This window comes from Galbitalea soli, assembly GCF_010686725.1.
Classification (GTDB): domain Bacteria; phylum Actinomycetota; class Actinomycetes; order Actinomycetales; family Microbacteriaceae; genus Galbitalea; species Galbitalea soli.
Map to the genome: position 1 here is coordinate 977,119 of NZ_JAAGWZ010000001.1, position 56,538 is coordinate 1,033,656.

Below are 56,538 nucleotides of genomic sequence, written 5' to 3' on the forward strand. Positions count from 1 at the left end.
GAGACGGCAGCCCCGGCGCCGTCGGCCCCGAGCGGCCGCGGGCGAATCCGCGCGGAGATCGCGATCGTGCTCGGCCTCTCGCTCGGCACTTCCGCGGTCGCGGCGATCGTCCAGCTCATCGACCTGAGCACCCGGAGCGCCCCCCTCGGCCACCAGTCCGCCGCGCTCAACACCTCCGACAGCACCCGCCCCGTCTTCGACCTGCTCTACCAGCTCATCGACCTGGGCGCCCAGCTCGTGCCCGTGGCCCTCGTCTGCTTCCTGCTCTGGCGCGCGACCGCGCCGCACCTCGGCGCGCTGGGGATCGACGCACGGCGGCCGGTGCGCGACGCTGCGCTGGGCATCCTGCTCGCCCTCGTGATCGGGATCGGTGGAATCGGGGTGTACCTCGGCGGGAGGGCGCTCGGCGTCACCGTCGCGGTCTCGGCCAACGGTCTGGGCTCGTACTGGTGGACCGTGCCCGTCCTGCTGCTCTCGGCGCTGCGCGCGGGGCTGCAGGAGGAGGTGATCGTCGTGGGGTACCTCTTCGCGCGCCTGCGCCGGCTGGGCGTCGGCCCGTGGCCGATCATCGTCGCCACGAGCCTGTTCCGTGGCACGTACCACCTGTATCAGGGCTGGGGCGCGTTCGTCGGCAACGCGATCATGGGGCTCATCTTCGGCACGCTCTACCAGCGCTACGGACGGCTGCTGCCGCTCATCATCGCCCACACGCTCATCGACGCGGCGATCTTCGTCGGCTACTCCTGGGCGGCGGCCACCTTCCCCGCACTGCTCCGCTGACCGTCGCCCGCCGCGCCGGCACCCCGCGAGAGCGAGGGCACCGGCACGGCGCGGCGGATTACTCGGCGAAGGCTTCGATCGGCGGGCAGGCACAGACCAGATTGCGGTCGCCGTAGGCCTGGTCGATCCGGCGCACCGGAGGCCAGTACTTGCTGCGGATGAGCGACGAGACGGGGTAGACCGCCTCCTCCCGCGTGTAGGCGTGGGTCCACTCCCCCGCGATGACCGACTGCGCCGTGTGCGGGGCGCCGACCAGGGGGTTGTCGTCGGCCGGCCAGCGACCCTCGGCCACCGCATCCGCCTCGGCCCGGATCGCGATCATCGCGTCGATGAATCGGTCGATCTCGGGCAGATCCTCGCTCTCGGTCGGCTCCACCATGAGGGTGCCCGCGACCGGGAACGACATCGTCGGGGCATGGAAGCCATAGTCGATGAGGCGCTTGGCCACGTCGTCGACGGTCACTCCCGTGGCTGCGGTGAGCGGGCGCAGGTCGAGGATGCACTCGTGCGCCACCAGGCCGTTGTCGCCCGCGTACAGCACCGGGAAGTGGTCGCGCAGGCGCACCGCGACGTAGTTGGCCGCGAGCACGGCCGCGCCCGTCGCCGCCTTCAACCCGTCCGCGCCCATCATGCGCACATAGGCCCAGCTGATCGGCAGGATGCTCGGGCTCCCGTACGGCGCCGCACTCACGATGTTGCGGTGCCACGGCACGGTCGCGCCCTCCCGGCCCGCCACCACGTCGCGCTGGGCGAGCGGATGACCGGGCAGGTACGGCGCGAGGTGAGCCTTCGCCGCGACGGGACCGACCCCGGGACCGCCGCCGCCGTGCGGGATGCAGAAGGTCTTGTGGAGGTTGAGGTGCGAGACGTCGCCGCCGAAGTCGCCGAAGCGCGCGTAGCCCAGGAGCGCGTTGAGGTTCGCGCCGTCGACGTAGACCTGGCCGCCCGCCTCGTGCACGGCGTCGGTGATGTCGCGGATCTCGTGCTCGTAGACGCCGTGCGTCGAGGGGTAGGTGATCATGAGCGCCGCCAGCTGCTCGGCGTTCGCGGCGATCTTCGCGCGGAGGTCGCCGAGGTCGACATTGCCGAGCTCGTCGGTCGCCACGACGACGACCCTCATGCCGGCGAGCACCGCGCTCGCCGCGTTCGTGCCGTGCGCACTCGAGGGGATCAGGCAGACGGTGCGGTGCGCGTCACCGCGGGCGTGGTGATACCCGCGGATCGCGAGCAGCCCGGCGAGCTCGCCCTGGCTCCCCGCGTTGGGCTGCAGGGAGACCGAGTCGTAGCCGGTCACCTCCGCGAGCCAGCGCTGCAGCTGCTCGATGAGGTCGAGGTAGCCCGCGACGTCGGACGCCGGCGCGAAGGGGTGGATGGCGGCGAACTCGGGCCAGGTCACCGCCTCCATCTCGGTGGCCGCGTTGAGCTTCATCGTGCACGACCCCAGCGGGATCATGCCGCGGTCGAGCGCGTAGTCCTTGTCGGCGAGGTACTTGAGGTACCGCATCATCGCCGTCTCACTCCGGTGGGTGTTGAACACCGGGTGCGTGAGGTACTCGCTGGCACGGTCGAGGTCCGCGGGCCAGCGGCGGCGCGGCTCGCGCGCCGGCGTTCCCGCTACGGCCCCCGGTGCGGTGCCGAACACCGCGGCGAGCGCGGCGTCGGTCTCCTCGCCGTCGAAGGCGGAGGCCTCGTCGAAACTCAGGCTCACGGTGTCGGCGTCGACCAGGTGGATGGTCACCCCGCGGTCGAGCGCCGCGGCGACCAGCTCATCCGCACGCCCGGGCACGCGCACGGTGAGGGTGTCGAAGAAGGTGTCGTTCACGACATCGTGGCCCGCGTCGGCGAGCGCGGTGGCGAAGGAACCGGCCTGCTCGTGGACGCGGCGGGCGATCATCCGCAGCCCCTGGGGCCCGTGGTACACGGCGTACATGGACGCCATGACGGCGAGCAGCACCTGCGCGGTGCAGATGTTGGAGGTGGCCTTCTCGCGCCGGATGTGCTGCTCCCGCGTCTGCAGGGTGAGGCGGTAGGCGGGATGCCCGGTCGCATCCTGCGAGACCCCCACGAGTCGCCCGGGCAGCTGTCGCTCGAGCCCCGCGCGCACGGCCATGTAACCGGCGTGCGGTCCACCGAATCCCATGGGCACACCGAAGCGCTGGGAGGTGCCCACCGCGATGTCGGCACCCAGCTCGCCCGGGGAGGTGAGGAGGGTGAGCGCGAGCAGATCGGCCGCGACGACGGCCAGCCCACCCCGCGCCTTCACGCCCGCGATGACGGCCGACGGGTCCCAGACCCTGCCGGAGGCTCCCGGGTACTGCACGAAGGCACCGAAGGCATCGAGCGCGGCGTCATCGGCGGCGAACTCGCTGTAGCTCGTCTCGCGGAGGGTGATCCCGACCGCCTCCGCGCGGTTCGCCAGGAGCGCCTTGGTCTGCGGGAGGGCGTCCGCGTCGACGAGGAAGACGCTCGACCGCGAGGCGGATGCCCGGCGCGCGAGCAGCATCGCCTCGACGACGGCCGTTCCCTCGTCGAGCATCGAGGCGTTCGCCGTGGTCATGCCGGTGAGGTCGGAGACCATCGTCTGGAAGTTGATGAGCGCCTCGAGCCGGCCCTGACTGATCTCGGGCTGGTACGGGGTGTACGCGGTGTACCAGCTCGGGTTCTCGAGCACGGTGCGCTTGATGACCGCGGGGGTGATCGTGTCGTAGTAGCCGAGGCCGATCAGGGAGTGCCGCACGGTGTTGCGCGACGCGAGGCGGCGGAGCTCGGCCAGGGCCGCGCGCTCGGAGATCGCCGCCGGGATGCTGGACTCAGCGAGCGGTGCGACGTGGATCGAGTCGGGCACGGCGGCCTCGACGAGCTGGTCGACCGAGTCGTAGCCGACCGCGGAGAGCATCTCCAGCTGCGCGAGTGAGTCCGTTCCGATGTGGCGTTCCTGGAAGGAGGCGGCCATCACTCGCCGACCAGCGCGCGGTACTCGTCCCACGACAGGAGCGCGGGCAGCGCGGTGAACTCGACCTTGATGAGCCAGCCCGCGCCGAAGGGATCGCTGTTGACGAGCTCCGGGCTCGCCACGACGGCGTCGTTGGCCTCGAGCACGGTGCCGTCGATGGGCGCGAAGAGCTCCCCGACCGACTTCGTCGACTCGATCTCGCCGACCACGGTTCCCGCCGCGACCGCGGAGCCGACCGCGGGCAGGTCGACGAAGACCACGTCGCCCAGCTTCTCGGCGGCGTAGGCGGTGATGCCGACGGTCGCCGTGGTGCCGTCGACGAGCACCCACTCGTGCTCGGCGGTGTACTGGAGTTCGGACTGCTCGGCCATCACTTGGACTCTCTCTTATAGAAGGGAAGGGGAACGACGGTCGCGTCGATACGCGTGCCGCGGACATCGATGAAGAGGGGGCTGCCGACCGCGGAGTGGGCGGCGTCGACGAAGGCCATCGCGATCGGATGACCGAGCGTCGGCGACAGCGCCCCACTCGTGATCCTCCCCACGGGGTCGCCGCCCTCGGCCGAGCAGTACACGGAGTAGTCGGCCCGACCCGCGCGCTTGCCCTCGGCGCTGAGCCCGACCAGCACACGGGCATCCGCCGGGGGCCCGGCCTCGATCGCCGCGCGCCCCACGAAGTCGCCCTCCTTGGCGAGCGCGACGACGCGGCCGAGGCCCGCGCTCACCGGGAAGGTGTGCTGGTCGAGCTCGTGCCCGTACAGTGGCATGCCCGCCTCCAGCCGAAGCGTGTCGCGGCTGGCGAGCCCGGCCGGGACGAGTCCGGAGCCGGCGCCGGTCTCGGCGAGCGCCTCCCAGATGGCCGGGGCGATGTCGGGCGCGCAGTAGATCTCGAAGCCGTCTTCGCCGGTGTACCCGGTGCGGGCGATGAGCAGCTCGTGGACATCCTCGTAGTGCCCGCTCCGGGCGCGGTAGTAGCCGAGCTCGGCGAGCCCGTCGACGCCGATGCCGACCGTCTGGTCGAGGATCTCGAGCGAGCGGGGGCCCTGGATCGCGATGAGCGCGATGTCGTCGGACTCGTCGAAGACCTCGCAGTCGAACGGCGACGCCCGGTCGAGCAGTTCCCGCGCGACGAGCTCGCGGTTGGCGGCGTTCGCGACGACGAGGAAGCGGTCCTCCCCCGTGCGATAGACGACGAGGTCGTCGAGGATCCCGCCGGTCCTGGCCAGGAGCAGACTGTATTTGGCCTGCCCGACCGCGATGGCGGAGAGGCGCCCGGCGAGCGCGTAGTCGAGGGCGTCGCCCGCCTCGGGACCGATCACCAGAATCTCCGCCATGTGCGAGAGGTCGAAGAGGCCCGCCGCCGTGCGCACGGCGTGGTGCTCGGCGAGGTCGGAGCTGTACCGCACCGGCATCTGCCAGCCCGCGAAGTCGGTGAAGCTGGCGCCCGCCGCGACGTGGATCGCGTGCAGCGGCGAATATCGCTCGGGGGTTGAACTGCTTTCGGTCATGGAGTTCTCCGTCAGGCTGGGCTGGACAAGAACTCCCCCTCTGTCATCGGCCTGAGAGTTTCGCCGACCCGGAGGGTCGACTTTCACCGTCGGCGGCAGCCCGGCTGGTCTGCCGGACGGCTCTTTTCAGAGTGGCCAGTTCGATGCGGTACATAAACCTGAGAGATTGGCGGGGAGGCTTGCTCCTTCGGTGCATTCCCATTGGGGGGATGCTCTCCCGCATCGCGTGCGCGGCCCGATGTTCGATTGTGGGATCAGCCTAGCCGGTCTGCCCACTACCCTCTACGCGACAGTGCTCGTGCCCCCGTTCCGCGGGCGCGGAAACGGGGGCACGAGCGGGTCGCGGGCTCAGCCCTCGCGGGTCTTCGGCGAGCTCTCGAGCGTCTTCGCCGGGTCGCGCTCGATGATGTCGCCGAGGGCCTCATCGATGCGCGCGAGGAGCTCGGCGGGAATCGTGACTCCGGCGGCCTTCACGTTCTCGTGCACCTGCTCGGGGCGCGACGCGCCGATGATCGCGGTGGCCACGTTCTCGTTCTGGAGCACCCAGGCGACCGCCAGCTGCGCGAGCGACAGCCCGAGCTCCTCGGCGATCGGCGCCAGCTTCTGCACGCGGCCGAGCACGTCGTCGTTCATGAATCGCTTGATCATGTTGGCGCCGCCCTTCTCGTCGGTCGCGCGGCTGCCCGCGGGAAGCTCGGCGCCCGGGCGGTACTTGCCGGTGAGCACGCCCTGCGCGATCGGCGACCAGACCACCTGGGAGATGCCCAGTTCCTTGGACGTCGGCACGACCTCCGCCTCGATGACGCGCCACAGCGCGGAGTACTGGGGCTGGTTGGAGATGAGCTGGATCTTGTGCTCCTTCGCGAGGGCGTGGCCCGCGCGAAGCTGGTCGGCGGTCCACTCGCTCACGCCGATGTAGAGCGCCTTGCCCTGGCGCACGATGTCGGCGAACGCCTGGAACGTCTCCTCCAGCGGGGTCTCGTAGTCGAAGCGGTGCGCCTGATAGAGATCGACGTAGTCGGTCTGCAGCCGTGACAGGGATCCGTCGATCGACTCCATGATGTGCTTGCGCGAGAGGCCGAGGTCGTTGTGCCCCTTCGGGCCCGTCGGGCCGAAGACCTTCGTGAAGATCTCGAGCGACTGGCGGCGCTGGCCCTTGAGCGCCTCACCGAGGACGGTCTCCGCCGCGGTGTTCGCGTAGACATCGGCCGTGTCGAAGGTGGTGATGCCCGCGTCGAGCGCCGCCGAGACGCACGCCTTCGCGGTGTCGTTCTCCACCTGCGAGCCGTGGGTCAGCCAGTTGCCGTAGGTGATCTCCGAGATCTTGAAGCCTGAGTTGCCGAGGTATCTGAATTCCATGGTCCCCACGCTACGCCGTCACGGGGTCGCGGGGGTCAGCGGCGGAAGACGCGGGCCGCGAGGGTGCGCAGGCGGCGGCTGAGGTCATCCGTCACGCTGTTCGAGAACTCCATGATCCCGGCGCCGGGGTGCGCGGTCATGCGGGCGATGACCGTTTCGGCGTGGATGGCCCGCGCTTCGGCGAGGGTGGCGGGGGCCTGGTGCGTGTCTCCCGCGATCTCGGCGAGGAGGGCGGCGCGCACGCCCGCGGTCACCTCCGCGGAGGCACCGGCGAGTGCGCGGACGTTCGGGGTGTCGACTCCCGCGGCGAGCCACTCCCCCGCGCGCGCCGGGAGCTCGCTGCTGACGAGCAGCCCCAGCATGCGGGCGGCCTCCGCGGCGCGGATCTCGGCGAGGGCGTCGCGACCGGCGTTCACGCGACGCGCTCGATCGCTCGGGTCACTCGTCGTCATCCTCGTCGCCCGCCTGGTACTCCGGGTCGTCGATCCCCGGATCCTCGTCGTCCTCGTCTCCGAATGCGCCGAGCGTCTCCTCGGCCGCGATCGTGAGTTCGATGATGCCGCTGAGGAGGGCGTCGAGGCTGGCACTGCGTAGCAGAGCGATCTGATCGAGCTCGCCGAGGGGCGCGATCCCGGCGAGCTGCCAGGAGGATTCGACGGGATCGTCGGAGAGCTCGACGGTCGCCGCCCAGCGCTGGTCGGCGAATTCGCTCACCCGGGCCAGGGTGCGCCGCACCTGCTGCTCCGCGCGAAGGCGCAGGGGCTCGAGCGACGCGTCCCACTCCAGCTCGGGGAGCACTCTCACCTCGGCGCGCGGGAAGGGGTCATCGTCGAGCCACTCCACGATCTCGATCCGACGCTCACCCTGCGCCAGCACCGAGACGAAGCCCTCCGCACCCTCGAGCTCGGTGATCTGGGCGACGGTGCCGTAGCGGAAGCGCTGCTCGCCGCCCCCGACCTCCTGGCCGCGCTCGATCAAGACCACGCCGAACTCCGCGGGCTCGTTCTCCAGGATTCGGGCGAGCATCACGAGATAGCGCTCCTCGAAGATGCGGAGCGGGAGGGGCATGCACGGGAACAGCACCGAACCCAGCGGGAACATGGGAATCTCGGTCATGTCGACACTCTACGTCGCCCGCCGCTTCGCTCGATCCGGCCGCACGATGACGAGGAACCGACTCACAGCACGCCCGCAGCCTCGGCCTGTCGCTGGGCATCGGGGCGCCCGCCCCGCCGGCGCCCGCGGATAGTGACGATTCCGACCGCGACCACCCAGGCGAGCCACGGGAACGTCGCGAAGACGGCGACTCCCACTCCCCCGGCGGAGACGAAGGAGGTGTCGTTGGTGCCGCCGAACATCGTCGGCACCGCGAGCACGTTGAGGACCGCGACGACATAGGCGACGCGACCCGTCCAGACCGGGAGCGCGCGCGACGCGAGGGTCACGTACCCGGAGGCGGCGGAGACCAGCGCGAGCAGCACGCAACTGATCGAGCCGAACATCAGCATGTGACCCTCCGTGAGGGAACGCAGCGCGGAGGGGTCGGCGTGGGGATTCACCGCCTCGAGCGCCGCACCCGCCTCCAGCGAGTCGCCGACGAGGGTCACCCCCACGAAGACGAGACCCGCGCCGAAGGCGAGATCGGTGATCCACTCCAGATCGGGCCGCACCTTCGAGATGAGCTGGCGGAAGCCGGCGAGGAAGACGATCAACGCCCCCATCAGGATCGTGTCGATCATGATCATGATCAGGGTCTTGGTGCTGTTGGTCGCCATGAAGTCGACGAGCGCCTCGCTCTCGTCCAGCGGTGGGCGGGTGCCCGCCGACTGCCGCACCACGAACTCGGCGAGCAGGAGCAGGGCCACCGCGACGGCGGCGAGGCCCGTCCACAGGCTGACATCGGGGGTGCGGCGGCCGGTGCCCAGCCGATTCGTGCCCGCTCGGCTCGTGCCCGCTCGACTCGTGCCCGACTGCCCGCTGCCCCGCTGCCCGTCACCGGCGCGGGGCTCCCGCGGAGTCAAAACGAGCCGCTCGGCAGGTCGCGCTCGCCCTCCACGATGGCGCGCACGATCCGGTCGGCGACGGCGTCCGGGTCGAGCGCCGCTCCGAAGGCGGGCGCGCTGCCGGCGATGGGATGCTCAGACAGGGCCGTCGCGGTGTGCCCGGGCCGGGCATCCACCAGTCGCACGCCGCTGCGCCGGAACTCGCGCGAGGCGGCGGTCACGAAGGAGGCCAGTGCGGCCTTCGACGCGGAGTAGGCGGCGAGGCCCGCCGTCGGTGACTCCGCGACCACTCCGGAGAGGGTGACGACGAAGGGGTCGCGGCCGGCCTGGGCCGAGACGACGAGGAAGGGGAAGGCGTCGCGGATGAGCCGGATCGGCCCGATGGCGTTCACGTCGAAGAGCTCTTCGACCGCCGAGTCGGCGAGCTCGGAGGCGGGGCCGAACGCGACGACGCCGGCCGCGATGACGACGCCGTCGAGGCGACCGTGCTCGGCCACGACCTCGGCGATGAGGTCGCGGGGGCCGGTCGTCTCGCGGAGGTCGGTACGGATCACGCCGTCGGCGGAGTGACCCGCCCGGGCGACGATCGCGCCCGACGCAACGAGGCGGTCGGCGAGCCGCGAACCGAGTCCGCCGGATGCGCCGACCACGAGAACCACCGCACCGCTCAACGCCGTCATGATGCCAGCCTAACCGCGGCGACCTGCGGCGTCGGGTTCAGCGGCGCAGAGGCATCCCGAACTCGTTCACGGCGACCTCGTCGGGCAGCGCATGGTGCTCGGTCGGACAGTTGAGGATCGGATTTCGGGTCGAGTGGTCGATCGTGTGGAGCGACATCGCGCTTCCGCAGACCGGGCACAGTGCGTCGCTGACCTTGGCGACGACCTCGTTGTAGGGTCCGATATCCGGCGGGCCGAGGACGCCGTAGAGCTTCTCATCGAGCCACTCGATGAAATGCACGTAGCCGTCGGCCGCACGGTGGTCATGGACCGCATTCTGCTTATCCATAGGCTCACCGTACGCTCCTTGCGGCGGGGTGGCGCGGCGAATTTCAGGGCGTTGCGCGCCAGCGTCCCAGCATCAGAATGGCGCCGCCGAGCAGCAGGACGCCGACCGCGGCGAACCACACGTTGAGGAACCACTGCATGACCAGGAACGCGGGGATGAAGGTCAGCACCGCGGCGACGGCGACGACGACCGTCGGAGGCGTGGCCGTGAGCTCGCGCGGCGCCTCCCAGCGGCCGACGAGGAACGACAGCCCGAAGACGCCGAGCAGCACGAGCAGGTAGAGCACGGGCCGCGTCGCCCACCACGCTGCCGTCGCGGGCTCGGGGCTCGCGCCCGGAATGAGGAGCGCGATGCCGGAGAGCGCGATGATCACGGGGAGGTGCCAGAGGTACACCGTCATGAGTCGCGAGCCGACCAGGAACACGATCGCGCGCGCGGCACGGGTGCGCATCACGGCGGCGAGGGCCGGGCGCAGCAGCCGGAGAACACAGGCCTGCGCGATCGCGAGCGAGATCAACGGAACGGTCGGCGGGTTGAGGTCGACGAGCATGTCGACCGCGTAGGGCCCGCCGCCGATTCGGGTGAGCGGCACGAGGGTGGCGTAGGCCGCGGCGGCGATCAGGACCAGCTGCCACCACGCCCGGCGGTCGAACCAGCCGTCGGCGTACCAGAACCCCAGCTGCTGGATGAACAGCCAGACGAAGAAGAGGTTGCCGAGACCCAGCCAGGTGATGTGGGTGGAATAGCGGAGGGTGTCGACGGCGATGGCGCCGGCGAGGAGCAGGAGGAGGGTCATCCGTGGGGCGCGCTCGTGCAGATCGACCATGAGCGGCACGCAGGCCTGGCAGAGCGCATAGGCGGCCAGGAACCACAGCGGCGAGCCTGCGCCGACCGCCGCGGCGGCGACGATCTGGGGCGCGATCCCGATGAGCGCGGCCGCCCCGAGAACGACCAGGTAGAAGATGAAAAGGGGAAAGGCCGGCTGCGCGAGGCGCAGCACACGGTTGCGGACGTACTCCGTGGCCCCTTCGCCGCGTCGGATGAGGCTGCGCCAGGCGGTTCGGCTCGCGAACCCGCCCACCACGAAGAAGAGGGGCATGATCTGCCCGGCCCAGGTGACGAGCGGAAACCACGGCTGAAGCTCGAGCGGACGCGAGATGGAGAGCGCGCCGGTCGAGTCGCGACCGATGCCGACAGACAGCAAGTGGATGACCACCACGAGCAGCACGCAGAACACCCGTGCCAGATCGAGCGTGAGGTCACGCTTCGACAGGTCGAGCGATGAGGGGGTCGACGCGACGGTCATGGCGGTGCTCCTGCGGTGGTGGCATCACTGCGCCCCGACGTGCGCGGGGACGTGGCTGATGATTATGCCTCACCCGGGCGGTGCAGGCGCGCCTCTCGGCCCGCTAGTTGTTGAAACGGAACTCGACGACGTCGCCGTCTTGCATGACGTACTCCTTGCCCTCGATGCGCGCTTTGCCGTGCGCCCGCGCCTCGGCGATCGAGCCGGTCGCGATGAGGTCGTCGAAGGAGATGACCTCGGCCTTGATGAAGCCCTTCTCGAAGTCGGAGTGGATGACGCCCGCGGCCTGCGGCGCCTTCCAGCCCTTTCCGATCGTCCAGGCCCGCGTCTCCTTCGGCCCGGCGGTCAGGTAGGTCTGCAATCCGAGCGTGTCGAAGCCGATGCGGGCGAGCTGGTCGAGCCCGCTCTCCTCCTGGCCGGTGCTGGCGAGGAGTTCTGCGGCGTCGTCGGGATCGAGATCGATGAGTTCGGATTCGAGCTTGGCGTCGAGGAAGACGGCGTGGGCGGGCGCGACGAGGGCTGCCAGCGCGGCCCTGCCGTCGGCATCCGTGAGGACGGCCTCGTCGACGTTGAAGACGTAGATGAATGGCTTGGAGGTGAGGAGGCCGAGCTCGCGGATGGGCGCGAGGTCGAGGGTGGATGCCGACAGCGGCTTTCCCTGGCCGAGCCAGGCGATGGCGGCCTTCACGGTGTCCATGGTCGCCTGGGTGATCTTCTTGGCGCGGAACTCTTTCTCATACCGCGCTTCGGCCTTCTCGAGCGTCTGGAGGTCGGCGAGCATGAGTTCGGTATTGATCGTCTCCATGTCACTGGCGGCGTCGACCTTGCCGTCGACGTGCACCACGTCCGGGTCGTCGAATCCGCGGATGACCTGCGCGATGGCGTCGGCCTCCCGGATGTTGGCGAGGAACTTGTTGCCCAGCCCCTCACCCACGCTCGCGCCCTTCACGATCCCGGCGATATCGACGAACGAGACGGGCGCCGGGAGGATCCGCTCGCTGTGGAACAGTTCGGCGAGCGCCGCAAGTCGCGGATCGGGCAGGTTCACGATGCCGACGTTCGGCTCGATGGTGGCGAAGGGATAGTTCGCCGCGAGCACCGAGTTCTTGGTCAGCGCGTTGAAGAGCGTCGACTTGCCGACATTGGGGAGACCGACGATCGCGATAGTAAGAGCCACGAGGGTCAAGGGTATCGTGCGCACAGCGGGCGCCCGCCCGGGGCGAGGGCACACGCCGCCACTCACTGCACCGATTCATAGTGGAACCGCGGCTCCTCGCCCGCGAAATCGATCACCCCGTTGAGCCAGAAGTACACGGGCACCTTCTCGTGATAGGTCTTCGAGTACCAGGTGTCGTCGAAGACCGCCGTCGCCTGCCCCGGCTGCAGCGAGGTGAGGCGCCACCGCCCGTCGTCGTCGATCATGGTGACGGTGGCGGGGAGTCCGTCGACCGTCCAGTGAACCTTCGTGACACCGGTGTAATCGGTGAGCTCGAACGGGCAGCCCCGGGGTGTTAGTGTCGTCGACCGCGCACACTGGGCCAGGAAGGCCTGGGTCTGCGTGGCGATCGCGCGCCCGAATGCGGCCGTCGGGTGAAGGTCGAAATGCACCTCGGCGGAGGATTCCGGTGACGAGTCGACGACCACCGTCGCGGACTCCGCGCTGAAGTAGCGGTGGTGGCCGCCGAGGCGAACGGAATAGCTGCCGGGAAGCGCGGCGAACACCGCGTACCCCGGGTCGGAGGTCGATTCGACCAGATCGATGCTGTGACCGTTGACGACGACGGTCGAGACCCCGGAGACGAGATCGATCGACACGGTGGGCAGCTGCACCGGCCTGAGCGACCACTCATCGAAGAAGAGGAACGCGCGGCCCGTCCGACGGAGCGTCACGGTCTCGAGGGTCGAGGTGTCGCCCTGTTCGAGCCGCGCGCTCACGGTCACGGTGTCGCCCGCGGTCCGTTCGTCGATGATGCGGTATCGATCGACCCTGCCCGGACTGTCGTGCACGACTCGCGGGTCGAGGAGGGCGTCACTCACGCCGGACGTGTCGACGTGGCCGATCGAGCGAACCGTCGCCACGTCGCCGGTGGCGAGAGCGGAGAAGTACCGCTCCGCCTGGGCACGCGCGCTGAAGACCGAGCTGCTGAGGAGTCCGACGCCGACGGTGATGACGACCACGAGAAGCAGGAGACCCGCGAGCACGACGGCCGTGATGGTTCTCCCGCGGCTCGCGGCCGGAATCCGGTCAGGCGGCGCGAGTTGGGAGGAGAGCCCGCTTGGGAGAACACCGAGGATGACCGGGCCCACCCAGATCGCGGTCGCGTGCACGATGACCCCGAGCGCCGCGAACACGAGGAAGGTCCAGCTGACCGGGCCGACGCTGAACGAGAAGCCGGGGCTCGACGATCCCGCATCGGGAACGCGCATCGCGAGTGCGACAGTGCCGAACGCTGTGACGAGTGCACCCACCACCGCGAAGCCCGCGGTGGTGGCCGCGCCGCTGCGCCAGCTGCGCAGTTCGACGCGGTCCACCCGCGCCGCGAGGAGCGCCCCCACGGCGAGCACCACCACGATATTGAGCAGGACCGCCGTGAGGACGACCCACGACGGTGCGGCGGTGGCGAACCATCCCGAGCCGTCGGCGGGGATGCCCTCGGCGCCCGTCGGCACCGGCGTCTGATCGATCGGGGCGAGTGACGCGAGGGCCATGACATTCGCCGCGATCGTCGGCAGGAGCAGCATGACCCCGAGAAGGCGACCGGGTGCGGAGAGGGCTGGGTCGTCGAGCGGCCCCGACGGCCTGAGGAGAACGTAGAGCATGGCGGCGAGCAGGGCGAGCGCGAAGGCGGGAACGACGTACGCGGCGGCGGCGCGGCCGGCGTGGCCGATCAGGCGACGCAGCAGCGCGGCGCCGTCGCGCTCGCGGCCTCGCCCGAGCCCGCGCGCCGCGACGGCCGCGAGCGTGCACACGAGGAACGCGACGATGAACCCGGGGAAACCCGCCGCGGAGACGTCGAGTCGCGCATCGCCGGCTCGCAGGACCCAGTCGGCGCCGAAGGGCGCACCACCGGGTGCGATGCGGTCGAGGCGCACCAGCGACAGTGGCATCACCGCAGCGATGATGGTCGAGAGCAGCGCGACGACCGCACCGGCGACGAGCGAGCGGATCCAGCGCTCGACCCGCGTCGCGGAAACCCGTACGCGCTCATCCCACCAGCTCAGGAGCACGAGCGCGAGAACCGCTGCCGCGGTGACGGGGACAGGGATCCAGAACCCGCTCGCGCGGATCGCGGTCCCGCCGAACAGGAGGGTCCAGTGGGTCGATGCGCCGAAGGCCGTCGCCACCAACTGGGCAGAGGCCTCGGCGAGCGATCGCGCATCCATCCAGTGGCGCTGCCCTGCCCCGAGTTGGAGGGCGAGCAGTCCGAGTGCGGCGACGACGGCCGCGACCGCGTAGGAGGCCGCACCGCCGAGGACGGCGCGCCGGTAGCGCGAGGGGTCGATGCCGCGGAGGACGCGGAGTGGTGGCGCGATGGCGGAATCGGTCGCCGCTTCAGTGGTTTCAGTCATGAGAATCTCCCGGTTGTCGCCCGAAACCGTAGCCGCGAGACGCCCCTCGCCACGCCCTGGCCGATGGGGCTGTGGATAACCGACAGCTCCGACGGGAGCTGTGCAGGAGGCGGACGCGACCGCAGTGCGCAACCCGCGGGGGCGATACCGGTCGAGGTCGGACCCCCGTGAGACGATCATCCGGTGCCCCTGGATTTCACCGCCATCGACTTCGAGACCGCCAACTCCTCGAGTGCCTCGGCGTGCTCGGTCGGCATGGTCAAGGTGCGCGACGGGCGAGTCGTCGACGAGGCGTACTGGCTGATCCACCCGCCGTTCGGCTACGACGACTTCTCGGAGTGGAACACCCGGATCCACGGCATCATGGCGGTCGACGTGGCAGACGCGCCGCTGTGGAGCGAGCAGCTCGCCGATCTCGTCGGCTTCGCGGGCGACGACCACCTGGTCGCGCACAACGCGCGATTCGACATGGGCGTCATCGTGGGGGCGTGCGCCGCGAGCTTCGTCGAGACGCCGTCATTCCGTTACGCCTGCAGCCTGCAGGTCGCGCGCAAGACCTACACCCTGGACTCGTATCGGCTGCCCGTCGCCGCGATGGCGGCCGGCTTCGAGGACTTCGAACATCACAACGCGCTCGCCGACGCGCTCGCCTGCGCGGCCATCATGGTGCACGCCGCCCGGCGCCACGATGCCCTCGACATCCCCCACCTGGCCCGCATCACGGGCACGCGCATCGACCACATCGGTGCACTCGCGGAGGACCACCGCCCCGGAGTGCTGGCCGACTGAGGCTCCCCGCTCAGTTCTGCGGGAACCCCAGGTTGATGCCGCCGTGCGAGGGATCGAGCCAGCGCGAGGTGATCGCCTTCTGGCGGGTGAAGAAGTGGATCGCGTCGGGCCCGTAGGCCTTGGTGTCACCGAAGAGCGAGTCCTTCCATCCGCCGAAAGAGTAGTAGCCGACCGGGACGGGGATGGGCACGTTGATGCCGACCATCCCCACCTGCACCTCGTTCTGGAAGCGCCTCGCCGCGCCACCGTCATTCGTGAAGATCGCGGTGCCGTTGCCGTAGCGCGAGGCGTTGATGATCGCCAGGCCCTCCTCGTACGACTCAACGCGCACGATGGAGAGCACCGGCCCGAAGATCTCCTCCGTGTACACCCGTGAGGTGACGGGAACCCGATCGATGAGGGTCGGTCCGAGCCAGAACCCGTCCGCCGCGCCATCGACCTCGACACCGCGTCCGTCGACCACGATCGTCGCGCCGTCCTCGGCTGCGACATCGAGGTAGCCGGCGACCTTGTCGCGGTGCTCGCGCGTGATGAGGGGGCCCATGTCGCAATTGCGGGTGCCGTCGCCGACGCGGAGGCCGGACATCCTCTCGCGGATCTTCTCGATGAGCTCGTCGGCGACCGGCTCGACGGCGACGACGACCGAGATCGCCATGCAGCGCTCGCCCGCCGACCCGAACCCGGCGTTCACCGCGGAGTCGGCCACGAGGTCGAGGTCGGCGTCCGGCAGCACGAGCATGTGGTTCTTCGCGCCGCCGAGCGCCTGAACCCGCTTGCCGAGGCGCGCCGCGGTCTCGTAGATGTACTTCGCGATGGGGGTCGAGCCCACGAACGAGATCGAGGCGATGTCGGGATGCTCGAGCAGGGCATCCACCGACTCCTTGTCGCCGTGCACCACATTGAACACGCCGTCGGGCAGGCCCGCCTCGGTGAGCGCCGCGGCCATCCACAGGGAGGCGGACGGGTCCTTCTCGCTCGGCTTCAGCACGACCGTGTTGCCCGCCGCCAGCGCGATCGGGAAGAACCAGAGGGGCACCATGGCCGGAAAGTTGAAGGGGCTGATGATTCCGACCACGCCGAGCGCCTGGCGGATCGAGTACACGTCCACGCCGGTCGAGACGTTCTCGCTGAACTCGCCCTTGGCGAGGTGCGGCAGCCCGGTCGCGAACTCGACGACCTCCAGCCCGCGCGCGATCTCGCCCAGAGCGTCGGAGGTCACTTTGCCGTGCTCATTGGTCAGGATCGCGGCCAGCTCGCCCTTGCGCGCGTTCAGGATCTCGCGGAACGCGAACATCACCTGCTGACGCTTCGCCCACGACGCCCGCGACCACGCGGGGAACGCGGCCGCGGCGGCGGCGACGGCGACATCGACGTCGCCCCGGCTCGCCAGCCGAACCTCGCGCGCCACCTCACCGAGCGCGGGGTTGTAGACGGGTGCGGTGCGGGTGGATGACCCGCTCGCCGTCCCCCCGTTGATCCAGTGTTCGACGATCTCTGGCGCCGCGACAGCGGGCTCGACAATGCTCATAGCGCCACTCTAACCAGAGACATTTCGAGAACATTTTGCTGCCTCGATTCGTCCCGCGCGGCCCCGCGCCGCGAGCCGGTGTCGGCCCTGCCTGCCACACTGGGCGTCATGGATGCTCTCTCCCTGTTCATCGGTCTGGTCATCGGCATCGTGCTCGGCGGCGCCCTCGGCCTCCTGCTCGGTCGGGGCCGCCGAGCGACCCCGAGCGGTGCCGAGATTCCCGAGGTGCTGGCGGCACGGCACGCCGCGGAGCTCGCGGAGGTTCGCGGCGAGGAGCAGCGCGCCCGCGCGGGGCTTCAGCAGGAGCTCGCGGCCACGGCCGCCACCCTCGACGGCGCGCGCGAGCAGCTTCTGCTGCAGCGCGAGCAGTTCCGCGCGCAGATCGCTCAGCAGGAGGATCGGCTGGTCGAGTTCCAGCAACGACTGCGCGACATCCAGGAGGCGGAGGCGGAGCGGCAGCGCAGCGACGGCAAGGTTCTCGTCGCGTTGAGCCCCGTGCAGGAGAAGCTCGAAGCCGTGCAGCGCAAGGTGCAGGAGCTGGAGGAACAGCGCAGCCAGCAGTACGGGGCCCTCAGCCAGCAGCTGCGGGCGGCGAACGAGTCGGAGGAGCGCCTGCGGAGCACCGCCGAATCGCTCGCCTCGGCGCTCCGCTCCAACAGCATCCGCGGAGTGTGGGGCGAGACGCAGCTGCGCAACGTGGTCGAGGCGGCGGGGCTCATCGAGCGCGTCGACTTCGACGTCCAGGCGTCGATCAACTCGGATGCGGGTGCGGGGCGACCCGACATGGTCATCCACCTGCCCGGGGGCAAGAACATCGCGGTCGATGCGAAGGTGCCGTTCACCGCGTACCTCGAGGCCAGCCAGATCTCCCCCTCATCGACCGGCGAGGAGGGGGCTCGTCGCGAGTCGCTCATGAAGCAGCACGTGAAGGTCGTGCGCGGCCACATCGACACGCTCGCCAGCAAGGCCTACTGGGCGGGGCTCGACGCCTCACCCGAACTCGTGATCGCGTTCATCCCGAGCGAATCGCTCGTCTCCTCGGCGATGGAGGCCGACCCCGGGATCATGGACTACGCCTTCAGCAAGCGGGTCGCGCTGGCCTCCCCCGTCACCCTCTGGTCGGTGCTCAAAACGGTGGCGTTCTCGTGGCAGCAGAACGTGCTCACCGACGAGGCGAAGGAGCTCTTCGACCTGAGCAAGCAGCTCTACGGTCGCCTGGCGACCCTCGCCGGCCACGTGGAGAAGTTGGGGCGCTCCATCGAGAGCACGGTGAAGAACTACAACGGCTTCGTCGGCTCGATGGAGAGGCAGGTGCTCCCGACCGCGCGGAAGCTGAACAACCTGGACGAGTCCACGGTGCTGGGAGCGCTGTCGGGCATCGAGGAATCGCCGCGCGAGCTGGCCGCCTTCGAACTCGTCGCGGAGCTCGAGGCTAACGCCGAGGAGCGGGCGGCGCTCGAGGAATAGCCCGTGCCGCGCGGCCGGAACGGTGCAAGACTGCTGGAAGAGTGGCCGGTCGGCCGCATCCGACGAGGGAGCACACGATGGTGACGACGACGGGCATGTTCAGTGGATTCTCGGTGACCGACGTGGAGGAGGCTCGCGAGTTCTACGGCGAGACCCTCGGCCTCGCCGTCACCGTGAACGAGATGGGCTTCCTCAACATCCAGCTGCCGGCGGGCGGCGCGGTTCTCGTCTACGGCAAGCCCGATCACACCCCCGCGACCTTCACCATCCTCAACCTCGAGGTCGACGACATCGACGTGGCCGCGGACGAGCTCGAAGCCGCCGGCGTCACGCTGCTCAGGTACGAGGGCGCGCACCAGGACGAGCGCGGGATCGCCCGCGGTCGCAGCGCCGGCTACGGACCCGACATCGCCTGGTTCACCGATCCGGCCGGCAACGTTCTGTCGATCCTGCACTAGCCGTCGGGGTCAGTCGAGCCACTTCTCGGCGAGGTGGTCGGCGATCACCCGCCGGATCGTGCCCGAGCGGGAGCGCAGCACGATCGACTCCGTGCGGATGACCGGCCCCATGCGCCGCACACCGGCAACGAGCCCGCCATCGGTGACGCCCGTCGCCACGAAATAGGTGTTGTCACTCGTCACCAGCTCGTCGGCCTCGTACACGTGGTCGAACTTGAGACCGGCATCGAGTCCCCGCTGGCGCTGGTCATCGTCGATGGGGTGGAGCATCGTCTGGATGAACCCGCCGAGCGCCTTGATCGCGCACGCTGTGACGACCCCTTCCGGGCTGCCGCCGATCCCGGCGCACATGTCGATCCGGGTGCCGTACCGCGCGGCGTTGATGCCGCCCGCAACGTCGCCGTCGAGAAGCATGCGGGTGCCCGCGCCGGCCGCGCGGATGTCGTCGATGAGCTGCGCGTGACGGGGGCGGTCGAGCACGGCGACGGTGATCTCCTCCACCGGCTTGCCCTTCGCCGCGGCCAGTGCGCGGATGTTCTCCCCGATGGGCTTGCGGATGTCGATGACCCCGATGCCCTCGGCTCCCGCCACGATCTTGTTCATGTAGTACACGGTGGAGGCGTCGAGCATGCTGCCGCGATCGGCAACGGCGATCATCGAGAGCGCGTTCTGGCGCCCTGCCGCGGTGAGCGAGGTGCCGTCGATGGGGTCCACGGCGATGTCGCAGGACGGTCCTCGCCCGTTCCCGACGTGCTCGCCGTTGAACAGCATGGGCGCCTTGTCTTTCTCGCCCTCACCGATGACGACCACGCCGTCGAACTCGACGGTGCCGAGGAACTTGCGCATCGCATCCACCGCGGCGCCATCGGCCGCGAGCTTGTCGCCCCGGCCGATGAAGGGCACGGCCCGGATGGCGGCGGCCTCGGTGGCGCGAACGAGCTCCATTCCGAGGTTGCGGTCGGGCTCGAGATAGACGGTCGCGCTGTCGGTGCTCACCAAGGGAATGCTCTTTCGTAGGCGTGGAAATAGGGACACACACGGAGCTGATGGTGGTGAGCAGCGCCGTGGACCAGCTTAGTAGACTGTGCATCGGCCACGCCCTCTCGCGTCCTCGAAGGAGAAGATCCATGCCCGTTGCTACCCCTGACCAGTACGCAGAGATGCTCGACAAGGCGAAGAACGGCGGCTTCGCCTACCCGGCCATCAACGTCTCCTCCTCCTCGACGATCAATGCCGTGCTCCAGGGCCTCACCGAGGCCGGCTCCGACGGCATCATCCAGGTGACGACCGGCGGTGCCGACTACTTCGCGGGCCAGACCGTCAAGAATCGCGCCTCGGGCGCCGTCGCCTTCGCCGCCTTCGCGACCGAGGTCGCCAAGAACTACCCGATCACCGTCGCGCTGCACACCGACCACTGCCCGAAGGACGCGCTCGACGGCTTCGTGCTCCCCCTCATCGCCGCCTCCGAGGCGGAGGTCAAGGCGGGCCGCAACCCCATCTTCCAGTCGCACATGTGGGACGGCTCCGCCGTGCCGCTCGCCGAGAACCTGGAGATCGCGAAGACGCTGCTCCCCCGCATGAAGGCGATCAACGCCATTCTCGAGGTCGAGATCGGCGTTGTCGGCGGCGAGGAAGACGGCGTGAGTCACGACATCAACGAGCACCTGTACACGACGCTCGACGACGCGATCGCGACCGTCGAGGCGCTCGGACTCGGGGAGCAGGGGCGCTACATGGCCGCGCTCACCTTCGGCAACGTGCACGGTGTGTACAAGCCGGGCAACGTGAAGCTGCGCCCCGAACTGCTGGGCAGCATCCAGAAAGGCCTCGCGGAGAAGTACGGAACCGGCGCGCGCCCCCTCGACCTCGTCTTCCACGGCGGCTCAGGCTCGACCGACGCCGAGATCGCGGAGGCGGTGGCCAACGGCGTCGTGAAGATGAACATCGACACCGACACCCAGTACGCCTTCAGCCGCTCGATCGCCGACACGGTGCTGAAGAACTACGACGGCTTCCTCAAGGTCGATGGCGAGGTGGGGAACAAGAAGATCTACGACCCGCGCGCCTGGGGCAAGCTGGCCGAGACCGCGATGGCCGCCCGCGTGGTCGAGGCCACGAAGCAGCTCGGCTCGGCGGGTCACTCCGCCGGCTGACGCGCCCGCGGCGGCCCGCGGCAGCGGTCATCCGCGCGCCCCGCGCCCGACACCTGTCGCACCCGGCGCGCCCGGCGTCAGTGATCCTGCGGGGGCACCTGGAACTCGAGCGTGAGTCGACGTCCGTCGTCCCACCGCAGATTGTCGACCGTGGTCTTGAGCGTCAGGTAATAGGGCGCGAGCAGGAGCAGACGCGGTCCTTCCGGCAGATCGACATCGATGCTGAGGGCGACAGCGGTGACCCCGCGCGGCGCGGCACGCAGCTCGACCAGCAGGCTTTCGCTCGACACCGTGGGGCTCTCGAGGGCACCGAGGAGCAACCCGCGCAGGGCGGCGCGCTGAGGCTCCCCCAGCTTGTCGGCGAGCCTCAGCGGATCGCTCACGGTGATGCCGGTCTCGTGCGCGATGTCGTCGAGCCAGCTGCGGTTCGCGGCGTCGACGAGTTCGGTGCGCAGGTGACGCGCGAGCTGGGCGGCGAATCCGCGATCGGCGTCCGTGATCCTGCCTGAGCGGGCGACCTGCTCGAGAAAAGGCGCGACGCGGGCGCTCAGGCGCGCCACACTCCCCGCATCTCCGCCGGTCCGACCTCGGAAGGCCTCCGGCCGCTCAGCGAGCCCGCGCAACACCGGGGCAGCGGGATGCCCCGCCTCGGCTTCCTCGGCGACGCCCGCCTCCAGGTGCCGCAGGGCCTGGCGCACGATCGTGCCGGCGAACACGATCGAGCCGACCGCGCCCACGATCACGGGACTCGCGATGATGATCACCGTTCCGATCGGCGTCCAGAAGCGCTGATAGGGCGCGAACACGATCGCGGCGATGACCATGACCTCGGCGATGAACGGGACCGAGTAGAGCAGCAGCCGTCGCACGGACGAGTACGGCGACAGGCTCGCGATCGTCGCACCCGCCGAGATCGCGGGCCACCACTGCGCCACGGGCACGCCGCCCGGGCCGGTGCCGATCGCCCCGACGACGAGCGCGATGGAGGCCACCCCGAGGGCGAGGAAGGCCTGCCGGGGGCCGAACTGCGGGCGATGGGGACGCGTGGTCCAGGTCACGACCCAGCCGGCGAGGACGAAGATCGGGATCGCCGCGAGCACCACGACGGGGTTCGCCCACTTCTGCCAGAAGAAGATCGTGATCCCCACCCCCTGACCCGCGGCAGCGACGGCGAGCACGAGTGGGAGTCGCGGACCGGTGAACCACGAGAGCGGGTCGGCCTCCTGCGGCGAGATCCTGGTGGTGTCAGTCACCGTCGCGCCTCCCCGGGGCGATCGCCCCGTCCGACCGACTGATGGGGGCGAGCAGGGGCACCGTGATGAGCACCGAGGTGCCCGTCCCGGGAGTCGACCAGATCTTGGCCCGACCGCCGACGGCTTCGATGCGCTGGATGATCGACCCCCGCACCCCCAGCCGGTCGGCAGCCACATCCGCCGGGTCGAACCCGACACCGGCATCGGTGACCGTCCAGGTGACCTCCTGGTCGGTCGAGCTCACGATGACCTCCGCGTTCGCCACCCCGGAGTGCCGCAGGATGTTCTCCAGGCACGCGCCGAGCGCGCCGACGGCCGCGTCGACCACCTCGGGCGCCATGTGCGCGACGCCGCCGCGGTCGCCCGTGACGTCGACCGTCAGACCGCGCCACTGGTAGTCGCTGATGAGAGCCGTCAGCCGGTTGCGCAGCGAGACGTCGCTCGGATCGACGGCGCCCTCGGGGGTCACGTCCATGAGGAGTTCGGCGCGGGTGAGGGTCGCCACGTCGCCGAGCATGCGGGCGGCCATCCGTTCATCGATCTCGTCCGGCCCGTTCACGACGAGAGCGAGATCGTTCAGCACCGTGTCGTGCAGCAGGGCGGAGGTGCGCTGTTGGAGCGCGCGCTCGGCCTCCTGCAGGCGCGCCTGCTGCCGGAGGCGCAGGAAGTCGGGCACCCGGCCGCGCTGCGAGCGCTGGATGAGCCAGAGTCCGAGGAACGCGGCCGAGTAGGTGATATAGGAGAGCAGCGGGCCGGCTCCGAAGTTGATGGGCTCGCCCTGCTGCAGGCTGGCAATGATGGTGACCACGACCCCGGCCAGGAACCCGGCTGTTCCCCAGGCGATGGCCGAGAGCGGTCGGCGCGACGCCGTGCCCACGACGACGAGCACCATCGCGATGCGGTTGAACAGGAACGGACCGTCGCTCTGGTCGAGGAAGGCGGGGTGCTGACCGAGCATCTCCGACAAATAGGCGTAGCAGGCGGCCGAGCCGCCGACGATGTACAGCACGAGCGTCAGTCGGGAGGTATGGAAGGCCGCGAGCGCGGTGAGGGCGAGCATGACGAGCAGGGCCGCGACCGGGATGGGGGTGTCGGCCAGGTAACCGCGCCGCGCATAGACGTTCAGGACCCCCACGAGGGTGGTCACGAGAGTGGTCGCCGAGATCGCCCACCCCGCGCGCGACAGTGCCAGCACGGTGACACCCGCCGCGACGCTGCGGGGCAGCACCGGGATCCGAGTGGCGCCTGAGTTCACGAGCTAAGACAACCACATCGGCCGGCGCGGCCGGGGCTCACGCGCGGAGCCTCAGCCGGCGCCGCCCGGGACGCTCCGGAGGAGCGCGGCGAACTGCTCGTCCGTCGCCACGATCACGATCATCACCGCGACGGTGGCGAGGAAGTACACGACGAAACCGAGGAGCGGAACCCAGAACGCCCGGCGTCCCCGCCGAGTGCGCCGCACCGCGAGCAGCACCGTCGCGAGGTACACGACGACGCTCACCACGACGAGCGCGATGCCGTACCCGAGCAGTTGCTCGGGGTGCGGCAGCACGGGGTACTTCAGGGCCCTTAGGGCCGGGTTGATGGCGTCGCCGATCGAGAGCAGGGGCCCGATCCCGGTCACCGTGTTGATGGTCGCGAGCGCGAGCAGGAAGCCGGTCACGAGGCGGTCGGCGAACAGGCCGGCCGAGCTGAGCGGCGTGCGGGCGGGCAGCGGATGACCGGCCGGCCGGCCGGCGCCGGGCATCCCCGATCCCGGCTCCTGCCGCAGCGTCTCGCCCCAGGCCGACGGCGAGCTCGCCTCCCGGGTCGTCGGCTCCGTGGCGGGCGGCCAGGGCAGCCCACGGGCGGCGGCCTGCTCGCGCGGCGACGCGTACTCGCCGTACTGCGGACGGGGGCGCGGGTCCGGCTCGCCGGGGTCGCTCATCAGCCCTGCCAATCCAGGCGTCGGGTGCGACCGCCGAGGCCGCGTTCGTCGGGGTTGCCGTCGGCGTCGCGACGCAGCTCGCGGGGCAGGGAGAACATGAGGTCCTCCTCGGCCGTGACCACGGACTCGACATCGCGATAGCCGGCGTCGGCGAGGTCGTCGAGCACCTCCTGCACGAGCACCTCGGGAACGGAGGCGCCCGAGCTCACGCCCACGGTCGCGACGCCGTCGAGCCACTCCTGCTGGATCTCGCTCGCGTAGTCGACCCGGTAGGCGGCACGCGCGCCGTTCTCGAGCGCCACATCGACCAGTCGCACGGTGTTCGAGCTGTTAGCCGATCCGACCACGATCACGAGCTCGGCCTGTTCCGCGACCTTCTTGATCGCGACCTGGCGGTTCTGGGTGGCGTAGCAGATGTCGTCGCTGGGGGGATCCTGCAGCGCCGGGAAGCGCTCACGCAGAAGGCGCACGGTCTCCATCGTCTCGTCGACGCTCAGCGTGGTCTGCGACAGCCAGACGAGATGGTCCGGGTTGCGCACCTCGATCGTGGCCACGTCGGCGGGGCTGTTCACGAGGGTGGTGCGCTCGGGAGCGTGTCCCATGGTGCCCTCGACCTCTTCGTGGCCGCGGTGGCCGATGAGCAGGATCTCGTAGTCGTCGCGCGCGAACCGGGTCGCCTCGCGGTGAACCTTCGTGACGAGGGGGCAGGTCGCGTCGATCGCATCGAGGCCGCGCGCGGCGGCGCCCTGCACGACCGCGGGCGAGACCCCGTGTGCGCTGAACACGATGTGCGCACCCTCGGGCACGTCGTCGACCTCGTCGACGAAGATCGCGCCCCTCTTCTCGAGGGTGGAGACGACGTGCACGTTGTGAACGATCTGCTTGCGCACGTAGACCGGTGCGCCGAATCGCTCGAGCGCCTTCTCCACCGCGATCACCGCGCGGTCCACTCCTGCACAGTAGCCGCGGGGTGCCGCGAGCAGCACCCGCTTCGGCCTGGTGTCGGGGATGTCCCGTAGCCTGTTACGTACCGCGGGCATCCGCGGTGTTTCGAGGCTGACGGCTGCGCCGTTGGAGATGGTGCTCACGCATCGAATTGTAGTTGGCGCGAATCCGGCGCTGCTGGGAGGCAGAACGTGACCATCGTGGATGCTCCGCCCACGGTCGACGCACCGTGGCCGGTCGCTCTCCTCTCCTCGAAGATCAAGGGCTGGATCGACAAGCTCGGCACCGCCTGGGTCGAGGGCGAGATCACCCAGTGGGGCGTGTCCGGCGGCAACGTCTACGGCAAGCTCAAAGACCTCGAGGCCGACGCGACCATCTCCTTCACCATCTGGTCGTCGGTGCGCGCCAAGATCCCCGCCGACCTGAAGCAGGGCGACCGCGTGGTCGCCCTCGTGAAGCCCAACTACTGGGTCAAGGGCGGAACGCTCACCATGCAGGTCTTCGAGATGCGGCACGTCGGTCTCGGCGACCTGCTGGAGCGCCTCGAGCGGCTGCGGCAGACCCTTCGCGCCGAGGGCCTCTTCGACGAATCGCGCAAGAAGAAGCTGCCGTTCCTCCCCCATCGCATCGGTCTCATCACGGGCCGTGACAGCGACGCCGAGAAAGACGTGCTGCGCAACGCCCAGTTGCGCTGGCCGGCGGTCGACTTCCGGATCGCCTACGCGGCCGTGCAGGGCGAGCGCGCGGTCGGCGAGGTGACGGCTGCGCTGCGCGAACTGGATGCCGACCCCTCCGTCGACGTCATCATCGTCGCGCGCGGCGGCGGCGACTTCCAGAACCTGCTCGTGTTCAGCGACGAGGGGCTGGTGCGCACCGCGGCCGCGTGCACGACGCCGATCGTGAGCGCGATCGGGCACGAGGCTGATCGACCCCTCCTCGACGACGTCGCCGACCTGCGGGCATCCACCCCCACTGACGCGGCGAAGCGCGTCGTTCCCGACGTGGCCGAGGAGATCTCGCGCGTCCAGCAGGCGCGGGCCCGCATCGGCACGCGGATGACCGGCCTCATCCGCGTCGAGATCGATCGCCTCGAGCAGCTGCGCACCCGACCCGTGCTCGCCTCCGCCGACTGGCTGGTCGACTCGCGCGCGGAGGAGCTCTCGCGCTACGTCGCCCGCAGCTCGGAGCTCGTGGAGCGCATGCTGGAGCGCGCGTCGGCGCGGGTCTCCGAACTCACTGGCCACCTGCGCGCGCTCTCGCCGCAGCGCACTCTCGACCGCGGTTACGCGATCGCTCAGCTGCCCGGTGGCGCCGCACTTCGCTCTGCCGCCGATGCGCCGAGCGGCACTCCGCTCCTCCTCACCGTCGCGGATGGGCGGTTGTCCACCGTCTCCGCCGGCGCTCTCGACGATCGTTAGGATTGATCCGTGGCTAAAGCTTCCCCCGCCGACGCGAGTTCCCTCAGCTACGAAGAGGCCCGTGACGAGCTCGTGCGAGTCGTGAACGAGCTCGAGCAGGGTTCGGCGACTCTCGAGGAGTCGCTCGCGCTCTGGGAGCGCGGGGAGGCGCTCGCCAAGCGGTGCGAGGAATGGTTGCTCGGGGCGAAGGCCCGCCTCGACGCCGCCCGCGCCGCGTCGGTGGAGTAGGTGCCGGTGTCGTCACCCCGCCCGGGCGCGAAGCCGCCCCGGATCGTCGCCGAGCTGGGTCGACCCGAGACCCCAGAGGAAGCCGCGGCCCGACGGGCCGACAACTCCCGCCGCCACCGCGAGAACCAGACGGCCCGCAATCTCGTGCTCGCCCTCCTGGCCTCGCTCGGCATCGTCTTCTTCCTCGTCGTCGTCATCGTGCGGCCGGATCAGGCGAAGACCCAGTACGTCGATTACCACGCCGCGGCGGCGCAGGCGCAGGCCGGCGTCTCCGAGCACATCGTCGACCCCGCCCTCCCCTCCGACTGGCTGGCGAACAGCGCCCAGTTGCGCCAGGCCTCGGGCAGCGCGCAGACCTGGTACATCGGTCTCATCACGCCCGACCAGAAGTATCTGGGCCTCGAACAGGGCATCGGCGCCGCCGACTCGTGGTTCACGGCGCTCCTCGGCACGACGCCCTCCACCGGCACCGCGTCCATCGCCGGCGTCACGTGGCGGGTCTACGATCAGCGGGCGGCGAACCCGGGCGGTAACTTCGCCTACGCCCTCGCAACCACCATCGGCACCAGTCGTTTCGTGCTGCACGGCACGGCGACCCGGGCCGAATTCACCCAACTCGCGACCGCGGTCGCGTCCCAGGAAAGGTAGGCAGACACGATGACCACGACACCCGCGCAGGCCTGGCAGGAGATGGTGCGCGGCAATGAGCGCTTCGTCGCGGGCACACCGAGCCACCCCCGCCAGGATGTGGAGCGGCGGACCGAACTCGCCTTCGTGCAGGAGCCGCACGCGGCCCTCTTCGGCTGCAGCGACTCCCGTCTCGCCGCCGAGATCATCTTCGACAAGGGCATCGGCGACCTGTTCGTGGTGCGGAACGCGGGCCAGGTCGCCTCCGACAGCGTCATCGGATCGCTCGAATACGCGGTCGGAGTGCTCCACGTTCCCCTCATCGTGGTGCTCGGGCACGACAGCTGCGGCGCCGTGCGCGCGGCCATCGACAGCCTCGGTCCGGATGCCGCACCGCTGCCCGCGCACATCAACAGCCTCATCGCCAAGATCCTGCCCGCCGTGCACCGGGTCGGCCACTTCCACGACGGGGTCCTCGACCCGGAGGAGACCGACAGCCAGGTCGTGGGTCGTGAGCACCTGCGCGACACGATCGCCGAGCTGCTGGAGGCCTCCGAGCTCATCAGCGACGCGATCGCCGCGGGTACGCTGGCTGTGGTGGGAGCGAACTACCGCCTGCTCGAGGGTCGCGCCGAACCCGACATCGTGGTCGGCTCCATCGACCCCGCCTGATACCCCGTTCCGCAAGAGAAAGTACAGCGCTGTGACAACCACGCCGGAATACCGCATCGAACACGACACCATGGGCGAGGTGCGGGTCCCCATCGACGCGCTCTACAGCGCCCAGACCCAGCGCGCCGTGGAGAACTTCCCCATCTCGGGGGCGGGTCTGGAGCCCGCCCAGATCGTCGCGCTCGCGCGCATCAAGAAGGCGGCGGCGCAGGCGAACGCGAGCCTGGGCATCCTGAAGGACGATGTCGCGCAGGCCATCGTGCAGGCGGCCGACACCATCATCGCGGGCGAGCACCATGACCAGTTCCCGGTGGACACCTACCAGACCGGTTCCGGCACCTCGAGCAACATGAACATCAACGAGGTGCTCGCCACGCTCGCGTCGCGGCACCTCGGCGCCCCGGTGCACCCCAACGACCAGGTGAACGCCTCGCAGTCGTCGAACGACGTGTTCCCCACCTCGGTGCACGTCGCGGTCACGGGCGCGCTTCTCAGCGAGCTGATCCCGGCGCTCGACCACCTCGCGACGGCGCTCGACGCGAAGGCCGAACTGTGGAAGTCGGTCGTCAAGTCGGGCCGCACGCACCTCATGGACGCGACGCCGGTCACCCTCGGCCAGGAGTTCGCGGGGTACGCGCGCCAGGTGCGACTCGGCATCGAGCGCGTTCAGGGCACGATCGCGCACGTGGCGGAGGTGCCGCTCGGCGGTACCGCGGTCGGCACCGGCATCAACACTCCGGCCGGCTTCCCCCAGAAGGTCATCGAGCTGCTCGCCGCCGACTCCGGCCTCCCCATCACCGAGGCGCTCGACCACTTCGAGGCGCAGGGCGCGCGCGACGGGCTCGTCGAGGCATCGGGCGCACTGCGGGTGCTGGCCGTCTCGCTCACCAAGATCTGCAACGATCTGCGCTGGATGGGATCGGGCCCGAACACGGGGCTCGGCGAGCTCAATATCCCCGACCTCCAGCCGGGCTCCTCGATCATGCCGGGCAAAGTGAACCCGGTCATCCCCGAGGCGGTTCTGCAGGTCTGCGCGCGCATCGTCGGGAACGACGCGACGATCGCCTGGGCCGGCGCGAGCGGCGCCTTCGAGCTCAACGTCGCCATCCCCGTCATGGCCAACTCTCTGCTGGAGTCCATCAGGCTGCTCGCCAACTCGAGCAGGCTCCTCGCCGACAAGACGGTGGACGGCCTGACCGCCAACGTGGGACGGGCGCTCGCGCTCGCCGAATCCTCGCCGTCGATCGTCACCCCGCTCAACCGCGTGATCGGCTACGAGGCGGCCGCGAAGGTCGCGAAGAACGCGGTCGCCGCGGGGGTCACCGTGCGCCAGTCGGTGATCGACCTCGGCTTCGTCGAGCGGGGCGAGGTCACCGAGGAGCAGTTGGACACGCTGCTCGACGTGCTCTCGATGACGCACCCGGGCTGACCCGCCGCGTCATACAGCGCGTAACACGGGGATCCGCGCGGGTAGCGTGGATCCCCGTGAGCACTCTGCAGTCCCTCCCCATCCTCGACCTCTCCCGACTCGACGGCGGCGCGGAGGAGGCCGCAGCCTTCACCCGCGAGCTGCGCGAGGTGATGCACTCGGTCGGCTTCTTCTACCTCACCGGGCACGGCGTTCCGCAGCCCCTGATCGACGAACTCCTCGCGACCTCGCGACGGTTCTTCGAGCTCCCCCTCGCTGACAAGCTCGCCATCGAGAATGTGCACAGCCCCCAGTTCCGCGGCTACACGCGCGTCGGCGGCGAGCTCACCCACGGTGACGTCGACTGGCGCGAGCAGATCGACATCGGGGTGGACCGCGATGTCCAGCCCGCCGGGGACGGCGTCGCCGACTACTGGCGGCTCGAGGGGCCGAACCTGTGGCCCGCCGCTCTCCCCGAACTGCGGGAGGTCGTCACGCGGTGGAACGACGCGCTCGGCGCGGTCTCCCTCACCCTCCTGCGCACGGTCGCGCGCTCGCTCGGCGCTCCCGAGGACGTCTTCGACGATGCCTTCGCCACGCGCCCTTCGGCCCTCATCAAGATCGTGCGCTACCCGGGCGAATCGAATCCGGAGCCCAAGCAGGGCGTCGGCGCCCATCGCGACGGCGGGGTGCTGACCCTGCTCCTCGTCGAACCGGGCAAGGGCGGACTCCAGGTCGAGCACGAGGGCGAGTGGATCGACGCCCCCTCGGTGCCGGGAGCCTTCGTGGTCAACATCGGCGAGATGCTCGAACTGGCCACCTCCGGCTACCTGAAGGCGACCCTGCATCGGGTGATCTCCCCGCTCATCGGCGATGACCGGATCTCGATCCCGTTCTTCTTCAACCCCGCCCTCGATGCCCGGATGCCGACCCTCGAGCTCGACCCGGCACTCGCCGCCGAGGCGCGCGGTCTCTCCGTCGATCCCACCAACGCCCCCATTCTGGAGACCTACGGCGACAACGCGCTGCGCTACCGGCTGCGCGCTCACCCGAACGTCGCCGAACGCCACCACGCCGACCTGCTGGCCGCGCGCGCCGCGGCCGCCGCAGCCGCCGCGACCACGGAGCCCGCGGAGAGCTAGGTGCGACGCGCGCGCGGCGGCGGGCTAGCCGGGGAGCGCCGCCGCGACGGTGAGGGCGGCCGCGGCCCAGAACCCGCCGAGCAGGTAGGGCCCGAAGGCGATACTGCCCCCTCGGCCCCGTCGAAGCAGGATGACCGCACTCACCACTCCTCCCGCGAGGAACGCGAACAGCGGCCACAGCACCGCCACCGGCCACGACCACGAGGCGAGGCCGAGCACGAAGGCGAGCTTCGCATCGCCCAGCCCCATGCCCCCGGCGAGCACCAGCCCGAGGAGGCACCCAGCGACGACGAGGGCACCGAGCAGCGGGGCGAGTGGCAGGCGTCCCGTGGTGAGCCCCTGTGCCCCCGCCGCCACGAGCCCGACCGGGATGCCCGGCAGCACGATGCCGTTCGGCAGGCGGCGCTCGCGCAGGTCGATCTCGACGAGCACCGGCGTCACCGCGGCGAGGTAGAGCAGCGGAAGCAGTTGCACGAGGCCGGGCAGCGGCGACAGCGCGGTGAGCGGTGTGACCGTGGCGGTCAGCGAGGTGACGGAGGCGGTGAGCGTGAGCACGCGGCGACCCTAGCGAGCGCGGGTGACCGGTGGGCCGGTCATCCACAGGCCGTCGGGGTGGTCGCGCCTCCCCCGCCGCCGGGCGGCTCTATGCTGGAGCAGCCACCCGAGCAGCCGATGGGCAGTCCCGTCTTCGATGTGGCCGGTTAGGTCCTCTCCCTCTTGCCGACATCACCCCTCGGGTCCTATGGCCCGCTCTTCGCGCACCCCGGCGCACCCGCGTTCGTCGCCTTCGGCTGGCTGGGTCGCATGTCGCGGGCGACCACCGGCATCAGCTCGGTGCTGCTCGTGGCCGCGGCGACGGGCAGCTACGCCCTGGGCGGCGCGGTCGCCGGAGCCGTGGTGGTCGGTGGCGCCATCGGCGGGCCGCTCTGGGCCCGGGCATCCGACGCCGTCGGCCAGCGGCGCGTGCTGCCGCTGGCGCTCGGTGCGCTCGCGCTCTCGGCCGCGGCGCTCGCCTGCGCCGTGCTCCTCGGGGCTGCGGTTCCGCTCTGGTTCGTCTTCGCCTTCCTCATCGGGGGCTCCTCCATCGACACCGGGTCGCTCGTGCGCGCCCGCTGGGCGAGCATCCTCCGCACCCAGCATGAGCGCCACACGGCGCTCGCCCTCGAGGCCGTCAACGACGAACTCGTCTACGTCGTCGGGCCCCCGTTCGCGACGCTGCTGGCCACCGTCATCGCGCCGGTCGCCGGGCTCCTCACGGGCGTCGCGGTCGCACTGCTCGGCGGTCTGGGCCTCCTCAGCCAGCGTCGAACGGCCCCGCGGCCCGCTCCCCTGTCGGCGGCCGAGCGGCGTACGCGCCGGCGCCGCCTCATGCCGCCCGGTGTGCTCGCCGTCTTCCCGCTCTACCCCGGCGTCGGCATCGCCTTCGGCTCCATCGACGTCAGCTCCGTCGGAGTGGGCAACCACGCCGGTCACCCCTGGCTCGCGGGCATCATCGTGGCGGTCTACGCCGGCGGAAGCGTCGTCGCCGGACTCGCCTTCGGCCAGCTGGGCGCGCGGTGGTCGGTGACCCGCAAGGTGATCACGGCCACGATCGCGTTCGGGATGATCATCCCCGCGCTCCTCGCCAGCCAGAGCGTGCCGCTGCTCATCGCCCTCATCTTCGCCGCGGGACTCGTCACCACCCCCGTGCTCATCTCGGGAGCATCGCTCATCGAGACCCGAGTCGACCCGGGCCGGCTCACCGAGGCGATGGCCTGGCCGCAGGTGGGACTCTCGGTCGGCGTGATCGTGGGATCGACCCTCGCGGGCGTGGTGATCGACCACGATGGCGCATTCGCGGGCTACGCGGTGGCGGCCATCGGCGCGCTCGTGGTCGCCGTGCTCGGCGTCGCGTCCGGAGTGGGGACGCGACGCCGGGCAGCGGCGGTGTGACGGCGGGTCAGGCCAGTTCGTTCGATTCGAGCATCTCGGTGACGAGCGCCGCGATCGCACTGCGCTCGGAGCGCGCCAGCGTGATGTGCGCGAACAGCGGGTGGTCCTTCAGGGTCTCGATCACTGAGGCGACCCCGTCGTGGCGGCCGACGCGGAGGTTGTCGCGCTGGGCGACGTCGTGCGTGAGCACGACCCGCGAGTTCTGGCCGATCCGGCTGAGCACCGTGAGGAGCACGTTGCGTTCGAGCGACTGCGCCTCGTCGACGATCACGAAGGCGTCATGCAGGGAGCGCCCGCGGATGTGGGTGAGCGGCAGCACCTCGAGGATGCCGCGATCGGTCACCTCGTCGAGGACGTTCTGCGACACGACCGAACCGAGCGTGTCGAAGACCGCCTGGGCCCACGGGTTCATCTTCTCGCCCGCGTCGCCCGGCAGGTAACCCAGGTCCTGGCCGCCCACGGCGTAGAGCGGACGGAACACCATGATCTTGCGGTGCTGCTGCTTCTCGAGCACGGCCTCGAGTCCCGCGCAGAGGGCGAGGGCCGACTTTCCGGTGCCGGCGCGCCCGCCGAGCGAGACGATCCCGATCTCCGGGTCGAGCAGGAGGTCGATCGCGAGTCGCTGCTCGGCACTGCGCCCGTGCAGGCCGAAGATGTCGCGATCGCCGCGCACGAGCCGCAGCTGGCCTCGGGCGGTCACGCGCCCGAGCGCCGACCCGCGGTCGGAGTGCAGCACGAGTCCGGTGTTCACCGGCAGGTCCTGCACCGCTCGCGTGGAGAGCCGCTCGTTGTCGTACAGCTGGTTCATCTGCTCGCTCGTCAGCGTGACGTCGGCCTGCCCGGTCCAGCCGGAGTCGACGGCGAGCTCGGCGCGGTACTCCTCCGCCGCGAGACCGATCGAGGCGGCCTTCACGCGCAGCGGGAGGTCTTTCGAGACGACGGTGACATCGAGGCCGTCGTTCGACAGGTTGAGCGCGACCGCGAGGATGCGCGAGTCGTTGTCACCGAGCTGGAGCCCGCTGGGCAGCACCTGCATGTTGGAGTGGTTGAGTTCGACCCGCAGCGACCCGCCGGCCTCGCCCACGGCGATGGGGAAGTCGAGTCGCTCGTGCTGCACGCGCAGTTCATCCAGATTGCGGAGCGCCTGCCGGGCGAAATAGCCGATCTCCGGATCGTTGCGCTTGGCCTCGAGTTCGGCGATGACGACGACGGGCAGAACGACCGCGTGTTCCGCGAAGCGGAAGATCGCCTTCGGATCGGAGAGCAGAACGGAGGTGTCGAGCACGTAGGTGCGTTCGGCCTGCCTCCCCTTCGCATCCGCCGACTTCGTCGGGTTCTTCTTCTGCTGCGGGTTAGCGAGCTGGGGCACGTGCACTCCATCCCCGAGTGCGATGTGCACTCGGAACAGTCTGCAAAGACGGCCACGTGCATTCCGGAACGAACTTATGTGGCCGTCCCGATCAGGCGCCTTACCTGATGTTCTCGAACCTAGGCTCCCAATGTGTCGGGGAGGGGACGACACGCTGCCCCGGTGTTTCGGGAAGATTAAACCTTGGTGGCCGAGGCGTAGCCGACGAGCGCGGCCCGCAGCATGGCGTAGCTCTCCTCGTCGGTGGAGACGTGGGCGCCCAGTCGCACGGTGCCGCCGCGCGCGGTCGTGGAGACCCCGTGGTTGTGCAGGGATGCGGTGAGCACGGTGAGCTGGTCGGGTGCCGGTTCGAGCACCACGATGCCCGCTCGCTCGCCCTCGTCGCGCGGCGAGACGACGGGAACGGCGTACTCGTCGGCGAGATCGATGATGCGCGAGACCGCCACGGCGATCTTCGCGTTGATCGCCGGAACCCCCACGTCGGCGATCTCCTCGAGCGCGGCGGCGAAGCGGGCCTCGGCGATCGCGTCCGGGTTGCTGATCGTGAAGGCCCGCACGCCACGCGTGGGCGGCAGGATCTCATCGAGGGGCATGTCGGCCGCGTCGGTGCCCGTGAATCCCGACATCACCGGGGTGAGGCGATCGAGCGCACGATCGCTGAGGGCGATGAAGCCGGTGCCCCAGCCGGCGCGAACCCACTTCTGGCCGCCGGCCGCGACCACATCGGCGAGCTCGTAGGGCGCATCGACGACGCCGAATCCCTGGATCGCGTCCACGATGAGGAGGCGGTCGCCAATGACCTGGCGGATCCCCTCCAGATCGGCGAGATAGCCCGTGCGGAAGTCGACGAGGCTCACCGCGACCGCCTCCACCGCGGGCGTCAGCTGCTCGCGCAGGTTGCCCGGCAGCACCCTTCCGTGGTCGGTCGTGAGCCAGAGCGGCTCGACGACCGTGAGCGCCTCGGCCGCACGGGCCACCGCGTAGCTGACGCTCGGAAACTCCGCGGGCGACAGCGCGACCGTGCCGGTGAGACCGAACATCGCGTGCATGAGCGCGGTGGAGGTGTTCGGCTGGAAGGCGACCTGATCGGCGCGGAACCCGGTGAGCGCGGCGATCGCGTCGCGCACCCGCTCGTCTTCGCGGAGCAGCCCCTGCAGCGAGCCGAAGCGCGCACGGCTGAGCAGCGACAGCTGGGCGGCCTCCTCCGCGACGACGGTGGCGCCGGGCGGACCGACCCGTGCGAAGTCGAGGTAGCCGGGCTCCTCGCTGAACGAGCTGATGTACTGCTCGAGATCGGTCACGTGCCGAACCTCCGCTGGCGCTTCGCGTAGTCGCGCACGGCCCGGAGGAAGTCGACCTCCCGCAGATCCGGGTAGTACGCCTCCACGAAGTAGAACTCGCTGTGCGCGCTCTGCCAGAGCATGAAGTCGCTGAGGCGCTGCTCGCCCGAGGTGCGGATAAGCAGGTCGGGGTCGGGCTGGCCCCCCGTGTAGAGGTGATCGGCGATGAGGTCGGGCGTGAGCAGTTCGGCCAGCTCCTCGAGCGACATCTCGCCGCCGTGACTGCGCAGGATGCTCCGCATCGCGTCCGCGATCTCGCGGCGTCCCCCGTAGCCCACGGCCAGGTTGACGTGCAGCCCGGTGTGCGCCGCCGTGCGCGACTCCGCGTCGGCGAGCGCGGTCACGAGTCCGTGCGGCAGCCCCTCGATCCGGCCGACGTGCTGAACGCGCCAGTCGCCGTTGCGGGAGAGGTCGTCCGCCAGCTCGGTGATGATCTCGAACAGCTCGGCGAGCTCGTCGCTCGGCCGGCCGCCCAGATTGTCGGAGGAGAGCAGGTAGAGCGTCACCACCTCGATGCCCAGCTCGTCGCACCAGACCAGGAACTCGCGGATCTTCGCCGCACCCGCTCGGTGGCCGTGGGCGGCCGATTCGAGCGCCCGCTGCTTGGCCCAGCGGCGGTTGCCGTCGACGATCATCGCGACGTGCTTCGGGATGTCCTTGCCGACGAGCCAGCGGCGCAGACGTCTCTGGTACACGTCGTACAGCAGGCCTCGCCCGAGCGGCAGATCCCTCTGTTTCACACTGGCTACGCTAGTCCACACCGCACGCCCAGCCCGTCGATTCGGCGCCGGTGTAGGGTTCGAGGGTGACGGACACCGCGCTCAAACCGACCTGGCGCGGCTGGATCCACGCGGGCACCTTCCCGCTCGCGATCGTGCTGGGGATCATCCTGATCGCGGTCGCCGACGGAGCCGCCGCGAAGGCCAGCTCGGCGGTCTTCGTGCTCTGCTCCCTCCTGCTGTTCGGCAATTCGGCGCTCTATCACCGCTTCAATTGGAAGCCGACCACGAAGCGGCTGCTCAAGCGCATCGATCACGCGAACATCTTCCTGCTGATCGCGGGTTCGTACACACCGATCACCGTGCTCGGCCTGCCGGCGCCCAAGGCGGCGCTCCTCATGGCGCTCATCTGGGGCGGTGCCGGGCTGGGCATCCTGTTCCGCGTGTTCTGGATCGGGGCGCCGCGCTGGCTGTACGTGCCGCTCTACATCGCGCTCGGCTGGGGCGCGCTCGCCTACATCGTGGACTTCTTCCACGCGAACGCCGCGATGATGACGCTGATCCTCGTCGGCGGCCTCTTCTACACGGCCGGCGCGATCGTCTACGGGCTGAAGCGGCCCAATCCGCTGCCGGGCACCTTCGGCTTCCACGAGATCTTCCACTCGTTCACCCTGCTGGCGTTCCTGTGCCACTGGACGGGAATCCTGCTGATCGCACTGCACCCCGCGGTCTGATCGGGCGCGCGCGGGCCGTGAGCGGTCAGTCGGCCGCGGGGCCCTTCGGCGCGGCACCCGTGCGGGGCTCCCCCGCGGCCTCCGCCGCCTCCGCCTCGAGTTTCTGGCGGATCTCCTCGCGATAGCGCGAGCGGCGGATGCGCCGGGTCATGTCGAGCAGCAGCAGCACGGTGGCCGCGGCGACGAGGAAGGTGATGATGAACCCCACCACGCCGGGCGTGATGAGGTTGGGGTCGCCCGTGTAGTCGGGGAACGGCGTCGGGGTGGAGACGGCGGTCGGAAGCAGGCTCACTCGGGCTCCTCATCGTCGATGCCCGCGAACAGATCGGACTCGGGCAGCTGGGTCTCGACGTACGAGTGGACGAGCTGGAAGTCCTCGTAGGGCCACGCCTCCCGCTGCAGGTCGTTCGGCCAGAAGAAGAAGAAACTGTCGGCGGGCACCTGGCTCGCGTGCGCCCGCAGCGCCGCGTCGCGCACCTCGAAGAAGTCACCGACCGGCACGTGAGTCGTGGCCAGATCGGGCCGGTCGAGCCACCGCTTCATGTCCTCCAGCTGAGCGAGAAGGGGGCTCTCGGGCTCCCGCTCCACGAGCCGTTCGTACGTCGCGTTCATGCGCGGGCCGTTGAACACGCGGTCGTAATAGAGCTTGTGGATGCGCCACGCCGGTCCGGCATCCGGATAGCGCGTCGGGTCGGCGGCCGCCTCGCGGGCGTACACCGAGATCTCGTGGGTGCGGATGTGGTCGGGGTGCGGGTACCCGCCCTGCTCGTCGTAGGTCGTCATCACCTGGGGGCGGAATCGGCGGATGATCCGCACGAGCGGCTCGGCAGAGATCTCGAGCGGGATGCTCGCGAACGAGTTCACCGGCAGCGGCTCGCCCTCCCCCGGCATCCCCGAGTCCTCGTAGCCCAGCCAGACGTGGTCGATGTCGAGGAGCTCGCGGGCCCGGCCCATCTCGATCCGGCGCAAGCCGGGCAGGTCGCGTTCGGCGCGCACGCGCTCCTCGAGCTGATCGTTGAGGATGTCACCGCGCTGGCCGCCGGTGCAGCTGACGACGAGGACCTCGGCGCCCCGCGATCGATAGTAGGCGGAGGTCGCGGCTCCCTTGCTCGACTCATCGTCGGGGTGGGCGTGGACCGCCAGCAGGCGCAGTGTCACCGAACTCCTAGGGAAAAGCCAATAGCCTTGGGAGTCAAGACTAACCGCAGGAGTTCCCCGTGTCGGCAACCGACCTCGACCAGCGCTACGGGCGCACGAAGGGCCACTCCCGGCGAACCCGCTTCTGGGCGATCGGCACCGCCGCCGTCATCGTGCTCGTCTTCGGCGCGTGGGCGGTCTGGGCCGGACTCTTCCAGCCCACCGCGTCGATCGAGTCGACGGATGTCGGCAACTCCGCGGTCAGCGCCGACCAGATCCTCGTGCGCTGGGAGCTCTCGACCGACCCGGGCAGAACGGCCCGCTGCGCCGTCCAGGCGCTCAACCAGGACTTCGGCATCGTCGGGTGGAAGATCGTGGACGTACCGCCCGCCACGGTGCGGTCGCGCACGCTGAGCACCGTCGTACGCACCACCGAGCCGGCCGTCTCCGGCTTGATCTACCGCTGCTGGCTCCCTTAAGCTGGCGTATTCGTCCACGGATCCGCCCAGCAGGGCGGTCCTCTCTTCCGCACCGAACCCCGCTCTTCGAGGAGAACCATGTCTGACACCGGTGTTACCTGGTTGACCCAGGATGCCTTCGACCGTCTCACGGCCGAGCTCGAGCAGCTGAGCGTGGAGGGCCGCACCGAGATCGCCAAGAAGATCGAGGCGGCACGCGAGGAGGGCGACCTCAAGGAGAACGGCGGCTACCACGCCGCCAAGGAGGAGCAGGGCAAGATCGAGGCGCGCATCCGCGTGCTCACCCAGCTGCTGCGCAACGCGACCGTCGGCGACGCTCCCGAGAGCCACGGCATCGTGGAGCCGGGAACGGTCGTCACCGCGAAGATCCAGGGCGAGGAGTCGGTGTTCCTCATCGGCAACCGCGAGATGGCGGGCGGCAGCGACATCGACGTGTACAGCGAGGCGAGCCCGCTCGGCACCGCGATCATCGGCCTGGGGATCGGCGACAGCAAGTCGTACATCGCCCCCAACGGCCGCTCGATCTCGGTGGAGATCCTCAAGGTCGAGACCTACCAGCCCTAGGGCCCACCCGGCGGCGCCGTCCCGTTCAGAAGTCGACGCGGGGGTGGAACCCGTTCTCGCGGAGGTTGTGCAGCACGAGTTCGGCGTGCTCCGGGCCGCGGGTCTCGATGTGCAATTCCAGCTCGACCTCGCTGATCTGCAGGCCGGAGCCGTGCCGCGTGTGCAGCACCTCGACGACATTGGCGTTCGACTCGGCGACGATCTCGGCCGTGCGAGCGAGCTGCCCGGGGCGGTCGGGGAGCGGGATGCGCAGCTTGAGGTAGCGCTCGGAGGCGGCGAGCCCGTGGCTCACGATGCGCTCCATGATGAGCGGGTCGATGTTGCCGCCGCTGAGGATCGCGACGGTGACGCCCCGCGGCTGCACCTTGCCCGCCAGGATGGCGGCCACGCCCACGGCGCCGGCCGGCTCGACCACGAGCTTGGCGCGCTCGAGCAGCACGAGGAGGGCCTTCGCGATGTCGTCTTCGTCGACGGTGATGACCTCGTCGACCATGTCGCGGATGATCTCGAAGTTCAGCGTGCCGGGCTTCGCCACGGCGATGCCGTCGGCGATCGTCGGCGAGATCACGATCTCGGTCGGCTCGCCGTTGATGAGGGACTGCGGATACGCCGCCGCGTTCGCGGCCTGCACCCCGATGATGTGCACCTCGCGACCCAGCACCTCGGCGCGCTGCTTGACCGCGCTCGCGACGCCGGAGATGAGGCCGCCGCCGCCGATCGGCACGATGATCGTGTCGACCTCGGGCACCTGGTCGAGGATCTCGAGGCCGAGGGTGCCCTGCCCGGCCACGACGTCCGGGTGGTCGAAGGGGTGGATGAACTCCCCGCCGGTTTCCGCGGCGAACTCGGCCGCCGCCCGCAGCGTCACATCGACCGTGTGGCCGTGCAGCATGACGTCGGCGCCGTAGTCGCGGGTCGCGGAGAGCTTGGGCAGGGCGACACCGACGGGCATGAAGATGGTCGCGCGCATGCCGAGTTCACGGGCCGCGAAGGCGACCCCCTGCGCGTGGTTGCCCGCGGAGGCGGCGACGACACCGTGCGACCGGGCCTCCGCACTCAGATGGCTGAGTCGGTTGTAGGCGCCGCGGATCTTGTAGGAGCCGGTGCGCTGCAGGTTCTCGCACTTGAGCCACACCTCGGCGCCGAGCACCTCGGAGAGGTAGCGCGAGCTCTCCATCGGAGTGGTGTCGACGACGTCGGCGACGACGAGCCGCGCCGCCTCGAACTCCGCGAGGCTCGGGCCCGCTGCCGGATCATTCATCGCTGCTCACCACGTCCGCTACGAGGGCGACGTCGCGCGCCTCGGGATGAGGCAGCGTGCGCCATCGTCCGCTCGCGATGTATTTCACCATGACATTGACCACCGCGACGATCGGCACGGCGAACAGGGCTCCGGGGATGCCCGCGAGGAAGCCTCCCGCGGCGACCGCGAACACGACCGCGAGGCCGTGCACCTTCACCGCGGATCCCATGAGGAACGGCTGCAGCCCGTGCCCCTCGAGCTCCTGCACGCCGAGCACGACGGCGAGCATGATCACGGCCGCGATCGGGCCGTCGTACAGCAGCGCGACGATGACGGCGAGCGCCCCCGTGATCACCGCGCCCACCACCGGGATGAACGAGCCGAGGAAGACGGCGATCGCGATCGGGATGACGAGGGGGAAGCCGCCGAAGAAGAGGCCGACGACGAAGGCGCCGAGTCCGATGCCGATCGCGTCGACCGCCGCGACGAGGATCTGCGCCCGCACGAAGGCGGTGAGCGTCACCCATCCCGCGCGACCGGCGCCGTCGACGGCGGTCCGCGCTCGGTGCGGGAAGATTCGAACGATCCACCCCCAGATCGCGGCGCCGTCGATGAGGATGAAGATCGTGGCGAAGAGGGCGAGCAGGAACCCGGTGAGCACGTGCCCGAAGGTGGTGCCGATCGCGAGCGCCCCGCTCAGGATCGCGGCGCTGTCGGACTGGAGCGTCGAGCCGATCTGCGCCAGGTAACTGGAGAACTGGGCATCCGAGATCTGCAGCGGTGAGGTCTTGAGGAAGGTGCGGAAGTTGTCGAAGGCGGTGACGGTGCGCGCCTGGAGGTCGGGGTAGCCACTGCGCACCTGGGCGATCACGATGAAGAGGAGCCCGCCCACGATGAGAAGCGTGAGCACGAGCGGAACGACGATCGCGAGCCACCGCGGCCAGTTGTGACGCTGCAGGTACTGCTTGAAGGGCACGAGAAGGGCCGAGACAAGGATCGCGACCATGAACGGCACGACGATGTCTTTCAGGGTCGCGATGAGGTACCCGAACACGACGAGAACGCCGATCACGACGAGGATGCGCCACGACCACTGGCCCGCGATCTCGACGGGAACCGGAATCGCCTCTTCGATCGCTCGCTTGCGATCCGGACCGGTCAGGGGCTTCCTGCCGACCGCCGCCTGCGGCGACACCCGGGCTTTCCAGAGCTTCATCCGCTCAGTCTAGAACTCGGCCCGAGAGGCCGACTGATGGTATGCCCCGAGCCCCATACGTGCTACGGCAGCGGCGAGGCCGAGACGGCGTGCTGCCGGAGGCGCAGATGCACGGCCGCCCCGGTCTCCGGGCGATCGGCGACGTCGTGCTGGACCGACCACAGGGTGTCGTCATCGAGCCGCAGCTGCGTTCGCCGCACGCTCCCCAGGAAGCTCGTCGTGACGACGGTGGCGGGGATTCCCTCGTCGGCGAAGGCGATGTTCTCGGGGCGGATCAGGGCCATGACCGGTCCGTCCGGCTGGCTCGCGCCCAAGAGTGGCAGCTCGGTGCCGCGCACGTGCACCACGCCCTCGCGCAGTTCGCCGGGCACGCGGTTGCTGAGACCCACGAAGCCCGCCACGAAGGGTGTGATCGGGGTGGTGTAGAGCTCCTCCGGAGTGCCGATCTGCTCGATCGCGCCCGCGTTCATGACGGCGACCCGGTCGGCGACGGCGAGCGCCTCCTCCTGATCGTGTGTGACGAATAGGGTCGTGATGCCGAGCTCGGTCTGGATGCGCCGGATCTCGTCGCGCAGTTGCACGCGCACCTTCGCGTCCAGCGCCGAGAGGGGTTCGTCGAGCAGGAGCACGCGCGGGCGCGTGACGAGAGCGCGGGCGAGCGCGACCCGCTGCTGCTGGCCCCCGGAGAGCTGGTGCGCGTAACGGGCGCCGAGGTGGGCCAGGCCGACCATCTCGAGGGCCTCGGCGGCGCGACGGCGGCGGGCCCCGGCATCCACCCGGCGCATCCGCAGCCCGAACTCCACGTTCTGCAGCACGGTGAGGTGCGGGAAGAGCGAGTAGGCCTGGAACACCATGCCGAGATCGCGGCGATTGACCGGAACGGTCGCGACGTCCTCCCCGTCGATGAGGATGCGCCCCGCGGTCACCTGCTCGAGTCCGGCGAGGGTGCGGAGCACCGTCGTCTTGCCGCACCCCGACGGGCCGAGAAGCGCGACGAACTCGCCGGGCCGGAGGGTGAGGTCGACGCCGCCGAGGGCCCGGTGCCCCGCGAAGTCCTTGACCACGCCAACTAATTGCACCGTCGCGCCCTCCCGGGCGACGTAGGTGGCGGCCGTGTCGGTCGTGATGATGGCGGTCATGGGGTCCTCCGGGAGCGGCCGACGCTTCCGATTCGGCCGATGACGACGAGCAGGATGAAGGCGAAGACGAGGGCGACGACCGCGAAGATCACGGCGACGTAGGGGTCGGTCTGCTGGAGCAGGATCAGCGCGGTCTGGAAGGTGTTCTGGCTCAGGAACGAGGCGATCGTGAATTCGCCGAGCACGACGGCGATCGTGATGAACACCGAGGAGAGGATGCCCCGCCGCAGGTTCGGCACGATCACCCGCGTGAGCACGCTCCCCCACCCCGCGCCGAGCGAGCGGCCCGCCTCGCTCAGGATCACGACGTCGACCGAGGCGAGATTGGTGGCGATCGGCCGGTAGGCGTAGGGCAGCACGATGATCCCGATCGCGAATGCGAGGGTCCACGGCGAACTGCCGAACAATTGCGCGACCACCGAGTACACCGGCACGAATCCCACGACGAGCACGATGGAGGGGATCGTGATGGGCACGATGCAGACGAACTCGAGCACGCGCCGCAGGCTCGGGAACCGGAGCTCGACGAGGATCATCGTGGGCAGGAGCAGCAGGAGCACCATCGCGACGGTGAGGGCGCAGATCACGAGCGAGTTGCCGAGCCCCTGGAAGAGCTGATCGTAGTCGGCCTCGTTCGCGGGCTGCACGATGTCGAGATAGTGCTGGAATCCCAGTTTCTGCACACCGTGGCTGTCGGTCTGACCGATGCGCAGGCTGAACTGCACCATCGCGATGATCGGCACGACGAACACGAGACCGACGATCCCGAGGATGACCCCGCGCGCGGTCCGCGACGGCTCGGCGCCGTACCGCGCAGCGCTCACCGCTGCCACCGGGCGGCGCGCCGCTGCAGCAGCGAATACAGGCTCATGAGTGCGACCATGACGACGACCATCCCGAGCGCCAGCACCCCCGCGACGTTCGAGACGCCCACGACGGTCTCGCTCGTGAGCTGCTGCTTGATGCTGAGCGGAACGATGCCGCCCTGGTCGATGAGCGCCGCCGCGGTCGCATACGACGAGAAGGCGTTGGCGAAGAGGAGCACCACGCTCCCGAAGAAGGCGGGGGCGAGGATCGGCATGGCGATGCGAGTCCAGTAGCTGAGGCGGGTGCCGCCGAGGGTGGCGGTCGCCTCGCCCCAGGTCGGCTTGAGCCCCTCCATCGCGGGCATGAAGGTGAGGACCATGAGCGGCACCTGGAAGTAGGTGTAGGGGATCACGAGCCCCGGCACCGAGTAGAGGAAGGGCCCGTCGGCATTGATGTCGAGGTGGAAGGTGCTCACCAGCCAGACCGAGAGAAGCCCCTGGGCGCCGATGGTGGCGATGAAGGCGAAGGCGAGCATGACCCCGCCGAACTGCGCGAGCACGCTCGCGGCGGAGTCGACGGCGGTGCGGAGCATTCCGTCGGGCCGCGTGCCCAGCAGCGCGAAGCACACGAGTGCGCCGATGACCGCGCCCAGGACGGCGGTGACCGCCGAGACTCCGAACGAGGCGAGGAACGCCTGCTGGATGGTCGGGTCAGCGAGGGCCGCCAGGTTGCGCAGCGTCGGTTTTCCGCTCGCGTCGAGGAAGCCGCTCGCGACCGCGACGACCGCGGGCACGCCGAGGAACAGCACCACGTAGGCGGCGAACGGTGTGAGTCCCAGCCAGACCAGGCTGCGGCGCCGGGAGGGTGCCCCGGCGCCGCGCATGGTGGTGGCCGGCGCGGAGGTGGTCGCGGCGGTCATCATCGAGGGGGCGTTACTTGATGGCGGCGGCCCACCCGGAGGCGAGCAGGGTCGCCGCCTTGGTGGCCTGGTCGGCGGTCAGCTGCACGAGGTTGGCCGGCGCGGCGCCGACCTTGTCGAGCACGGTCTGGTCGACGGTCTTGTTCGCGACCATGGCGGCGAGCGTCGCCGGGTAGGCACCCGAGGCCAGGAAGAGGTTCTGCACCTCGGGGGTGTAGAGGTACTCCTCCCACAGCCGAGCGGCGGCGGGGTGCGGGGCGTCCACGTTGATGGCCTGGTTGTAGTAGCTGCCGACCGCGGTGCCCGGGAGGATCAGCGTCTTCCAGTTCTGGTTGGCCGAGGAGCCGCCCGCGGGACCCCAGGCGAGGTTGTTGTAGCTCCACTGGAAGACCACCGGGGTCTCGCCGGAGTTGACGGTCGCCTGCGTCGGCAGCACCGAGAGGAAGTTGCCCGCGGCCTTCAGCTTGTGGAAGAAGTCGATGCCGGGCTGGATGTCGTCGGCCGAGCCACCGCTCTGCAGCGCGGCGAGGTAGACCGCGCTCGCCGCCTCGTTCGCCTGCGTGGGGTTGCCCTTGATCGCGACCTTGCCCTTGTAGGCCGGGCCGAGCAGGTCGGTGAGCGAGGTGGGCGGGGTCGTGATCTTGCTCGAGTCGTAGCCGATCGACATGAGGCCCGTGTAGTCGTAGAACCAGGTGCCGTTGGGGTCCTTGTCGGCGTCCGGGATGTCGGCCCAGTTCGAGACCTTGTACGGCGCCATCAGGTCGAGGTTCTGGTTCAGCACCGCAGTGCCGATGTCGAAGACGTCGGGGGCCGTGGACTGGCCCTTCTGCGCCTTGGCGGCCGCGACCTCGTCGGCGCTCGACCCGTTGGGGTTCGCGGAGTTGATGTGGATCTTCGGGTACTTCTTCTCGAAGCCGGCGATGATCGCTCCGTAGTTGGCCCAGCTCGGCGGCAGGGTGATGACGTTGAGCTGGCCCTCCGCCTCCGCGGCCTTCACGAGGCCGTCGAGGCCGCCGAAGTCCTGCGCGCTGGTGGCCTTCTCGGCCGTGGCCTTCGAGATCGATCCGGCCTGAGCCGTCGTCGTGTTGCTGGATGCGCACGCGGTGAGCGAGATCGCAACGGCCGCGATGACGGCCACTCCGGCGAGGTGACGCGTGGTAATCAAGTGATCCTCCATGTGATCGACCTCGGTCGTCCGCGCTGTGGGGCGGACTGTCGGATCCCGGGGGTCGATCCACGAGTGAGCATGCGCGCGGAGTGTGACGCCGCGGGTGCACGCGGGTGAACGCCAGGCAAAGGCTCGCTGGCGAGTTGCCACCGGGCGGGGGCGCGGATGACCTCCCGCACCCGCTCGCACGGCCGGCCGCGGGCGGCTCAGCCGAGGCCGTCGAGCACGCGCTCCGCGAGGCCCAGGGAGATGGTCATCCCCACGCCCGAGGTCACGCTCACCGCGGTGACGCCCGGCGCCGCCTCGGCGACCAGGAACGGCTGGCGGGGACTGGACGCGTAGACCCCCTGCCAGCGCTCGACCACGCGCAGGCGACGCAGCCCCAGGAGCGCCACGATCTCGCTGAGCAGTCGCTCGCTCGTCGCCTCGTCCTGAAACGGGTGCATGGTGTCGGCATAGAAGTGGCTGTCGCCGACGATGAGCGTGCCGTCGGGGCGCTGGGTGAACATCACGTTCGCTCCGATCGCGATGAGCTCGGGGCTGCGTTCCCCGATCTCCCGCGCGAGTCGCGCGGCAGCGGGCGTCTCGGCGAACGCGGGGTAGCGCAGCATCGAGGTGCCGGTCAGCACCGCCGGCCGGATGACCGTCCCCTCCGGCACCGCGATCCGCGCCATCTGCAGCCCGCAGCGCTGCACCTCGTGCTCGGCCGCGAGCGCGGGGAACAGGTAATCCAGCTCGTGCCCCACGCTCACGAGCGTGCGAGCGGACCGGATTCTGCCGCGGCTGGTGCGTGCGACCCCGTCCTCCCCGCCCTGGTAGCTCGTCTGCCAGAGGAAGCGCACTCCGCGCCCGGCGAGCCACGCCGCGAGTCCCCCGACGGCCTCGCGCGGATCGACCCGGAGGTCGTCGCGCAGCCGGGCGCCGCCGATGATCCGCACGTCGGAGCGGTCGCCGAAGGTCTCCCGCACCTCCGCGGAGGAGAGCGGAACGACCTGCCCCACCTCGCGCGACGCCGAGAGCTGCTCGAGCACCTCGAGTTCGGTGCGGCTCCGCGCCACCGCGAGCGCGCCGGACTGGAGGGTCATGATTCCCGCGGCCCGCCCGTACTCCAGCCAGCGCTCGCGCGCGAGGAGGGCGAGCTCGAGCAGCTCCCCCGACTGCGCCGTGGTGCAGCAGTGGCCGAAGTTGCGCACCGAGGCGCCGACGGCGCGGGCATCCCGCTCGACGACGGTGACGCTGAGGCCCCGCCGGAGCGCGGCCGCCGCGAGCGCGAGGCCGACGATTCCCGCGCCGACGATGAGCAGGTCGGATTCTGCGATGTATTCGCTCACGCGGCCCACTCTGGCGAGCGCGAGCGCGCGGGGCAAGGCGCCGGGGGCGTCCGTCGCCCGATGTTCACCCCCGCGTCACCGCCCGGTTCGCCGCGCGAGCCCCGCGAGCGCGAGACTGGACCGGGCGTGGACCCGACCGGGGTTGAGCCGAGGCAGCAGGGTGCGAGGAGAGGTGCGGCGATTGATCCGCTTGGTGGCGCTCGACATGGCCGGTACGACGATCGACGACCACGGCGCCGTGTACCGCGCGCTGCAGAGCGCGGTCGAGGAGACGGGCGCAACGGTGCAGCCCCGTGACCTGCAGCGCTGGATGGGCACCGACAAGGTGCAGGCGATCGCCGCCCTGATGGAGGACGGCGGCGCAGCCCCAGACGTCGACACGGTCACCCGCGCCTTCCAGCGCTTCCGCGAGATCCTCGCCGGGCTGTACGCCGAGAATCCCCCGGTCGAGCTGCCGGGCGTGGCCGCGGCACTCGCGGAGCTGCGCGACCGCGGCGTTCGGATCGCGCTCACGACGGGCTTCGACGACGAGGTCGCCGCGCCCCTGCTCGCCTCCCTCGGCTGGACCGTCGGGACGGGGCCGGATGATCTGCTCGACGCCGTCGTCACCACCTCCGCTGTCGCAGCCGGCCGCCCCGCGCCCTACCTCATCCACCACGCGATGGAGGCGACCGGGATCACCGACGTGCGCGAGGTGCTCGCGGCGGGCGACACCGTGGTCGACGTGCAGGCGGCCCGCAACGCGGGCGTCGTCGCGGTCGGGGTGCTGTCGGGCGCCCTCGACGCCGAGGACTTCGCGGGCCACCCGCTCGACCACCTGCTGACCAGCGTCGCCGAGCTGCCGGGGCTGCTCGACCTCTCCTGAGGCGCGGCGCCGCCGGTGTCGGCACCGCTCGGTAGAGTCGCTGACGTGGTGGACAAGCTTTCCGCGGCGGCGGCGCGCCGGGTCGCGCTCGCGGCGCAGGGATTCGGTCGACCGCGCACCGCGACCGTCGGCACGCGGCAGCTCGCCCTCGCCGTCGAGCGCCTCGCTCTCCTGCAGATCGACTCGGTCAACGTCTTCGAGCGCAGCCACTACCTCCCGCTGTTCGCCCGACTGGGCGGATACGACAAATCGCTGCTCGACGCGATGACCTTCGGCCGCCGGGCGCGGTACACGGAGTACTGGGCGCACGTCGCGGCCTTCATCCCAACCGGCACCTGGCCGCTCTGGCGCTGGTACATGGCCGAGCGTCGCGCGAAGAGCCTTGGCAACCCCGACAGCTGGGCGGTCGCGAACGCGTCGATGCTCGACTGGTTGCGCGCCGAGCTCGCGGCGAAGGGCCCCCTGCGGTCGAGCGAGATCGAGCACGACGCCGGCCGTCGCACCGGCAGCTGGTGGGGCTGGTCGGACGTGAAGCTCGGCCTCGAGTACCTGTTCATGTGGGGCGAGGTGGTGCCGGCCGGGCGGCGCAACTTCGAGCGCGTGTACGGGCTCGCCGAACAGGTGCTGCCGCGCGAGATCCTGAACGCCGAGGTCGCCAAGACGGATGCGGTGCGCGAGCTCGTGCGGCGGTCATCCCTCGCGCACGGCATCGGCACCGTCGGCGACCTCGCCGATTACCACCGGCTCAAGGTGGAGGCGACGAAGAGCGCCCTGCGCGACCTCGTCGACGGCGGCGAGGTGCTGCCGGTGACGGTCGACGGCTGGGAGCGCGGCGGACGACCGCTGCCGGCGTTCCTGCACCGCGACGCCGCGATGCCCCGGCGCCTGGCCGCGACCGCGTTGCTCTCGCCCTTCGACCCGGTCGTCTGGGAGCGCGAGCGCGCGCTTCGGATGTTCGACTTCCACTACCGCATCGAGATCTACACCCCGGCGGCCCAGCGCCGCTTCGGCTACTACACGCTGCCCGTGCTCGTCGACGACACGATTCCCGCGCGCATCGACCTCAAGAGCGATCGGCAGCGCGGAGTGCTGCGCGTGCAGTCGGCCTGGCGCGAGGAGGGCGCGCCCGGAGGAGACGAGGCACGCATCGCCCAACTGCTGCGGGAGACGGCCGAGTGGCAGGGGCTGGGCGGCGTCGAGGTCGTCGCGCGCGGCACGCTGGCCCCGGCGCTCGCGGCCGAACTCGGCGTCACCCCGGTGGTGCCCGCGAGCTAGAAGCTGCCGCCCATCTTGTCGAGCCGGGCGATCCGGTCGGCGATCGGCGGGTGCGTGCTGAAGAGCTTCTCGATCATGCCCGGCTTGTTCGGGTCGGCGATCCACATGTGGGCCATCGACGAGTTCTGGCGCCGCACCGGTCGGCCGTACTCGCCCAGCTTCTTGAGGGCGCTCTCGAGCTCGCCCGGGTTGCGGGTCGTCATGGCGCTCGTCGCGTCGGCGAGGTACTCGCGCTGGCGCGAGATGGCCGCCTGGATGATCGCCGCGACGATCGGCGAGATGATGAGCGCCACGATCCCGATGACGAGCACGATCGGGTTGCCACCGCCCCCGCCGCCATTGTTGTTGTTGTCGCGGTTGTTGCCACCGAAGCCGCCGAAGAAGCTCAGTCGCAGCGCGACATCGGCGATGAAACCGATCGCGACAACGAGACCGAAGACGAGGGTGGAGACGCGGATGTCGTAGTTCTGCACGTGCCCCATCTCGTGGGCCATCACGCCCTCGAGCTCGTCGTCGTCCATGATCTCGAGGATCCCGGTGGTGGCGGCGACCACCGCGTGCTTGGGGTCGCGCCCGGTCGCGAAGGCGTTCGGCGCCGGATCGTTGATGATGTAGACCTTGGGCATGGGCATGCCCGTCGTGATCGCGAGGTTCTCGACGATGCGGTACAGCCGGGGGTTGTCGGCCTTCTGGATGGGCATGGCGCCGGTGATGGCGAGCGCCTGCGACGCCGCGGCGAAGTACTGGATGAGGGTGTACAGCCCCGCACCGATGACCACGAAGATGAAGATCGAGTAGTCGCCGTAGCGACCGCCGCCCCAGAGGTAGTTCACCGCGAAGCCGATCGCCGCCACGATCACCAGGAACAGCGAGATGATCAGCACGGTGTTGCGCTTGTTGGCGGCGATGGCCCTATACATTCAGTTCTCGCTCGGTGTCGGGGTGACTGGGTGTCGGGGTGAGTGGCTGTCGATGTGACTGGGTGCGGGGGTGAGTGCTGCGGGGACGGGTCGTCGGGAACGCACCCGACGGAGTCGTCGACCCGATCAGAACTGAACCCGCGGCGGCTCGGCGATCGCGGCGGAGTCGGCCACCTCGAAGAAGTCGCGCGCGGTGAAGCCGAGACGCTTGGCGAAGACGTTGTTGGGGAAGATCTTGATCTTCGTGTTCAGCTCACGCACTCCGCCGTTGTAGAAGCGCCGGGCGGCCTGGATCTTGTCCTCGGTGTCGACGAGCTCGCCCTGCAGCTGCAGGAAGTTCTGGCTGGCCTGCAACTGCGGGTACGCCTCGGCGACGGCGAAGATGCTCTTGAGGGCGCTCTGCATCTGGTTCTCGGCGGCGGAGGCCTGCGCGGGGGTCGTGGCCGACAGAGTCGCCGCGCGCGCCTGGGTCACGGCCTCGAAGACGCCGCTCTCGTGGGTCGCGTAGCCCTTGACGGTGTTGACGAGGTTGGGGATCAGATCCGCCCGCCGCTTCAACTGCACCGTGATGTCGCTCCACGCCTCGTCCACCCGCACGCCCAGGGTCACCAGGGAGTTGTAGGTCGACCAGAGGTAGATGCCGACGATGACGATCAGCACGACGATGACGCCGACGACGATGAGGGTTTCCATGCCTAGAACTATAAAGGAGCAGGCCTCGGCTCTCACCCGCTGCACGCGAAGCTCAAAGCCAACTCCCGGCGTGCGCACGGACCCGGGCGCCGGCGTGGGGCCGAGCGCGGAGTGTCGCGCCCGTTGACACGACCGTCCGGAAGGTCGAGCATTCGTGACATGACGAGCAGCGACGCCGCGATCGAGACCACGACGCTCCGCGTGCGTCGGGGCGGCGTGGAGGTGCTGCACGGCGTGGAACTGCGGGTGCCTCCGGGGCAGCTCGTCGGACTCCTCGGCCCGAGCGGCAGCGGCAAGTCGACGCTCATGCGCGCGATCGTCGGCGCCCAGCGCATCGACGGCGGCGAGGTGCGCGTGCTCGGGGAGCGCGCGGGCTCCCCCGCTCTCCGGCGCCGGGTGGGCTACGTCACCCAGGCACCCAGCGTCTACGACGACCTGACCGTCGCGCAGAACCTCGCCTACTTCGCGCGGATCCTGGGCGCACCCCGCAGCGATGTCGCGCGCGTGCTCGACGAGGTGGACCTCGCACCCCTCGCGGGCCGTCTCGTGTCGCGGTTGAGCGGCGGGCAGCTGACTCGCGTGTCGCTGGGCATCGCCCTTCTCGGCTCGCCCCGACTCCTCGTGCTCGACGAACCGACCGTCGGCCTCGACCCGGTGCTGCGCCGTGACCTGTGGCGACTCTTCGCGCGACTCGCGGCGAGCGGGGTGAGCCTCCTCGTGAGCAGCCACGTGATGGACGAGGCCCGGCGGTGCGACCGGATCGTCCTGCTCTATCAGGGCAGCGTTCTGGCCGATCTCACACCCGAGGAGCTGCTCCGCTCGACGGGCACGACCGACGCCGACGACGCCTTCCTCGCCCTCGTCGCGGGAGCCGGGCGATGAACGGGCGCCGCACCATCGCCACGACCGTGCGCGTGCTCACGCAGGTGCGGCACGATCCCCGCACGATCGCTCTGCTCCTGCTCGTGCCCAGCCTGCTGATCGGGCTCATGTCGTGGATCTTCTCGGGCACGTCGGTGTTCGAGGTGGTCGGCCCCGCGCTGCTCGGCCTGTTCCCCTTCACGGTCATGTTCCTCATCACGAGCATCACGACGCTCCGCGAGCGACGCGGCGGCACGCTCGAGCGACTGATGACGATGCCGATGGGGCGAGCGGACTTCATCCTCGGCTACGCCCTGGCCTTTGGCCTCATCGCCGTGGTCCAGGCGCTCATCGCCGTCGGCTACGCGGTCTGGGTCTGCGGTCTCACGGTCGCGGGCGATCCCTGGCTGCTCGTGCTCGTGGCCGTCGTGAACGCCCTGTTGGGCACCACCCTCGGCCTCTTCGTCAGCGCCTTCGCACGCACCGAGTTCCAGGTCGTGCAGTTCATGCCGGCACTCGTCTTCCCGCAGATCCTGCTCGGCGGCATCTTCATCCCGCGCGACCGGATGCCGGATGTGCTGCGCATCATCTCCGACTGGCTCCCGCTCTCGCACTCCATCGCCGCGCTCCAGAAGGTGGCGGCCGACGCGAACAGCACCTCGGAGGTGCTCGGGGAGCTCGCGATCGTCGGCTGGTTCGCGCTCGCGTTCGTGGTGCTGGCCTCGATCACCCTGCGACGTCAGACGCGGTAGCCGCGCGACGCCCTGAGAGAATGGGGCAATGCCCTCCGCCGCTGACCTCATCACCTCCCTCACCGCGACCGTTCCCGACTTTCCCAAGCCGGGCATCCTGTTTCGCGACCTCACGCCCGTCTTCGCGAACGGCGAGGCCCTGCGGGTGGTGACCGACGCTCTCGTGGAGCCTTTTCGCGGAGAGGTCGACGCGGTCGCGGGCGTGGAGGCGCGCGGCTTCGTGCTGGCGGCCGCGGCGGCCTACGCCCTCGGGGTCGGAATGCTGATCATCCGCAAGCCGGGCAAACTCCCGCGCCCGCACCTGTCGCAGTCGTACGACCTCGAGTACGGCAGCGCCACGCTCGAACTGCAGCCGGATGACCTTCCCCCCGCCTCGCGCGTGCTGGTGCTCGACGACCTGCTCGCGACCGGCGGCACGCTCAGCGCCGCGATCGACCTGGTGCAGCGGGCGAACTGGACGGTCGCCGGAGTCAGCGTGGTGCTGGAGCTCGAGGGCCTTGGCGGGCGCGCGGTTCTCGCCGGGCACACCGTCCGCTCGCTCGTCACGCTGTAACCCGCCACCGCCTCGCACGGCGCGGGGTCGGTTCAGGGGCCGAGAACGCGGTTCAGGTAGGGGTTGGCGAAGCGCCGCTCGGGGTCGAGTCGGTCGCGGACGGCCGCGAACTCGGCGAGCCGCGGGTACACCGTCTCGAGCGAGGCGCGATCCCGGTAGTGCAGTTTGCCCCAGTGCGGGCGACCGCCGTGGCCGATCATGATCTCCTCCACCCCGCGGAAGTACTCCTCGGGGTCCTCCCGCCAGGAGCGATGCACGGCGATGTACCCGCTCGCGCGCCCGGCGGCGGTCGAGAGGATCAGCTCGTCGGCGGCCGCCGCGCGCACTTCCACGGGAAAGGAGATGCGCCAGCCGCGGCGCTCGATGAGGGCGCGGATCTCGCGCAGGGCATCCGGCACCTCGGCCACCGGGATCGCGTACTCCATCTCGCGGAACCGCACGCGCCGGTCGGTGACGAAAACGCGGGTCGAGAGATCGGTGAAGCCGCGATTGCCGGTGAGCCGCGCTGAGATCCGGTTGATCGGGGGCACGAGGGCTGGAACGGCGCGTCCGAGGGCGACCGTGCCGCCGAACAACCCGTTGGCCATCAGCTCGTCATCGACCCAGCGCCGCGCGCGGCCGAGCGGAGCGCGCGGGGCATCCACGGGCAGACGCGTGTTGGTCTTGGTGAGGGCGACCTCGGTGTGCGGGAACCAGTAGAACTCGAAGTGGTCGGCCCCGGCGACGCGGTCGCCCCACTCCTCCAGCACGGTCCCGAGCCGCTCGGGGCGCTCGACCGCGTTCAGCAGGAAGGCGGGGACGCACTCGACGGTCAGCTCGACGACGACGCCGAGCGCGCCGAGCCCGAGGGCCACCGCGGGCAGCAGTTCCGCGTTCTCGGTGGCACTCACCCGCAGGAACTCGCCCGTGCCGGTCACGATCGTCGCGGCGCGGATCTGCGTGGACAGGCCGCCGAAGGCCGCCCCCGTGCCGTGCGTGCCCGTGGAGGTGGCGCCCGCGATCGTCTGGCGGTCGATGTCGCCCATGTTGGCGAGCGCGAGCCCGTATGGGGCGAGCAGGCTCTCGAGCTCCCAGAGGTGGGTGCCCGCGGCCAGGGTGACGAGGGCACCCTCCACCGCACGGACGCCGCGGAGACCGGAGAGATCGAGGCGGAGGCCGTCGGTCGCCCCGATGGCGGTGAAGCTGTGGCCCGCGCCGATCGCTTTGACGGTCATCCCCCGGTCGGCGGCGAGGCGCACGAGCTGCTGCACCTCGTCCACCGTGGTGGGACGCGCGACGGCGGCGGGCCGGCTGCTCGCACTGCGCCCCCAGTTGGTCCACGGCTCAGCCGGACCGAGCTCGACGCTCACAGGAACACCTTCCCCTCGCCGCGATAAGTCGGCAGCGTCTCGGTGACGCGGCCGCCCTCGACCACCGCGAACGACAGCAGGTGCTCGCTGAGCTCCCCCGCCTTCGTGTGGCGCAGGAACACGCGATCGCCCAGCCGGAGCGATGCCGCGCCGCGACCCCGCAGCGGTGTCTGCACCTCGCCCGCCATCTCCTGCGGGAGCAGTTCGAGGCCCAGCGGCCAGGCGAGCTGCGGCTGGCGATCGGCGGTGGGCGGGCCCGAGGCGATCCAGCCGCCGCCGAGCAGTGTCGCCATCGCGGGTTCGGGCTTGCGCACGACGGAGAGCGCGAAGGCGGCCGCGGGCGCGGGTTGGAAGTGCGCGTACTGGTCGAAGAGGTGCGGGCCGAACAGCCCGCTCCCCGCGGCGATCTCGGTGACGCTCGGGTCGGCGGCCGTGCTCTCGAGCGATCCCGTACCGCCCCCGTTCACGAACTCGAGCTCGGCGACCTGGCGCACCGCGGCGACCGTCTCGCCCCGGCGGGCGCGCAGCTCGCGCATCGAGCGCGACTGCAGGGCGCGGATGATCGTGCCCCGCACGCGCGACGCGGGCCGGTTCGCCAGCCCCGCGATCTGCGCCTCGTACGCCATGAGCCCGACCAGCGCGAAGCCGGGGCGCCGGGCGACCTCCTCGGCGAGAGCGCGCACCTGCGCGGGCGCGTGCAGCGGGGACCGGTGGACCCCGATGTGGCCGACCGGGCCGTCCCAGGAGGCGTCGAGCTCGATCGCGACGCGGATCGCGGGGCGCGCTCGCGGCGGGACGATCGCGTCGACGAGGTCGAGGTGGGCGACGGAGTCGATCATGAGGGTCACGCGCGCGGCGAGCCGGTCATCCCGGGCGAGGGCCGCGATCGCCGCGCGGTCGACCGTGGGGTAGCCGACGACGACGTCGTCGATCGTCTCCGCGAGCCAGAGCGCCTCGGGCAGGGTGTAGGCGAGCACGCCCGCGTAGCCGGGGAGCGCGAGGACCGCGTCGAGCACCCCGCGAACGCGCACCGACTTGCTCGCCACCCGGATCGGGGTGCCGGCCGCGCGGCGCAGCATGTCGAAGGCGTTGTGCGCGAGCGCCTCCGCGCAGAGCACTCCGACCGGGGTCTCGAGCCCGTGCGTCGCGTCGGCGAGCATCGGCCAGTACTCCCGAGGGCTGGTCCACGGAGTGGCGGTCGGGGGAACCAGCTGCATGGGAGTCGCTCGGTGGCCGTCGGCTACTTGACGCTCTTGATGGGAGCCATGGCGAGGCCCCCGAGCACGGCGGCGATCGCGGAGGCGACGAACAGGGCGGCGAAACCGCTCGACTGGGTGGCGGTGTCGGCCGCCGCACCGACGCCCACCGAGGTGTTCTCGGTCGAGAACCAGAGCACGATGAAGGCACCGAGGAGCGGGCCGACGGCCTGCGGCACCGCGGTCGCGATGTTCATGATGCCGAGGTCCTTGCCGCGGGAGTGCGCGTCGGGCAGCACCTGCGTGGCGAGGGCCTGGTCGACCGACATGTAGCAGCCGTAGCCGAACCCGAGCAGGCCCGCGGCGATGAAGGCGATGTTGATGTCCTGCACGAAGGCGAGGAGAAGGGCGGCGAGCGCCTGGAGGTAGGCGGAGACGTAGACGAACACCTTGCGGCGGCCGATGGCGTCGCTGAGGCGCCCGAAGCCGAGGGCCGCGACGATGAAGAAGACGAGGTAGATGCCCGTGAGCACCAGGAGGTTGCCCTGGGCACCATCGGCCGTCTCGTGCAGCCCGTACTGCAGGAAGTAGAGCAGCAGAGTGGTGCCGAGGGCGTTGCCGAGGTTGACGAGGATGCGGCCCAGCAGGGTCCAGCCGAAGTCCGGGTGGCGCAGCGGGTTGATCCAGAAGCCCTGCAGCAGGATCAGCAGGCTGAACCGCGGGCGAAGCTCGGGGCGCAGCGGTTGGTCGGGAACCGTGAGCACGAAGGGAAGCACGAGCACGACGACCAGGATCGCGACGAGCAGGTATCCCACCACCTGAGTGAGCGCCAGGACCACGACGAGCAGGAGACCGAGGATGGTGCCGATCGCCTGCGGGGCCGAGATCCAGCCGGAGACGAAGCCGCGCTGGTTGACGGGCACCTGATCGGAGATCGTCGCGGTGATGGAGGCGGTGACCACGCAGAATCCGATGATCGCGAGCGACCAGAACACCCCGATGCCGACGATGGAATCCTGTGCCCCAAGGATCGCGAGGGCGGCCGCGAAGAGCACGGTGCCGCCGAGGATCCACGGGCGGCGGCGGCCGAACCGCGAGGTCGTGCGGTCGGAGAGCGCACCGGTGAGCGGGTAGGCGATGAGGGCGCAGGCGCCCGCGATGCCCGAGATGATCCCGAAGGCCACGACGGCGTAGACCCAGTCGTTGCCGGCGGCGGCGTGGATGGCCGTGCTCATGCTGCGGGCGAGGCCGGGGACCTTCTCGACCTGGGTCGGCAGGAGCAGCTGAATCGGGGTGAGCTGCGCCATCCAGATTCCGAGCCAGGCGGTCGCGAAGAGGGCGATCCAGCCTCCCCCCACCCGGCGCGTCGGCTCGGCGAAGGGCGAGCGGGTCACGGGCGTTGCGGATGACGTCATTGCTGGCTCCTAAGCGGTGACGCGATCGGCATCCTGGGCTGCGGGATGAGTGAGGCGGAGT

At 70.2% G+C, this 56,538-nt stretch carries 56 protein-coding genes and 2 riboswitches (1 of these 58 only partly in view); of the genes, 20 read left to right on the forward strand and 36 right to left on the reverse strand.

What is annotated here, in order from left to right:
• On the forward strand, positions 1–780 hold the 3' portion of the coding sequence (locus G3T37_RS04580) for a CPBP family intramembrane glutamic endopeptidase (protein WP_163472256.1). Its footprint begins 72 nt before the window's first position; the window shows 780 of its 852 coding nt (coding positions 73–852); the start codon falls outside the window, past its left edge; it ends in the stop codon at positions 778–780.
• Between the two features lie 58 nt (positions 781–838).
• On the opposite strand, the gene gcvP is transcribed toward G3T37_RS04580, so the two are convergent.
• The 12 genes from gcvP to G3T37_RS04640 all read right to left on the reverse strand — a co-directional run bounded on the left by gcvP (position 839) and on the right by G3T37_RS04640 (position 14,486).
• The gene (gcvP, locus tag G3T37_RS04585; RefSeq protein WP_163472257.1) at positions 839–3,733 is read right to left on the reverse strand and encodes an aminomethyl-transferring glycine dehydrogenase; all 2,895 of its coding nucleotides are present in this window, start codon (positions 3,731–3,733) and stop codon (positions 839–841) included.
• Positions 3,733–4,104 (reverse strand): glycine cleavage system protein GcvH, encoded by a 372-nt coding sequence (gcvH, locus tag G3T37_RS04590; RefSeq protein WP_163472258.1) that lies wholly within the window; start codon positions 4,102–4,104, stop codon positions 3,733–3,735. Before gcvH ends, gcvP begins: the two co-directional genes overlap by 1 nt.
• Positions 4,104–5,240: a glycine cleavage system aminomethyltransferase GcvT gene (gene gcvT, locus G3T37_RS04595; RefSeq protein ID WP_163472259.1), complete on the reverse strand. Its 1,137-nt coding sequence runs from the start codon at positions 5,238–5,240 to the stop codon at positions 4,104–4,106. The genes gcvH and gcvT overlap by 1 nt, the downstream gene beginning before the upstream one ends.
• A 30-nt stretch (positions 5,241–5,270) precedes the next feature.
• Positions 5,271–5,376: riboswitch (glycine riboswitch) on the reverse strand.
• Positions 5,377–5,470: riboswitch (glycine riboswitch) on the reverse strand.
• Positions 5,471–5,588: 118 nt separating this feature from the next.
• Entirely contained in the window at positions 5,589–6,599 is a 1,011-nt protein-coding gene (locus G3T37_RS04600; RefSeq protein ID WP_163472260.1) for an aldo/keto reductase family protein, read from the reverse strand.
• 35 nt (positions 6,600–6,634) lie between these two features.
• Positions 6,635–7,051: a hypothetical protein gene (locus tag G3T37_RS04605; protein ID WP_163472261.1), complete on the reverse strand. Its 417-nt coding sequence runs from the start codon at positions 7,049–7,051 to the stop codon at positions 6,635–6,637.
• Positions 7,038–7,715, reverse strand: coding sequence for an LON peptidase substrate-binding domain-containing protein (locus G3T37_RS04610; protein ID WP_241732090.1), 678 nt, complete (start codon positions 7,713–7,715; stop codon positions 7,038–7,040). Before G3T37_RS04610 ends, G3T37_RS04605 begins: the two co-directional genes overlap by 14 nt.
• Before the next feature lie 62 nt (positions 7,716–7,777).
• Complete coding sequence (locus G3T37_RS04615) at positions 7,778–8,620, reverse strand: hypothetical protein (RefSeq protein WP_163472262.1); 843 nt, start codon at positions 8,618–8,620, stop codon at positions 7,778–7,780.
• Positions 8,617–9,282, reverse strand: a complete 666-nt coding sequence (locus G3T37_RS04620) for an SDR family NAD(P)-dependent oxidoreductase (protein ID WP_163472263.1) — start codon at positions 9,280–9,282, stop codon at positions 8,617–8,619. Before G3T37_RS04620 ends, G3T37_RS04615 begins: the two co-directional genes overlap by 4 nt.
• 37 nt (positions 9,283–9,319) lie before the next feature.
• Positions 9,320–9,610, reverse strand: a complete 291-nt coding sequence (locus G3T37_RS04625) for a hypothetical protein (RefSeq protein ID WP_163472264.1) — start codon at positions 9,608–9,610, stop codon at positions 9,320–9,322.
• A 43-nt stretch (positions 9,611–9,653) separates the two neighbouring features.
• The gene (locus G3T37_RS04630; RefSeq protein ID WP_163472265.1) at positions 9,654–10,916 is read right to left on the reverse strand and encodes an acyltransferase family protein; all 1,263 of its coding nucleotides are present in this window, start codon (positions 10,914–10,916) and stop codon (positions 9,654–9,656) included.
• Positions 10,917–11,019: 103 nt separating this feature from the next.
• A complete protein-coding gene (gene ychF, locus G3T37_RS04635; protein ID WP_163472266.1) occupies positions 11,020–12,093 on the reverse strand; it encodes a redox-regulated ATPase YchF in 1,074 nt (357 codons plus the stop codon).
• Between the two features lie 62 nt (positions 12,094–12,155).
• Positions 12,156–14,486: a hypothetical protein gene (locus G3T37_RS04640; RefSeq protein WP_163472267.1), complete on the reverse strand. Its 2,331-nt coding sequence runs from the start codon at positions 14,484–14,486 to the stop codon at positions 12,156–12,158.
• Between the two features lie 183 nt (positions 14,487–14,669).
• On the opposite strand from G3T37_RS04640, the gene G3T37_RS04645 reads away from it, so the two are divergent.
• On the forward strand, positions 14,670–15,275 hold the full coding sequence (locus G3T37_RS04645; RefSeq protein ID WP_163472268.1) for an exonuclease domain-containing protein: 606 nt from the start codon (positions 14,670–14,672) through the stop codon (positions 15,273–15,275).
• Between the two features lie 10 nt (positions 15,276–15,285).
• Here the strand turns inward: G3T37_RS04645 and G3T37_RS04650 are convergent, their stop codons facing one another.
• Entirely contained in the window at positions 15,286–16,803 is a 1,518-nt protein-coding gene (locus G3T37_RS04650; RefSeq protein ID WP_163472269.1) for a CoA-acylating methylmalonate-semialdehyde dehydrogenase, read from the reverse strand.
• 108 nt (positions 16,804–16,911) lie between these two features.
• On the opposite strand from G3T37_RS04650, the gene G3T37_RS04655 reads away from it, so the two are divergent.
• Positions 16,912–18,270, forward strand: a complete 1,359-nt coding sequence (locus G3T37_RS04655; protein WP_163472270.1) for a DNA recombination protein RmuC — start codon at positions 16,912–16,914, stop codon at positions 18,268–18,270.
• 77 nt (positions 18,271–18,347) lie between these two features.
• Positions 18,348–18,728, forward strand: coding sequence for a VOC family protein (locus G3T37_RS04660; protein ID WP_163472271.1), 381 nt, complete (start codon positions 18,348–18,350; stop codon positions 18,726–18,728).
• A gap of 9 nt (positions 18,729–18,737) precedes the next feature.
• Here the strand turns inward: G3T37_RS04660 and glpX are convergent, their stop codons facing one another.
• Positions 18,738–19,727: a class II fructose-bisphosphatase gene (glpX, locus tag G3T37_RS04665; protein WP_422110968.1), complete on the reverse strand. Its 990-nt coding sequence runs from the start codon at positions 19,725–19,727 to the stop codon at positions 18,738–18,740.
• 128 nt (positions 19,728–19,855) lie between these two features.
• On the opposite strand from glpX, the gene fbaA reads away from it, so the two are divergent.
• Positions 19,856–20,881 carry a class II fructose-bisphosphate aldolase gene (gene fbaA, locus G3T37_RS04670; RefSeq protein ID WP_163472272.1) on the forward strand — a complete coding sequence of 342 codons (1,026 nt, stop codon included), beginning with the start codon at positions 19,856–19,858 and terminating at the stop codon, positions 20,879–20,881.
• 77 nt (positions 20,882–20,958) lie between these two features.
• Here the strand turns inward: fbaA and G3T37_RS04675 are convergent, their stop codons facing one another.
• Genes G3T37_RS04675 through G3T37_RS04690 form a run of 4 tightly spaced genes read right to left on the reverse strand, consistent with a single transcriptional unit; the run spans position 20,959 to position 25,101 of the window.
• Positions 20,959–22,134, reverse strand: coding sequence for a hypothetical protein (locus G3T37_RS04675; protein ID WP_163472273.1), 1,176 nt, complete (start codon positions 22,132–22,134; stop codon positions 20,959–20,961).
• A complete protein-coding gene (locus G3T37_RS04680) occupies positions 22,127–23,389 on the reverse strand; it encodes a sensor histidine kinase (RefSeq protein WP_163472274.1) in 1,263 nt (420 codons plus the stop codon). The genes G3T37_RS04675 and G3T37_RS04680 overlap by 8 nt, the downstream gene beginning before the upstream one ends.
• A 51-nt stretch (positions 23,390–23,440) precedes the next feature.
• Positions 23,441–24,061, reverse strand: coding sequence for a DUF6264 family protein (locus G3T37_RS04685; RefSeq protein ID WP_163472275.1), 621 nt, complete (start codon positions 24,059–24,061; stop codon positions 23,441–23,443).
• The gene (locus tag G3T37_RS04690) at positions 24,061–25,101 is read right to left on the reverse strand and encodes a 4-hydroxy-3-methylbut-2-enyl diphosphate reductase (RefSeq protein WP_163472594.1); all 1,041 of its coding nucleotides are present in this window, start codon (positions 25,099–25,101) and stop codon (positions 24,061–24,063) included. The genes G3T37_RS04685 and G3T37_RS04690 overlap by 1 nt, the downstream gene beginning before the upstream one ends.
• Before the next feature lie 96 nt (positions 25,102–25,197).
• On the opposite strand from G3T37_RS04690, the gene xseA reads away from it, so the two are divergent.
• Genes xseA through G3T37_RS04720 form a run of 6 tightly spaced genes read left to right on the forward strand, consistent with a single transcriptional unit; the run spans position 25,198 to position 30,501 of the window.
• The gene (xseA, locus tag G3T37_RS04695; protein ID WP_163472276.1) at positions 25,198–26,424 is read left to right on the forward strand and encodes an exodeoxyribonuclease VII large subunit; all 1,227 of its coding nucleotides are present in this window, start codon (positions 25,198–25,200) and stop codon (positions 26,422–26,424) included.
• Between the two features lie 9 nt (positions 26,425–26,433).
• The gene (locus tag G3T37_RS04700) at positions 26,434–26,652 is read left to right on the forward strand and encodes an exodeoxyribonuclease VII small subunit (protein WP_163472277.1); all 219 of its coding nucleotides are present in this window, start codon (positions 26,434–26,436) and stop codon (positions 26,650–26,652) included.
• 6 nt (positions 26,653–26,658) lie between these two features.
• The gene (locus G3T37_RS04705) at positions 26,659–27,300 is read left to right on the forward strand and encodes a DUF4245 family protein (protein ID WP_163472278.1); all 642 of its coding nucleotides are present in this window, start codon (positions 26,659–26,661) and stop codon (positions 27,298–27,300) included.
• 9 nt (positions 27,301–27,309) lie between these two features.
• Positions 27,310–27,951: a carbonic anhydrase gene (locus tag G3T37_RS04710; protein WP_206673785.1), complete on the forward strand. Its 642-nt coding sequence runs from the start codon at positions 27,310–27,312 to the stop codon at positions 27,949–27,951.
• A 31-nt stretch (positions 27,952–27,982) separates the two neighbouring features.
• Positions 27,983–29,380, forward strand: a complete 1,398-nt coding sequence (locus G3T37_RS04715) for an aspartate ammonia-lyase (protein WP_163472279.1) — start codon at positions 27,983–27,985, stop codon at positions 29,378–29,380.
• Positions 29,381–29,436: 56 nt separating this feature from the next.
• A complete protein-coding gene (locus G3T37_RS04720) occupies positions 29,437–30,501 on the forward strand; it encodes a 2-oxoglutarate and iron-dependent oxygenase domain-containing protein (protein WP_163472280.1) in 1,065 nt (354 codons plus the stop codon).
• Positions 30,502–30,525: 24 nt separating this feature from the next.
• On the opposite strand, the gene G3T37_RS04725 is transcribed toward G3T37_RS04720, so the two are convergent.
• On the reverse strand, positions 30,526–31,056 hold the full coding sequence (locus G3T37_RS04725) for a prepilin peptidase (protein ID WP_163472281.1): 531 nt from the start codon (positions 31,054–31,056) through the stop codon (positions 30,526–30,528).
• A 162-nt stretch (positions 31,057–31,218) separates the two neighbouring features.
• Between G3T37_RS04725 and G3T37_RS04730 the strand changes: the two genes are divergently transcribed.
• Entirely contained in the window at positions 31,219–32,433 is a 1,215-nt protein-coding gene (locus G3T37_RS04730) for an MFS transporter (RefSeq protein WP_163472282.1), read from the forward strand.
• Positions 32,434–32,440: 7 nt separating this feature from the next.
• Here the strand turns inward: G3T37_RS04730 and G3T37_RS04735 are convergent, their stop codons facing one another.
• The 3 genes from G3T37_RS04735 to G3T37_RS04745 form a co-directional block, all read right to left on the reverse strand.
• On the reverse strand, positions 32,441–33,802 hold the full coding sequence (locus G3T37_RS04735) for a PhoH family protein (RefSeq protein ID WP_338401180.1): 1,362 nt from the start codon (positions 33,800–33,802) through the stop codon (positions 32,441–32,443).
• A gap of 176 nt (positions 33,803–33,978) precedes the next feature.
• On the reverse strand, positions 33,979–35,103 hold the full coding sequence (locus G3T37_RS04740; RefSeq protein ID WP_163472283.1) for an aminotransferase class V-fold PLP-dependent enzyme: 1,125 nt from the start codon (positions 35,101–35,103) through the stop codon (positions 33,979–33,981).
• The gene (locus tag G3T37_RS04745; RefSeq protein WP_163472284.1) at positions 35,100–35,882 is read right to left on the reverse strand and encodes an isoprenyl transferase; all 783 of its coding nucleotides are present in this window, start codon (positions 35,880–35,882) and stop codon (positions 35,100–35,102) included. The genes G3T37_RS04740 and G3T37_RS04745 overlap by 4 nt, the downstream gene beginning before the upstream one ends.
• A gap of 65 nt (positions 35,883–35,947) precedes the next feature.
• Between G3T37_RS04745 and trhA the strand changes: the two genes are divergently transcribed.
• On the forward strand, positions 35,948–36,595 hold the full coding sequence (gene trhA, locus G3T37_RS04750) for a PAQR family membrane homeostasis protein TrhA (protein WP_163472285.1): 648 nt from the start codon (positions 35,948–35,950) through the stop codon (positions 36,593–36,595).
• Between the two features lie 25 nt (positions 36,596–36,620).
• On the opposite strand, the gene G3T37_RS04755 is transcribed toward trhA, so the two are convergent.
• Complete coding sequence (locus tag G3T37_RS04755) at positions 36,621–36,887, reverse strand: hypothetical protein (protein ID WP_163472286.1); 267 nt, start codon at positions 36,885–36,887, stop codon at positions 36,621–36,623.
• A complete protein-coding gene (gene mca / locus G3T37_RS04760; protein WP_174247730.1) occupies positions 36,884–37,753 on the reverse strand; it encodes a mycothiol conjugate amidase Mca in 870 nt (289 codons plus the stop codon). Before mca ends, G3T37_RS04755 begins: the two co-directional genes overlap by 4 nt.
• A gap of 59 nt (positions 37,754–37,812) precedes the next feature.
• On the opposite strand from mca, the gene G3T37_RS04765 reads away from it, so the two are divergent.
• Positions 37,813–38,211: a DUF4307 domain-containing protein gene (locus tag G3T37_RS04765; RefSeq protein ID WP_163472287.1), complete on the forward strand. Its 399-nt coding sequence runs from the start codon at positions 37,813–37,815 to the stop codon at positions 38,209–38,211.
• A 78-nt stretch (positions 38,212–38,289) separates the two neighbouring features.
• Positions 38,290–38,775, forward strand: coding sequence for a transcription elongation factor GreA (gene greA, locus G3T37_RS04770; RefSeq protein ID WP_163472288.1), 486 nt, complete (start codon positions 38,290–38,292; stop codon positions 38,773–38,775).
• 25 nt (positions 38,776–38,800) lie between these two features.
• Here greA and ilvA read toward each other — a convergent pair whose 3' ends face one another.
• From ilvA to G3T37_RS04805, 7 genes are all read right to left on the reverse strand, one after another.
• Positions 38,801–40,036: a threonine ammonia-lyase gene (gene ilvA, locus G3T37_RS04775; protein WP_163472289.1), complete on the reverse strand. Its 1,236-nt coding sequence runs from the start codon at positions 40,034–40,036 to the stop codon at positions 38,801–38,803.
• On the reverse strand, positions 40,029–41,234 hold the full coding sequence (locus G3T37_RS04780; RefSeq protein ID WP_163472290.1) for an AI-2E family transporter: 1,206 nt from the start codon (positions 41,232–41,234) through the stop codon (positions 40,029–40,031). Before G3T37_RS04780 ends, ilvA begins: the two co-directional genes overlap by 8 nt.
• 62 nt (positions 41,235–41,296) lie before the next feature.
• A complete protein-coding gene (locus tag G3T37_RS04785; RefSeq protein WP_163472291.1) occupies positions 41,297–42,373 on the reverse strand; it encodes an ABC transporter ATP-binding protein in 1,077 nt (358 codons plus the stop codon).
• The gene (locus G3T37_RS04790) at positions 42,370–43,197 is read right to left on the reverse strand and encodes an ABC transporter permease (protein WP_338401181.1); all 828 of its coding nucleotides are present in this window, start codon (positions 43,195–43,197) and stop codon (positions 42,370–42,372) included. Before G3T37_RS04790 ends, G3T37_RS04785 begins: the two co-directional genes overlap by 4 nt.
• A complete protein-coding gene (locus tag G3T37_RS04795) occupies positions 43,194–44,099 on the reverse strand; it encodes an ABC transporter permease (RefSeq protein WP_422110971.1) in 906 nt (301 codons plus the stop codon). The genes G3T37_RS04790 and G3T37_RS04795 overlap by 4 nt, the downstream gene beginning before the upstream one ends.
• A gap of 13 nt (positions 44,100–44,112) precedes the next feature.
• Positions 44,113–45,264, reverse strand: a complete 1,152-nt coding sequence (locus G3T37_RS04800) for an ABC transporter substrate-binding protein (RefSeq protein ID WP_163472292.1) — start codon at positions 45,262–45,264, stop codon at positions 44,113–44,115.
• A 209-nt stretch (positions 45,265–45,473) separates the two neighbouring features.
• Positions 45,474–46,598 carry a TIGR03364 family FAD-dependent oxidoreductase gene (locus G3T37_RS04805; RefSeq protein WP_338401183.1) on the reverse strand — a complete coding sequence of 375 codons (1,125 nt, stop codon included), beginning with the start codon at positions 46,596–46,598 and terminating at the stop codon, positions 45,474–45,476.
• Between the two features lie 181 nt (positions 46,599–46,779).
• On the opposite strand from G3T37_RS04805, the gene G3T37_RS04810 reads away from it, so the two are divergent.
• Both G3T37_RS04810 and G3T37_RS04815 read left to right on the forward strand, forming a co-directional pair.
• Positions 46,780–47,463, forward strand: a complete 684-nt coding sequence (locus G3T37_RS04810) for a phosphonatase-like hydrolase (protein ID WP_163472293.1) — start codon at positions 46,780–46,782, stop codon at positions 47,461–47,463.
• A gap of 45 nt (positions 47,464–47,508) precedes the next feature.
• Positions 47,509–48,738, forward strand: coding sequence for a DNA glycosylase AlkZ-like family protein (locus G3T37_RS04815; RefSeq protein WP_163472294.1), 1,230 nt, complete (start codon positions 47,509–47,511; stop codon positions 48,736–48,738).
• Here the strand turns inward: G3T37_RS04815 and G3T37_RS04820 are convergent.
• Together G3T37_RS04820 and G3T37_RS04825 are read right to left on the reverse strand one after the other, a co-directional pair.
• A complete protein-coding gene (locus tag G3T37_RS04820; RefSeq protein WP_163472295.1) occupies positions 48,735–49,658 on the reverse strand; it encodes a M48 family metalloprotease in 924 nt (307 codons plus the stop codon). The two genes, G3T37_RS04815 and G3T37_RS04820, sit on opposite strands and share 4 nt — an antisense overlap.
• Positions 49,659–49,784: 126 nt before the next feature.
• Positions 49,785–50,351: a LemA family protein gene (locus tag G3T37_RS04825; protein WP_163472296.1), complete on the reverse strand. Its 567-nt coding sequence runs from the start codon at positions 50,349–50,351 to the stop codon at positions 49,785–49,787.
• Positions 50,352–50,510: 159 nt separating this feature from the next.
• On the opposite strand from G3T37_RS04825, the gene G3T37_RS04830 reads away from it, so the two are divergent.
• Genes G3T37_RS04830 through G3T37_RS04840 form a run of 3 tightly spaced genes read left to right on the forward strand, consistent with a single transcriptional unit; the run spans position 50,511 to position 52,517 of the window.
• Positions 50,511–51,233, forward strand: coding sequence for an ABC transporter ATP-binding protein (locus tag G3T37_RS04830; protein ID WP_163472297.1), 723 nt, complete (start codon positions 50,511–50,513; stop codon positions 51,231–51,233).
• Positions 51,230–51,964 carry an ABC transporter permease gene (locus G3T37_RS04835; RefSeq protein ID WP_163472298.1) on the forward strand — a complete coding sequence of 245 codons (735 nt, stop codon included), beginning with the start codon at positions 51,230–51,232 and terminating at the stop codon, positions 51,962–51,964. Before G3T37_RS04830 ends, G3T37_RS04835 begins: the two co-directional genes overlap by 4 nt.
• A gap of 28 nt (positions 51,965–51,992) precedes the next feature.
• Positions 51,993–52,517: an adenine phosphoribosyltransferase gene (locus G3T37_RS04840; RefSeq protein WP_163472299.1), complete on the forward strand. Its 525-nt coding sequence runs from the start codon at positions 51,993–51,995 to the stop codon at positions 52,515–52,517.
• 32 nt (positions 52,518–52,549) lie between these two features.
• On the opposite strand, the gene G3T37_RS04845 is transcribed toward G3T37_RS04840, so the two are convergent.
• From G3T37_RS04845 to G3T37_RS04855, 3 genes are read right to left on the reverse strand one after another with little or no spacing between them, the layout of a single operon-like run.
• Positions 52,550–53,866 (reverse strand): D-arabinono-1,4-lactone oxidase, encoded by a 1,317-nt coding sequence (locus G3T37_RS04845; RefSeq protein WP_163472300.1) that lies wholly within the window; start codon positions 53,864–53,866, stop codon positions 52,550–52,552.
• Positions 53,863–55,083, reverse strand: a complete 1,221-nt coding sequence (locus G3T37_RS04850) for an alanine racemase (RefSeq protein WP_163472301.1) — start codon at positions 55,081–55,083, stop codon at positions 53,863–53,865. Before G3T37_RS04850 ends, G3T37_RS04845 begins: the two co-directional genes overlap by 4 nt.
• Before the next feature lie 23 nt (positions 55,084–55,106).
• Positions 55,107–56,477, reverse strand: coding sequence for an MFS transporter (locus G3T37_RS04855; protein ID WP_163472302.1), 1,371 nt, complete (start codon positions 56,475–56,477; stop codon positions 55,107–55,109).
• Positions 56,478–56,538 lie beyond the last annotated feature (61 nt).

Excerpts from the sequence above, each read along its gene's own strand:
- gcvP (WP_163472257.1), bottom strand. The coding sequence starts at position 3,733 with ATGGCCGCCTCCTTCCAGGAACGCCACATCGGAACGGACTCACTCGCG.
- gcvH (WP_163472258.1), bottom strand. The coding sequence starts at position 4,104 with ATGGCCGAGCAGTCCGAACTCCAGTACACCGCCGAGCACGAGTGGGTG.
- gcvT (WP_163472259.1), bottom strand. The coding sequence starts at position 5,240 with ATGACCGAAAGCAGTTCAACCCCCGAGCGATATTCGCCGCTGCACGCG.
- G3T37_RS04600 (WP_163472260.1), bottom strand. The coding sequence starts at position 6,599 with ATGGAATTCAGATACCTCGGCAACTCAGGCTTCAAGATCTCGGAGATC.
- G3T37_RS04605 (WP_163472261.1), bottom strand. The coding sequence starts at position 7,051 with ATGACGACGAGTGACCCGAGCGATCGAGCGCGTCGCGTGAACGCCGGT.
- G3T37_RS04610 (WP_241732090.1), bottom strand. The coding sequence starts at position 7,715 with ATGACCGAGATTCCCATGTTCCCGCTGGGTTCGGTGCTGTTCCCGTGC.
- G3T37_RS04620 (WP_163472263.1), bottom strand. The coding sequence starts at position 9,282 with ATGACGGCGTTGAGCGGTGCGGTGGTTCTCGTGGTCGGCGCATCCGGC.
- G3T37_RS04625 (WP_163472264.1), bottom strand. The coding sequence starts at position 9,610 with ATGGATAAGCAGAATGCGGTCCATGACCACCGTGCGGCCGACGGCTAC.
- G3T37_RS04630 (WP_163472265.1), bottom strand. The coding sequence starts at position 10,916 with ATGACCGTCGCGTCGACCCCCTCATCGCTCGACCTGTCGAAGCGTGAC.
- G3T37_RS04640 (WP_163472267.1), bottom strand. The coding sequence starts at position 14,486 with ATGACTGAAACCACTGAAGCGGCGACCGATTCCGCCATCGCGCCACCA.
- G3T37_RS04650 (WP_163472269.1), bottom strand. The coding sequence starts at position 16,803 with ATGAGCATTGTCGAGCCCGCTGTCGCGGCGCCAGAGATCGTCGAACAC.
- G3T37_RS04655 (WP_163472270.1), top strand. The coding sequence starts at position 16,912 with ATGGATGCTCTCTCCCTGTTCATCGGTCTGGTCATCGGCATCGTGCTC.
- G3T37_RS04660 (WP_163472271.1), top strand. The coding sequence starts at position 18,348 with ATGGTGACGACGACGGGCATGTTCAGTGGATTCTCGGTGACCGACGTG.
- fbaA (WP_163472272.1), top strand. The coding sequence starts at position 19,856 with ATGCCCGTTGCTACCCCTGACCAGTACGCAGAGATGCTCGACAAGGCG.
- G3T37_RS04685 (WP_163472275.1), bottom strand. The coding sequence starts at position 24,061 with ATGAGCGACCCCGGCGAGCCGGACCCGCGCCCCCGTCCGCAGTACGGC.
- G3T37_RS04690 (WP_163472594.1), bottom strand. The coding sequence starts at position 25,101 with ATGCCCGCGGTACGTAACAGGCTACGGGACATCCCCGACACCAGGCCG.
- G3T37_RS04710 (WP_206673785.1), top strand. The coding sequence starts at position 27,310 with ATGACCACGACACCCGCGCAGGCCTGGCAGGAGATGGTGCGCGGCAAT.
- greA (WP_163472288.1), top strand. The coding sequence starts at position 38,290 with ATGTCTGACACCGGTGTTACCTGGTTGACCCAGGATGCCTTCGACCGT.
- ilvA (WP_163472289.1), bottom strand. The coding sequence starts at position 40,036 with ATGAATGATCCGGCAGCGGGCCCGAGCCTCGCGGAGTTCGAGGCGGCG.
- G3T37_RS04780 (WP_163472290.1), bottom strand. The coding sequence starts at position 41,234 with ATGAAGCTCTGGAAAGCCCGGGTGTCGCCGCAGGCGGCGGTCGGCAGG.
- G3T37_RS04785 (WP_163472291.1), bottom strand. The coding sequence starts at position 42,373 with ATGACCGCCATCATCACGACCGACACGGCCGCCACCTACGTCGCCCGG.
- G3T37_RS04795 (WP_422110971.1), bottom strand. The coding sequence starts at position 44,099 with ATGACCGCCGCGACCACCTCCGCGCCGGCCACCACCATGCGCGGCGCC.
- G3T37_RS04820 (WP_163472295.1), bottom strand. The coding sequence starts at position 49,658 with ATGTATAGGGCCATCGCCGCCAACAAGCGCAACACCGTGCTGATCATC.
- G3T37_RS04825 (WP_163472296.1), bottom strand. The coding sequence starts at position 50,351 with ATGGAAACCCTCATCGTCGTCGGCGTCATCGTCGTGCTGATCGTCATC.
- G3T37_RS04830 (WP_163472297.1), top strand. The coding sequence starts at position 50,511 with ATGACGAGCAGCGACGCCGCGATCGAGACCACGACGCTCCGCGTGCGT.
- G3T37_RS04835 (WP_163472298.1), top strand. The coding sequence starts at position 51,230 with ATGAACGGGCGCCGCACCATCGCCACGACCGTGCGCGTGCTCACGCAG.
- G3T37_RS04840 (WP_163472299.1), top strand. The coding sequence starts at position 51,993 with ATGCCCTCCGCCGCTGACCTCATCACCTCCCTCACCGCGACCGTTCCC.
- G3T37_RS04850 (WP_163472301.1), bottom strand. The coding sequence starts at position 55,083 with ATGCAGCTGGTTCCCCCGACCGCCACTCCGTGGACCAGCCCTCGGGAG.
- G3T37_RS04855 (WP_163472302.1), bottom strand. The coding sequence starts at position 56,477 with ATGACGTCATCCGCAACGCCCGTGACCCGCTCGCCCTTCGCCGAGCCG.